This window comes from Neobacillus sp. DZ-9, from assembly GCF_059587065.1.
Genome location: NZ_JCAIOL010000007.1, coordinates 114,411 through 172,081, shown reverse-complemented (window position 1 = coordinate 172,081; position 57,671 = coordinate 114,411). Strand labels below are relative to the sequence as shown.

General features: G+C 44.9%; 56 protein-coding genes (2 of these 56 cut by a window edge). 55 read left to right on the top strand and 1 reads right to left on the bottom strand.

What is annotated here, in order from left to right; translation table 11 throughout:
* The 35 genes from murA (AC59HZ_RS20280) to AC59HZ_RS20110 form a co-directional block, all read left to right on the top strand.
* A protein-coding gene (gene murA / locus AC59HZ_RS20280) for a UDP-N-acetylglucosamine 1-carboxyvinyltransferase (protein ID WP_496547597.1) crosses the window boundary here: on the top strand, positions 1 to 904 show its 3' portion. Its footprint begins 386 nt before the window's first position; the window shows 904 of its 1,290 coding nt (coding positions 387-1,290); its start codon lies off the left edge, out of view; its stop codon occupies positions 902 to 904.
* 30 nt (positions 905 to 934) lie between these two features.
* Entirely contained in the window at positions 935 to 1,897 is a 963-nt protein-coding gene (gene glpX / locus AC59HZ_RS20275) for a class II fructose-bisphosphatase (RefSeq protein ID WP_496547596.1), read from the top strand.
* Positions 1,898 to 2,345: 448 nt separating this feature from the next.
* Complete coding sequence (gene rho, locus AC59HZ_RS20270) at positions 2,346 to 3,611, top strand: transcription termination factor Rho (RefSeq protein ID WP_223594920.1); 1,266 nt, start codon at positions 2,346 to 2,348, stop codon at positions 3,609 to 3,611.
* A 178-nt stretch (positions 3,612 to 3,789) separates the two neighbouring features.
* Positions 3,790 to 3,996, top strand: coding sequence for a 50S ribosomal protein L31 (gene rpmE, locus AC59HZ_RS20265; RefSeq protein WP_430063875.1), 207 nt, complete (start codon positions 3,790 to 3,792; stop codon positions 3,994 to 3,996).
* Between the two features lie 125 nt (positions 3,997 to 4,121).
* Positions 4,122 to 4,733: a thymidine kinase gene (locus AC59HZ_RS20260; protein WP_430063874.1), complete on the top strand. Its 612-nt coding sequence runs from the start codon at positions 4,122 to 4,124 to the stop codon at positions 4,731 to 4,733.
* A 115-nt stretch (positions 4,734 to 4,848) separates the two neighbouring features.
* Positions 4,849 to 5,322, top strand: a complete 474-nt coding sequence (locus AC59HZ_RS20255) for a hypothetical protein (RefSeq protein ID WP_496547595.1) — start codon at positions 4,849 to 4,851, stop codon at positions 5,320 to 5,322.
* Between the two features lie 109 nt (positions 5,323 to 5,431).
* Complete coding sequence (gene prfA / locus AC59HZ_RS20250; RefSeq protein ID WP_496547594.1) at positions 5,432 to 6,505, top strand: peptide chain release factor 1; 1,074 nt, start codon at positions 5,432 to 5,434, stop codon at positions 6,503 to 6,505.
* Positions 6,498 to 7,349, top strand: coding sequence for a peptide chain release factor N(5)-glutamine methyltransferase (prmC, locus tag AC59HZ_RS20245; RefSeq protein WP_496547593.1), 852 nt, complete (start codon positions 6,498 to 6,500; stop codon positions 7,347 to 7,349). Before prfA ends, prmC begins: the two co-directional genes overlap by 8 nt.
* Before the next feature lie 24 nt (positions 7,350 to 7,373).
* Entirely contained in the window at positions 7,374 to 8,375 is a 1,002-nt protein-coding gene (gene spoIIR / locus AC59HZ_RS20240; RefSeq protein ID WP_496547592.1) for a stage II sporulation protein R, read from the top strand.
* A 108-nt stretch (positions 8,376 to 8,483) separates the two neighbouring features.
* Positions 8,484 to 8,930, top strand: coding sequence for a GNAT family N-acetyltransferase (locus tag AC59HZ_RS20235; RefSeq protein WP_496547591.1), 447 nt, complete (start codon positions 8,484 to 8,486; stop codon positions 8,928 to 8,930).
* A gap of 184 nt (positions 8,931 to 9,114) precedes the next feature.
* Positions 9,115 to 10,158 (top strand): L-threonylcarbamoyladenylate synthase, encoded by a 1,044-nt coding sequence (locus AC59HZ_RS20230; RefSeq protein WP_496547590.1) that lies wholly within the window; start codon positions 9,115 to 9,117, stop codon positions 10,156 to 10,158.
* Positions 10,159 to 10,667: 509 nt separating this feature from the next.
* A complete protein-coding gene (locus AC59HZ_RS20225; protein ID WP_496547589.1) occupies positions 10,668 to 11,234 on the top strand; it encodes a manganese efflux pump MntP in 567 nt (188 codons plus the stop codon).
* Positions 11,235 to 11,266: 32 nt separating this feature from the next.
* Positions 11,267 to 12,775: a C39 family peptidase gene (locus tag AC59HZ_RS20220; protein WP_496547588.1), complete on the top strand. Its 1,509-nt coding sequence runs from the start codon at positions 11,267 to 11,269 to the stop codon at positions 12,773 to 12,775.
* A gap of 65 nt (positions 12,776 to 12,840) precedes the next feature.
* On the top strand, positions 12,841 to 13,281 hold the full coding sequence (locus AC59HZ_RS20215; RefSeq protein ID WP_496547587.1) for a low molecular weight protein arginine phosphatase: 441 nt from the start codon (positions 12,841 to 12,843) through the stop codon (positions 13,279 to 13,281).
* Positions 13,282 to 13,461: 180 nt separating this feature from the next.
* Positions 13,462 to 13,908: a ribose 5-phosphate isomerase B gene (gene rpiB / locus AC59HZ_RS20210; protein WP_430066997.1), complete on the top strand. Its 447-nt coding sequence runs from the start codon at positions 13,462 to 13,464 to the stop codon at positions 13,906 to 13,908.
* 29 nt (positions 13,909 to 13,937) lie between these two features.
* Positions 13,938 to 14,504 (top strand): TIGR01440 family protein, encoded by a 567-nt coding sequence (locus tag AC59HZ_RS20205; protein WP_496547586.1) that lies wholly within the window; start codon positions 13,938 to 13,940, stop codon positions 14,502 to 14,504.
* 170 nt (positions 14,505 to 14,674) lie between these two features.
* Complete coding sequence (glyA, locus tag AC59HZ_RS20200) at positions 14,675 to 15,916, top strand: serine hydroxymethyltransferase (protein WP_496547585.1); 1,242 nt, start codon at positions 14,675 to 14,677, stop codon at positions 15,914 to 15,916.
* A gap of 157 nt (positions 15,917 to 16,073) precedes the next feature.
* Complete coding sequence (upp, locus tag AC59HZ_RS20195) at positions 16,074 to 16,703, top strand: uracil phosphoribosyltransferase (protein ID WP_289987493.1); 630 nt, start codon at positions 16,074 to 16,076, stop codon at positions 16,701 to 16,703.
* 272 nt (positions 16,704 to 16,975) lie between these two features.
* The gene (locus AC59HZ_RS20190; RefSeq protein WP_496547584.1) at positions 16,976 to 21,106 is read left to right on the top strand and encodes a S8 family serine peptidase; all 4,131 of its coding nucleotides are present in this window, start codon (positions 16,976 to 16,978) and stop codon (positions 21,104 to 21,106) included.
* Positions 21,087 to 21,335: a hypothetical protein gene (locus AC59HZ_RS20185; RefSeq protein ID WP_496547583.1), complete on the top strand. Its 249-nt coding sequence runs from the start codon at positions 21,087 to 21,089 to the stop codon at positions 21,333 to 21,335. Before AC59HZ_RS20190 ends, AC59HZ_RS20185 begins: the two co-directional genes overlap by 20 nt.
* A gap of 113 nt (positions 21,336 to 21,448) precedes the next feature.
* On the top strand, positions 21,449 to 22,462 hold the full coding sequence (locus AC59HZ_RS20180) for a nuclease-related domain-containing protein (protein ID WP_496547582.1): 1,014 nt from the start codon (positions 21,449 to 21,451) through the stop codon (positions 22,460 to 22,462).
* Complete coding sequence (locus tag AC59HZ_RS20175; RefSeq protein ID WP_496547581.1) at positions 22,459 to 24,624, top strand: S8 family serine peptidase; 2,166 nt, start codon at positions 22,459 to 22,461, stop codon at positions 24,622 to 24,624. The genes AC59HZ_RS20180 and AC59HZ_RS20175 overlap by 4 nt, the downstream gene beginning before the upstream one ends.
* Before the next feature lie 291 nt (positions 24,625 to 24,915).
* Positions 24,916 to 25,140, top strand: coding sequence for an AtpZ/AtpI family protein (locus tag AC59HZ_RS20170; protein WP_289987487.1), 225 nt, complete (start codon positions 24,916 to 24,918; stop codon positions 25,138 to 25,140).
* A 2-nt stretch (positions 25,141 to 25,142) separates the two neighbouring features.
* Positions 25,143 to 25,517 carry an ATP synthase subunit I gene (locus tag AC59HZ_RS20165; RefSeq protein ID WP_289987485.1) on the top strand — a complete coding sequence of 125 codons (375 nt, stop codon included), beginning with the start codon at positions 25,143 to 25,145 and terminating at the stop codon, positions 25,515 to 25,517.
* A 21-nt stretch (positions 25,518 to 25,538) separates the two neighbouring features.
* Positions 25,539 to 26,252, top strand: coding sequence for a F0F1 ATP synthase subunit A (gene atpB, locus AC59HZ_RS20160; RefSeq protein ID WP_335445370.1), 714 nt, complete (start codon positions 25,539 to 25,541; stop codon positions 26,250 to 26,252).
* A 51-nt stretch (positions 26,253 to 26,303) separates the two neighbouring features.
* Positions 26,304 to 26,516: a F0F1 ATP synthase subunit C gene (gene atpE, locus AC59HZ_RS20155; protein ID WP_223594889.1), complete on the top strand. Its 213-nt coding sequence runs from the start codon at positions 26,304 to 26,306 to the stop codon at positions 26,514 to 26,516.
* A 118-nt stretch (positions 26,517 to 26,634) separates the two neighbouring features.
* Positions 26,635 to 27,165 (top strand): F0F1 ATP synthase subunit B, encoded by a 531-nt coding sequence (locus AC59HZ_RS20150; protein WP_496547580.1) that lies wholly within the window; start codon positions 26,635 to 26,637, stop codon positions 27,163 to 27,165.
* Positions 27,162 to 27,698, top strand: a complete 537-nt coding sequence (locus tag AC59HZ_RS20145; RefSeq protein ID WP_430066990.1) for a F0F1 ATP synthase subunit delta — start codon at positions 27,162 to 27,164, stop codon at positions 27,696 to 27,698. The genes AC59HZ_RS20150 and AC59HZ_RS20145 overlap by 4 nt, the downstream gene beginning before the upstream one ends.
* 205 nt (positions 27,699 to 27,903) lie before the next feature.
* A complete protein-coding gene (gene atpA, locus AC59HZ_RS20140; RefSeq protein ID WP_335445373.1) occupies positions 27,904 to 29,412 on the top strand; it encodes a F0F1 ATP synthase subunit alpha in 1,509 nt (502 codons plus the stop codon).
* 89 nt (positions 29,413 to 29,501) lie between these two features.
* Positions 29,502 to 30,359: an ATP synthase F1 subunit gamma gene (atpG, locus tag AC59HZ_RS20135; protein ID WP_496547579.1), complete on the top strand. Its 858-nt coding sequence runs from the start codon at positions 29,502 to 29,504 to the stop codon at positions 30,357 to 30,359.
* Between the two features lie 118 nt (positions 30,360 to 30,477).
* Positions 30,478 to 31,899: a F0F1 ATP synthase subunit beta gene (atpD, locus tag AC59HZ_RS20130; RefSeq protein ID WP_496547578.1), complete on the top strand. Its 1,422-nt coding sequence runs from the start codon at positions 30,478 to 30,480 to the stop codon at positions 31,897 to 31,899.
* A gap of 20 nt (positions 31,900 to 31,919) precedes the next feature.
* Positions 31,920 to 32,324, top strand: coding sequence for a F0F1 ATP synthase subunit epsilon (locus AC59HZ_RS20125; RefSeq protein WP_496547577.1), 405 nt, complete (start codon positions 31,920 to 31,922; stop codon positions 32,322 to 32,324).
* 193 nt (positions 32,325 to 32,517) lie between these two features.
* Positions 32,518 to 34,146 carry an NTP transferase domain-containing protein gene (locus tag AC59HZ_RS20120; RefSeq protein WP_496547576.1) on the top strand — a complete coding sequence of 543 codons (1,629 nt, stop codon included), beginning with the start codon at positions 32,518 to 32,520 and terminating at the stop codon, positions 34,144 to 34,146.
* Positions 34,130 to 35,098 carry a DMT family transporter gene (locus tag AC59HZ_RS20115; RefSeq protein ID WP_496547575.1) on the top strand — a complete coding sequence of 323 codons (969 nt, stop codon included), beginning with the start codon at positions 34,130 to 34,132 and terminating at the stop codon, positions 35,096 to 35,098. The genes AC59HZ_RS20120 and AC59HZ_RS20115 overlap by 17 nt, the downstream gene beginning before the upstream one ends.
* Before the next feature lie 39 nt (positions 35,099 to 35,137).
* Positions 35,138 to 35,914: an SDR family NAD(P)-dependent oxidoreductase gene (locus AC59HZ_RS20110; protein WP_496547574.1), complete on the top strand. Its 777-nt coding sequence runs from the start codon at positions 35,138 to 35,140 to the stop codon at positions 35,912 to 35,914.
* Positions 35,915 to 36,016: 102 nt separating this feature from the next.
* Here the strand turns inward: AC59HZ_RS20110 and AC59HZ_RS20105 are convergent, their stop codons facing one another.
* On the bottom strand, positions 36,017 to 37,411 hold the full coding sequence (locus tag AC59HZ_RS20105; RefSeq protein ID WP_496547573.1) for a sigma-54 interaction domain-containing protein: 1,395 nt from the start codon (positions 37,409 to 37,411) through the stop codon (positions 36,017 to 36,019).
* Positions 37,412 to 37,592: 181 nt separating this feature from the next.
* Between AC59HZ_RS20105 and AC59HZ_RS20100 the strand changes: the two genes are divergently transcribed.
* From AC59HZ_RS20100 to spoIIQ, 20 genes are all read left to right on the top strand, one after another.
* Positions 37,593 to 38,927 carry an aminotransferase family protein gene (locus AC59HZ_RS20100; protein WP_496547572.1) on the top strand — a complete coding sequence of 445 codons (1,335 nt, stop codon included), beginning with the start codon at positions 37,593 to 37,595 and terminating at the stop codon, positions 38,925 to 38,927.
* Positions 38,924 to 39,100 carry an aldehyde dehydrogenase family protein gene (locus AC59HZ_RS20095; protein ID WP_496547571.1) on the top strand — a complete coding sequence of 59 codons (177 nt, stop codon included), beginning with the start codon at positions 38,924 to 38,926 and terminating at the stop codon, positions 39,098 to 39,100. Before AC59HZ_RS20100 ends, AC59HZ_RS20095 begins: the two co-directional genes overlap by 4 nt.
* 729 nt (positions 39,101 to 39,829) lie before the next feature.
* On the top strand, positions 39,830 to 40,204 hold the full coding sequence (locus AC59HZ_RS20090; protein WP_223594863.1) for an NADH-quinone oxidoreductase subunit A: 375 nt from the start codon (positions 39,830 to 39,832) through the stop codon (positions 40,202 to 40,204).
* The gene (locus AC59HZ_RS20085; protein ID WP_223594862.1) at positions 40,195 to 40,704 is read left to right on the top strand and encodes a NuoB/complex I 20 kDa subunit family protein; all 510 of its coding nucleotides are present in this window, start codon (positions 40,195 to 40,197) and stop codon (positions 40,702 to 40,704) included. The genes AC59HZ_RS20090 and AC59HZ_RS20085 overlap by 10 nt, the downstream gene beginning before the upstream one ends.
* A gap of 3 nt (positions 40,705 to 40,707) precedes the next feature.
* Complete coding sequence (locus AC59HZ_RS20080; RefSeq protein ID WP_496547570.1) at positions 40,708 to 42,072, top strand: NADH-quinone oxidoreductase subunit C; 1,365 nt, start codon at positions 40,708 to 40,710, stop codon at positions 42,070 to 42,072.
* 3 nt (positions 42,073 to 42,075) lie between these two features.
* A complete protein-coding gene (locus AC59HZ_RS20075) occupies positions 42,076 to 43,176 on the top strand; it encodes an NADH-quinone oxidoreductase subunit D (RefSeq protein WP_496547569.1) in 1,101 nt (366 codons plus the stop codon).
* Positions 43,176 to 44,180: an NADH-quinone oxidoreductase subunit NuoH gene (gene nuoH, locus AC59HZ_RS20070; RefSeq protein WP_430069993.1), complete on the top strand. Its 1,005-nt coding sequence runs from the start codon at positions 43,176 to 43,178 to the stop codon at positions 44,178 to 44,180. The genes AC59HZ_RS20075 and nuoH overlap by 1 nt, the downstream gene beginning before the upstream one ends.
* Before the next feature lie 93 nt (positions 44,181 to 44,273).
* Complete coding sequence (nuoI, locus tag AC59HZ_RS20065; protein WP_223594858.1) at positions 44,274 to 44,693, top strand: NADH-quinone oxidoreductase subunit NuoI; 420 nt, start codon at positions 44,274 to 44,276, stop codon at positions 44,691 to 44,693.
* Complete coding sequence (locus tag AC59HZ_RS20060) at positions 44,690 to 45,208, top strand: NADH-quinone oxidoreductase subunit J (RefSeq protein ID WP_496547568.1); 519 nt, start codon at positions 44,690 to 44,692, stop codon at positions 45,206 to 45,208. The genes nuoI and AC59HZ_RS20060 overlap by 4 nt, the downstream gene beginning before the upstream one ends.
* The gene (gene nuoK / locus AC59HZ_RS20055; protein ID WP_223594854.1) at positions 45,205 to 45,519 is read left to right on the top strand and encodes an NADH-quinone oxidoreductase subunit NuoK; all 315 of its coding nucleotides are present in this window, start codon (positions 45,205 to 45,207) and stop codon (positions 45,517 to 45,519) included. The genes AC59HZ_RS20060 and nuoK overlap by 4 nt, the downstream gene beginning before the upstream one ends.
* Positions 45,520 to 45,593: 74 nt before the next feature.
* Positions 45,594 to 47,465 carry an NADH-quinone oxidoreductase subunit L gene (nuoL, locus tag AC59HZ_RS20050; RefSeq protein WP_496547567.1) on the top strand — a complete coding sequence of 624 codons (1,872 nt, stop codon included), beginning with the start codon at positions 45,594 to 45,596 and terminating at the stop codon, positions 47,463 to 47,465.
* Positions 47,462 to 48,967 carry an NADH-quinone oxidoreductase subunit M gene (locus tag AC59HZ_RS20045; RefSeq protein ID WP_496547566.1) on the top strand — a complete coding sequence of 502 codons (1,506 nt, stop codon included), beginning with the start codon at positions 47,462 to 47,464 and terminating at the stop codon, positions 48,965 to 48,967. The genes nuoL and AC59HZ_RS20045 overlap by 4 nt, the downstream gene beginning before the upstream one ends.
* A 6-nt stretch (positions 48,968 to 48,973) precedes the next feature.
* Positions 48,974 to 50,485, top strand: coding sequence for an NADH-quinone oxidoreductase subunit NuoN (nuoN, locus tag AC59HZ_RS20040; protein WP_496547565.1), 1,512 nt, complete (start codon positions 48,974 to 48,976; stop codon positions 50,483 to 50,485).
* A gap of 325 nt (positions 50,486 to 50,810) precedes the next feature.
* A complete protein-coding gene (locus tag AC59HZ_RS20035; protein ID WP_496547564.1) occupies positions 50,811 to 51,632 on the top strand; it encodes a PIG-L family deacetylase in 822 nt (273 codons plus the stop codon).
* A 14-nt stretch (positions 51,633 to 51,646) separates the two neighbouring features.
* Positions 51,647 to 52,939, top strand: coding sequence for a leucine-rich repeat domain-containing protein (locus AC59HZ_RS20030; protein WP_496547563.1), 1,293 nt, complete (start codon positions 51,647 to 51,649; stop codon positions 52,937 to 52,939).
* A 142-nt stretch (positions 52,940 to 53,081) separates the two neighbouring features.
* Positions 53,082 to 53,318 (top strand): DUF1146 family protein, encoded by a 237-nt coding sequence (locus tag AC59HZ_RS20025; protein WP_496547562.1) that lies wholly within the window; start codon positions 53,082 to 53,084, stop codon positions 53,316 to 53,318.
* Between the two features lie 235 nt (positions 53,319 to 53,553).
* Complete coding sequence (locus tag AC59HZ_RS20020) at positions 53,554 to 54,372, top strand: YwmB family TATA-box binding protein (RefSeq protein ID WP_496547561.1); 819 nt, start codon at positions 53,554 to 53,556, stop codon at positions 54,370 to 54,372.
* A gap of 32 nt (positions 54,373 to 54,404) precedes the next feature.
* Positions 54,405 to 55,715, top strand: coding sequence for a UDP-N-acetylglucosamine 1-carboxyvinyltransferase (gene murA / locus AC59HZ_RS20015; RefSeq protein ID WP_496547560.1), 1,311 nt, complete (start codon positions 54,405 to 54,407; stop codon positions 55,713 to 55,715).
* Between the two features lie 334 nt (positions 55,716 to 56,049).
* Positions 56,050 to 57,087, top strand: a complete 1,038-nt coding sequence (gene spoIID, locus AC59HZ_RS20010) for a stage II sporulation protein D (protein ID WP_496547559.1) — start codon at positions 56,050 to 56,052, stop codon at positions 57,085 to 57,087.
* 311 nt (positions 57,088 to 57,398) lie between these two features.
* Positions 57,399 to 57,671, top strand: partial view of a stage II sporulation protein SpoIIQ gene (gene spoIIQ / locus AC59HZ_RS20005; protein ID WP_496547734.1) — the 5' end (the start) only. 561 nt of this gene lie beyond the right edge of the window; the window shows 273 of its 834 coding nt (coding positions 1-273); its start codon is at positions 57,399 to 57,401; its stop codon lies off the right edge, out of view.

Here is a 57,671-nt window from a genome sequence, read left to right as displayed (position 1 = left end):
CTTCGAAGCACTTGGTGCGCAAATCACTAACGAACAAGGGGCGATCTATTTGCGTGCGGACGAGCTTCGCGGCGCACGGATTTATCTCGATGTCGTCAGTGTAGGTGCGACCATCAATATCATGCTTGCTGCCGTTCGGGCAAAAGGACGGACAATCATTGAAAATGCGGCAAAAGAACCGGAAATTATTGATGTCGCTACACTTTTAACGAATATGGGCGCGAAAATTAAAGGGGCCGGAACAGATGTGATCCGGATTGATGGCGTGGATACGCTTCATGGCTGCCGTCATACGATTATTCCTGACCGGATTGAAGCAGGTACCTATATGATTCTAGGAGCCGCCGTTGGAGAAGGCGTCCTCATCGACAATGTCATCCCGCAGCACTTAGAATCATTAATTGCCAAGCTACGCGAAATGGGCGTCTATATTGAATCAGGCGACGACCAGGTGTTTGTCGACGGCGGAGCTTCGAAGTTGAAGGCCGTTGATATCAAAACGCTTGTGTATCCTGGCTTTCCAACCGACCTGCAGCAGCCATTTACGACGCTGTTGACCAAAGCAACCGGTTCAAGCGTCGTCACCGATACAATTTATGGTGCCCGCTTTAAACATATTGATGAACTAAGAAGAATGAACGCCAATATTAAAGTAGAAGGCCGCTCGGCGATCATTAATGGGCCTATCCAGCTTCAAGGAGCAAAAGTGAAGGCGAGTGACCTCCGTGCTGGAGCAGCACTATTTATCGCCGGCCTCATGGCAGAAGGAATTACCGAAGTAACTGGCCTTGAACACATCGACCGCGGCTATAGCAATCTTGTTGAAAAATTGAATGGCCTCGGTGCGACGGTTTGGCGTGAAGCTTTAACAAAAGAAGAAGTTGAACAGTTAAAAAATACTTAATTTAAAGACAGAAAACGGGGGATGGAATTCATGGAAAGAAGTTTAACGATGGAACTTGTCCGCGTCACAGAAGGAGCAGCGCTGGCCTCTGCACGCTGGATGGGCCGCGGGAAAAAGGATGAAGCCGACGGTGCTGCTACATCCGCAATGCGCGATGTATTCGACACCGTTCCAATGAAAGGTACCGTTGTGATTGGTGAAGGGGAAATGGATGAAGCACCAATGCTCTACATCGGCGAAAAGCTCGGTACAGGCTATGGACCGCGTGTAGATGTCGCCGTTGACCCGCTTGAAGGCACCAATATTTTAGCGTCCGGCGGCTGGAATGCTTTGGCCGTTCTAGCGGTAGCGGATCATGGAAACCTTCTTCATGCTCCAGATATGTATATGGAAAAAATTGCTGTTGGCCCTGAAGCCGTTGGCTTAATTGATATCAATGCTTCTGTTTTGGACAACCTGAAAGCAGTGGCCAAAGCGAAAAACAAAGATATCCAGGATGTCGTGGCAACCGTATTGAATCGACCGCGCCATGAGCATATCATCGCTCAGCTTCGTGAAGCAGGCGCGCGGATTAAACTGATTAACGATGGCGACGTTGCAGGTGCCATCAATACCGCTTTCGACGATACCGGTGTTGATATTCTATTTGGTTCCGGCGGTGCACCAGAGGGAGTTATTTCGGCGGTAGCATTGAAATGTCTCGGTGGCGAAATCATGGGGAAACTTCTGCCGCAAAATGATGCCGAGCTTGAGCGCTGCATTAAAATGGGCTTAGATGTAAACCGTATTCTCCGCATGGAGGATCTCGTGAAAGGCGACGACGCTATTTTTACCGCTACAGGTGTAACTGACGGCGAATTATTGCGCGGCGTTCAATTCAAAGGCTCACATGCCTCGACACACTCGATTGTCATGCGTGCTAAATCCGGCACGGTCCGCTTTATCGAAGGCCGTCACAGCTTGAATAAGAAACCGAATTTAGTAATTAAATAATTAGAAAAGCGGAAGCGCCTTGACCAGGGAAAAAAGCAGTTCATTTTTTCCTAGGGGCGACAGGCATAAGACGAGCCGACGAGAAGGTTGTTTTTTAACCTTCTTGACGGATTGGCTTAGACCAAAGAGCCCCTAGGCGCTGCAGCTGGACATCAGTAATAGAAAAAGGGGAGACCAGCCAGCGGCTGATCTCCCAACTCCAATATCTCCAAGAGGGATTCCTTTCAGAAAAAATTTCCAACATTAGATCGAAGTAAATCTAGTTGATTATTTTTTTGCTCAGGGGGTAAAATAGATATTGTTTTTTATCTTGCATATTTTTCTGCAAATCTATTCATTTCAATTCTACTTCTATTTCATTTCCTCTAATTTCTTAATTACCTATTGACCATCTTTTACAAAAAGAAAGAGCGGATTCGAAGGGAAAATTTAAAAGTGTGGTGTACTAATGGATTTAACAATTTCAAGTTTAGAAAACATGAAGCTGAAGGAGCTTTATGAGCTTGCGCGCGAATATAAAGTGACCTATTACAGCAAATTAACAAAAAAAGAATTAATTTTTGCGATTTTAAAATCCCGTGCCGAGCAGCAGGGTTATTTCTTCATGGAAGGCGTCCTGGAAATCATTCAGTCAGAAGGCTTTGGTTTCTTACGCCCGATTAACTATTCGCCAAGCTCTGAGGATATTTATATTTCCGCCTCGCAAATCCGCCGTTTCGATCTGCGCAACGGGGACAAGGTTTCCGGTAAAGTTCGTCCGCCTAAGGAAAATGAACGTTATTACGGTTTACTGCATGTAGAGGCGGTTAATGGAGAAGATCCTGAATCCGCAAAAGAACGCGTCTACTTCCCTGCGTTAACGCCGTTATATCCAAATCGTCAAATGAAGCTGGAAACGACGCCAAAGCATCTTTCAACCAGAATCATGGATTTGGTCGCTCCGGTTGGTTTTGGGCAGCGCGGTCTGATTGTCGCTCCTCCTAAAGCAGGTAAAACGATGCTGTTAAAAGAAATTGCCAACAGCATTACAACGAACCATCCGGATGTTGAATTGATTGTGCTTCTTATCGACGAGCGTCCGGAAGAGGTAACGGATATTGAGCGTTCTGTTGCGGGTGATGTGGTCAGCTCGACGTTTGATGAAGTGCCGGAGAACCACATTAAAGTCGCTGAGCTTGTGCTGGACCGAGCGATGCGTTTAGTCGAGCATAAACGCGATGTTGTCATTTTGATGGATAGTATTACGCGTCTGGCCCGTGCTTACAACCTTGTTATTCCGCCGAGCGGACGTACGCTTTCTGGTGGTATTGACCCGGCAGCGTTCCATCGTCCGAAGCGTTTCTTCGGGGCAGCCCGTAATATTGAAGAGGGCGGCAGCTTGACAATTCTTGCTACGGCACTTGTTGATACTGGTTCACGTATGGATGATGTCATTTATGAAGAATTTAAAGGGACAGGCAATATGGAGCTTCATCTTGATCGCAGTCTTGCTGAGCGCCGTGTCTTCCCTGCGCTTGATATCCGCCGTTCCGGAACGCGTAAGGAAGAATTGCTTATTCCAAAGGATCATCTTGATAAATTATGGGCGATTCGCAAATCGATGTCCGATTCTCCGGATTTTGCAGAACGCTTCTTGAAAAAATTAAGACAGACGAAGTCAAACGAAGAGTTCTTTGCGCAGCTGAACGAGGAACTAAAGTCGCGTCGTTCCTAGACGGAATAGAGGGGCCGGCCTGAGCCTGGAGTCCTTTTCAAAAAAATCCCAACTTGCAAAAGTAGGTTACCCTTGTTATAATGGGTGCAGTGTGTTTTAAGTATTTGATGCTTGTTTTTAAGACAGGCATTTATATAACTCTGTTTCGAAAGATTCAGGGCGGAAGGAGATGAAAAGAATGAAAGCAGGAATTCATCCAAATTATAAAACAGTAACGGTGACATGTGCATGTGGTAATACATTTGAAACTGGTTCTGTTAAAAAAGAAATTCGCGTTGAAACTTGTTCAGAATGTCATCCATTCTATACTGGTCGCCAAAAATTCGCTGAAGCTGGCGGACGTGTTGACCGTTTCAACAAAAAATACGGCCTTAAGAATCAATAATTTTTGCAAAGACAACAGGCGAGTGGGAAAACTTACTTGCCTGTTTTTTTATTTGACTTTAATGACTTTTTTACTATAAATATGATCGAGTATCATGGTTCGTTTAGAGGAAGGAGACGCCGTTTATGTATTTAATGAAGCAAAGCGGATGGGTTGAGGTTATCTGTGGCAGTATGTTTTCTGGAAAGTCGGAGGAATTGATTCGTCGTGTAAGGCGGGCTCAATTTGCCAAACAAAAAATAGCTGTTTTTAAGCCGAAGATTGATAATCGCTACAGTGAACAGTCTGTCGTTTCCCATAATGGCTCTTCTTTTAATGCGAAGCCAATTTCCCATTCGATTGAGATTCTGCACCATGTCGAAGCAGATATGGACATAATCGCGATTGATGAGGTTCAGTTTTTTGATGAAGGCATCCTCCGGGTTGTGCAGCAGCTGGCTGACAGCGGTCATCGCGTTGTGTGCGCCGGTCTTGATATGGATTTCCGCGGCGAGCCGTTCGGACAGATGCCGGCGTTGATGGCGATTGCCGAGACGGTGACGAAGCTACAGGCGGTTTGTACGGTATGCGGTTCACCATCGAGCCGGACGCAGCGTCTGATTGATGGGCGACCTGCCTCGTATCATGACCCGGTCATCATGGTTGGCGCGTCTGAAGCGTACGAGCCTCGCTGCCGTCACCACCATGAAGTGCCAAAAACAGCATCGTACCGCGGGGCGGTTGAGCAGGAAGTTTGATGTTGATACATAACTGTCTAGGAAGTGATTCCTGGGCAGTTTTTTGTGGGCTTGGAAAGAATTCTCTCGTTCAGTTCTGCAAGCTGCCGGGCATGATAGTAATGGGAGGTGTTTTATGCGGAAAAAATGGATGTTTCTCTCGTTTATCATGTTGTTAATGGTAACTGGATGTCAGAGTAATCGCGCAGCTGACGAAAAAGATACAGCATCTGATTTGCGGAAAGACCGCTCAACGCCTAATTTTATGTCCAACCGTAATAATGGGGTCGAGAGGGACGTTGTGGAAAATGATATTGCCGATCAAAATCCTAACTTCCTTAATCTGAATAGGTCGGGAGATCGAGGAGAATATGACGGCGAAAACCAAGGCAGCGATGTCGACAAGGCGAAAAAGGTCGTTGCGGCAACTGACGAGTTTGCAATCGACTCCGTTTGGATGAATGGCGACCGGATGTGGGTGTCTGTTTATAAAAAGGGCATGCTCTCCGACAAGGAAAGAATTGATGCCGAAGCACGCCTCCACCGCAAGCTAGTACAGGCCCTGCCGCGTTACAATATCGAAGTTCGAGTCAAGGAAGACCGAAGATAACATGCTCTGTTACCAGGGCATGTTTTTTTATATCAAAATTTGGTTTTGACGGAGTTTAACGCCTATACTATAATTATAATGTTATGGACTAAAACTCGAGGTGAATAACTTGTTTGATCGTCTTCAATCCGTTGAAGATCGCTATGAAAGATTAAATGAACTTTTAAGCGATCCAGAAATCATTAATGATTCAAAAAAACTACGTGAATATTCAAAAGAACAATCTGACATACAAGAAACTGTGCAAACGTACCGCCAATATAAAGAGGCTCGCGAACAGCTGGCTGACGCCAAGGCAATGCTTGATGATAAGCTCGATGCCGAGATGCGTGAAATGGTGAAGGAAGAAGTAAGCGAGCTGGAAGCGCAAATTGTAGAACTAGAAGCCCGCATGAAGATTCTTCTGATTCCGAAGGACCCGAACGATGACAAAAACGTTATCTTTGAGATTCGCGGGGCGGCCGGCGGGGACGAGGCGGCATTGTTTGCTGGTTCGCTTTACCGGATGTACAGCCGCTATGCCGAAGCGCAGGGCTGGAAGATAGATTTGATTGATGCCAATCCGACAGGCCTTGGCGGCTACAAAGAAATCAGCTTTATGATCAATGGTGCCGGCGCTTACTCCAAATTGAAATTTGAAAATGGCGCCCATCGTGTACAGCGTGTGCCGGAAACCGAATCAGGCGGACGGATTCATACTTCGACGGCAACGGTTGTTTGTTTGCCGGAAGCGGAAGAAGTAGAGATCGAAATCCACGATAAGGATATCCGTTTTGATGCGTTTGCCTCCAGTGGAGCCGGCGGACAGTCCGTTAATACAACGATGTCAGCCGTTCGTTTAACCCATATTCCAACAGGAATTGTGGTATCATGTCAGGACGAAAAATCACAGCATAAAAACAAAGACAAAGCGATGAAAGTATTGCGTGCGCGCGTCTATGATAAGTTCCAGCAGGAAGCACAGGCGGAATACGACCAAGTGCGTAAATCGGCGGTTGGTACCGGTGACCGTTCCGAGCGGATTCGTACTTACAACTTCCCGCAGAATCGCGTGACGGACCATCGCATTGGTTTAACGATCCAAAAGCTGGACCAAATATTAGAAGGCAAGCTGGATGAAGTCATCGATGCCTTGATTATGGAAGATCAAGCGAAAAGACTGGATGAGGCTGCAAATGAGTAAAAAAGTATTCGAAGCTCTTAATTGGGCTTCTTCTTTTTTAAAAAAAGCAAACCGGGACGAGAATGCGGGCGAGTTATTGCTTCGGCATTTTACCGGGATGTCACGGTCGCAGCTGTTTGCCAATATGCGCGATGATTTAGATCCGGCTGTGTTGTCACGTTTCGAGGAAGCTGTTCACGAGCATGTCCGCGGTGTGCCGATTCAGTATATGATCGGCTCTGAGGAGTTTTACGGTCGGACGTTTCTAGTGAATGAAGAGGTGCTGATTCCAAGGCCGGAAACAGAGGAGCTTGTTTATGAAACGCTCAAGAGAATAAACAAGCTGGGTTTAAAAAAGGTAGTGGATATTGGGACTGGAAGCGGCGCAATTGCCATCAGCCTGAAGCTGGAACAGCCATCATTAAAGGTATTTGCTTCTGATATTGCAGAGGAATCCTTAAAAGTTGCGCGAGAAAACGCCAGCCGGCTTGATGCCGACGTTGAATTTATCCAGGGTGACTTGTTAAAGCCGTTTATGGGCGGCGGGTTTGATGTTGTTATTTCGAATCCCCCGTATATTCCGACAGGGGATATCGTGACGATGTCGGAAGTGGTCACTGAGCATGAACCGCATCGGGCTTTGTTTGCGGGCGAGGACGGGCTTGATTTTTACCGCCGCTTTATGGTGGAGCTTCCTCAGGTGATAGCTTCCCGCGCGTTGGTATGTTTCGAAATTGGGGCCGGTCAGGGCGAAGCGGTAGCGGAGCTTTTTCAAAAGGCCTTTGAGGAAGTTAAGGTTGAAATTGTGAATGATATAAACGGCAAGGACCGGATGGTGTTTGCGGAAATTGGCTTCGGGAAGTGATCTCCCGGGGCTTTTTTTATATGTGTGTGTTTCATAAAAGCCCATCGGCATGGAAAAAAGGCAGTAAAGGGATTAGATGTTCGGGTGAAAATATTAAAATTTACTAGTTTAAGATTCTTGGTTTCTGTCCACAATGAGGATATCGAAGGGACGGTGCTGAGAGTGAGAAGCAAAGTAGTGGTTTGGGCTTACTTAGTGGTATTATCATTGGGAACAATGTTGAGTTTATATATGCCAAAAACGGAAGCGGCGCAGAAGGAATCGATTGTGATTCCAGGGGAAGCGATCCGCCTCCGAATTCTAGCGAATAGTGATTTTGAAAAGGACCAGGCGATCAAGCGGAAGGTGCGCGACGCGGTTAATGCCCAGATTACTTTATGGGTGCAGGATTTAACGTCGATGGAAAAAGCAAGAGCGGTGATCAAGGCGAAGCTGCCGGAGATTCAAGCGATTGCGGAACAAGTGGTGCGCGAGCAAAATTCCGATCAGTCGGTGAAAGTAGAATTTGGCAAGGTTCAGTTTCCGACAAAGCTTTATGGCCAGTTTTTATATCCGGCCGGAGAATACCAGGCGATTTTGATTACATTGGGTAAAGGCGAAGGGGCCAATTGGTGGTGCGTGTTATACCCGCCGTTATGCTTTCTGGATTTTTCAAATGGGATTGCCGTAAGCAAAGGCTTTGATGAAAAGGAACGAGTGGAAGCACAGACAGTCAAGGAAGAGCCGGTTAAAGTAGAAGACGAGCCGCAAGTTAAGGCAAAACCAGTTGTAAGGCAGCCGAAAGAATCAACAAAAGCGGTGGTAAAGCAGCCGAAAGCACCAGTTAAAAAAGAGACGGTTGAAAAATCGCCAGCTGTAGTGGAAAACTATTCGTTAGCAAAACAAGAGCAGCTTTTAGCGGAAGAGCCTGTACAGGAAAATGAAACAGTTAAGCAAGAGAAAAAACCAGTTTATACTGCAGAGGACGAACAGCCGGTTAAAGTGAAGTTTTTCGTAGTTGAGATGTGGGAAAAGCTATTTGATTAAACCAGTTCCTTTCAGCGGAGCTGGTTTTTTTAATAGATTTGCCGGTTCTATTTTATCTATCTTTTTAATATTCATAGAGTAGAAATGAAAAAAGAAGAGGTGGATGATATGGGATCATTAATTCGCAAGGCAGGTAAAGAGGATCTCGGCAATTTAAGAGAGTTTTTGGAGCGGGCCAATCTTGGGACGGATGGCGTGAATGAGGAATCGATTGGCTGCTTTTTGCTGCTAGAAGATGAGGAAGGTAGGCTTAGGGGAACGCTTGGCATGGAGGCTTACATGGATTTTGGTCTGCTGCGCTCGCTTGTTGTTACGCCTGGACAAGCTGAAAAGGAAATTTTCGTCCTTTTCGATCAAATGGTGCGATTGGCGAAAGAAAAAGGAATGCAAAGTTTATTTTTGGCAACAAATAAAGGAACGGCCCTTCCGTTTTTTGAATTAATGGGCTTTCAGAAAATCGGGCGAGGCGATTTGCCGGAACAGTTTTATGGATCAAAACATATTCGACACGTTTTGAATGTGGATAACTCGTTATTTTTGAAATTTTCTTTATAACTGTGGATATATCCACAAAGTTATCCACTATTTCCGGAAACTTATACACAATTTGTGGATAAAACTTGTATTTATCCCCGCCTTCTTTTATACTTTCAAACGTACTAAGTGAAAAATATGAGTCTAATCGCGGTTTTTCGTCAAATTTCGATAAAAGACTCGTTTCTGATAAAGGTGGATAACTATGAACACAAAGGTCTGGATAGTGGATAAAAATGTGGATAATTTAGAAAGTAATCCACAAATTGTGGATGCAGCGAATTTTTTACGGGAAAATGAAGTGGTGGGCCTGCCGACAGAGACTGTTTATGGCCTGGGAGGCAATGCTGAAAGTGACGAGGCGGTGGAGAAAATTTTTGCTGCCAAGGGCAGGCCTGGGGATAACCCGTTAATTATTCACATTGCCGACAAAGAGCAGCTTAGTAGATTTGTGAGTGAGGTTCCGTGGACAGCGGAAGTGTTAATAGATGCGTTTTGGCCAGGGCCGTTGACGATTATTTTTAATAAGATGGAAGGCGTTCTGTCGGAAAAAGCAACAGCCGGACTTTCGACCGTGGCAGTAAGGATGCCGGATCATCCCGTGGCGTTGGCTCTATTGAGGTCATGCGGGCTGCCGATTGCGGCGCCGAGTGCGAACAGTTCGGGCAAACCGAGTCCGACGAGTGCGGAGCATGTGCTTGATGATTTAAACGGAAAGATTGCTGGAGTAGTCGATGGCGGAATGACCGGTGTTGGCGTTGAGTCAACGGTGGTGGACTGCACGGAGGGGATACCGGTTATTTTGCGTCCGGGCGGCGTGACGAAGGAGCAGCTTGAGGCTGTAATTGGCGAGGTACAGGTCGACCCTGCCTTGACGGATGAGGCCTCGAAGCCAAAGTCGCCGGGAATGAAATACAAGCATTATGCCCCGAATGCTCCGCTTTATTTGGTGTCAGGCACCAGAGATTTTCTTCAGCGTTTAGTGGATGAAAAGGAGAAGGAAGGGCTTGCGGTCGGAGTGCTGACGACAGAGGAGTACGTGGATCAGTTTAAGGCGGATGTGGTACTTGCCTGCGGGCATCGTACCGAGCTGGAGACGGTTGCGGCAGCTCTTTATGATACGCTTCGCCGTTTTAATCAATTGAAGGTGGATATTATTTTTAGTGAGATGTTTCCGAATGAGGGTGTGGGTCATGCGATCATGAACCGCCTTTTGAAAGCTGCCGGGAATAAAATTATTGGCGAGTAAGCACCAAGTCCTGCCGAATGCGGGGCTTGGTGTTTTTTGTATGCAGGCAAGCTTTTCGAAATACTTTTTTAAAAAGGAGCCCCGCTCTACGTGACTGAAATCTCAGTGCAATAGCGAATGGGGTAACGTGGAACCTGTCTACGAGCCCGAAATCTTAGTGCAAGAGCGAATGGGGTAACGTAGACCCTGTCTAAGTGCCTGAAATCTCAGTGCAAGAGCGAATGGGGTAACGTAGACCCTGTCTACGAGCCCGAAATCTCAGTCCAAGAGCGAACTGGGTAACGTAGACCCTGTCTACGAGCCCGAAATCTCAGTCCAAGAGCGAATGGGGTAACGTAGAACCTGTCTACGTTCCCAAAATCTTAGTATAAGAGCGATTGGGGTCACGTAGCCCACATTCAGAAGCGCTAAAATAGAAGTTAGCGCCCCAGCCATTTCGCCCGCTGGACTTCTAAAACAAATTGGACGTGCATATGCTGAAATAGTTAGTCCAAGGGGGCGAAGACAGGATGGCGGAGATGTTTGGAGAAGTCGCAACACTACTATTAATGGCATTTGCACTAGGAATGGATGCCTTTTCGGTCGCGCTCGGCATGGGGATGCACAAACTGCGGCTCAAAAATATCTTTAATATCGGCATTACGATTGGACTATTCCATGTTTGGATGCCGCTTTTGGGCCTCGCAGCAGGAAAATTTTTATCAGAAAAATTTGGAGCCTTCGCCACCTTTATCGGCGGTTTACTTTTAATCATATTAGGGGTGCAAATGATTTGGGCAAGCCTTAAAAAAGGGGAGGAAAAAGCTATCACACCTGCCGGGATTGGCTTAATCATATTTGCACTCAGCGTCAGCCTCGACAGCTTTTCCGTCGGACTTTCCTTAGGCATTTACGGTGCTAAAACGATTTTGGTCATTTTATGCTTTGGAATCGTGGCAACCGTGCAAACATGGGCGGGTTTACTGCTCGGCAGAAAGGTCAGCGGCTGGATGGGGAACTATAGCGAGGCACTTGGCGGTGCGATTTTATTGGCCTTTGGCTTAAAACTGCTGGCACCTTTTTGGCAATTTTTATAAAAATAAACAGGATTTTCTTCCTGAAAGATAGAATGGTAGAATATATCATTCTATTAATTGGGGAGGGGCAGCGTGTGCAGCCAAACATTTGGGTAAAACTTTGTATTACTCTGATTGTAATCTCTTATTCTCTTGTTCCAGGACTGGCAACAGCGGAAACAACCTCAGAAATCCAATTATTCGAAAAAGTGACCGATCAGACGACGGCGATTAAAGGGAAAACGATTGAAAACGCAAAAGTATCAGTGGAAAACAATAAGGGAATCCTAGGCTCTGCTGCAGCCGATTCAACAGGACAATTTGAAGTGGCCATTACGAAACAGCCAGCAGGCACGATGCTGTCGATTTCAGCAGACGATGGGGCCGGTCATACATACGGATTATCAGTTAGTGTTGCCGCAACAGGCTGGGTTCAAGAAGGCGGCCTTTGGTATTATCTTGGAGCAAATGGTCAAAAGCAAACGGGCTGGATCGAAGATAACGGCCAAGCTTATTATCTCGACCAATCAGGTGTGATGAAAACGGGCTGGTTATTAGACGGCGGCAAATGGTATTTTTTAAAAAATAACGGGCCCATGGCAACGGGCTGGATTCAAACTGGCGGTAAATGGTATTTTCTTGACGCTAAGGGTGTGATGAAAACGGGCTGGCTCCTAGATGGCGGCAAATGGTATTATCTAAGCGGTTCCGGGCAGATGCTTACCGGATGGGTGAGGGACGGAAACCGCTGGTACTATATGAACAGCAAAGGTGCGATGCAGACAGGCTGGGTTTTCACTGGCGGTAAATGGTACTATCTTGCCTCAAATGGGGCAATGAAAACGGGCTGGCTGCTGGATGGCGGCAAGTGGTACTATCTCAATAGTGACGGCTCGATGAGGACCGGCAGCTGGATTCAAAGCGGAAAGGACCGTTTTTATCTAGGCAGCAAGGGCTCCGTTTCATCGGTTCTGCTGGATGTTCCGCTGGTGGCGCAAATGCCGGAGCTGCCGCGCGGCTGTGAAGTGACGTCGCTCGACATGATGCTCCTGGATGCTGGAAAAAGCGTTTCAAAAATGACGCTTGCTTCCCAGGTGCGGAAAGACCCGACGCCATATTCGAAAACGAATGGCCAAGTGTACTTCGGAAATCCGTATTCGGGTTTTGTTGGCGATATGTATACGTTTAATAAGCCAGGCCTTGGGGTTTACCACGGGCCGATCGCGGATTTAGCGGAAAGCTATCTGCCAAATCGGGTTATCGATTTCACCGGCAGCAGCTTTGAGGAAATTTATATGCATCTGAACAGTGGCAAACCGGTGTGGGTCATTAACAATGTGCTGTTCGATACGGTTCCATCGCAATACTGGCAGACCTGGAATACGCCGACTGGAAAAATTTCCATTACCTATAAAGAGCACAGCGTCCTCATCACAGGCTATGACAGCCAGTATATTTATTTTAATGACCCGCTAAGTGTCACTAAAAATCGCAAGGTCACGATCAGTGCTTTCAAACGCGGCTGGGAGCAAATGGGGAAACAAGCCATCTCTTATCGCTAAGCTGTGCAGGCATTTTTGAATAGTGAAAATTTTGTTTTATAATAGGGGGAAAGGGGGCATTCATAGTGCAGCGGATATTATTTGTTTGTACGGGAAATACGTGTCGGAGTCCAATGGCTGAGGCAATTTTAAGACATAAGAAAATCGATGGGATGGAAGTCAGGTCCGCGGGAATTTATGCAGCACATGGCAGCGAAGCATCGGCCCATGCCAAACAGGTGCTCGATGACAACAAAGTAGCCCATAATCACCGTTCCACGATGTTAACGAATCAAGAGGTGGAATGGGCGGATTTGATATTAACGATGACTTCCTCCCACAAATTTGCCATCCAGCAGCAATACCCTCATTCGACCACGAAGGTATTTACGCTGAAGGAATATACGGGGGAACCGTTTGACCATGATGTCATCGATCCTTACGGCGGCAGTTTAGCGCAGTATAAAGAAACCTTTAATCAGCTGGAAAAATTAATTGAAAAAACAATTGGAAAAATTAACTCGTAAATAAGCTCTCGTCGATGAGGGCTTTTTTTTCTTGGCAGTGTAAAGGTCACTGCTGATTTTTTAACTCTGTTGATTGGAGCGGAAATCAACAGACTAGTTTAACATAGTTTTTTTCTTTATATTTTTCAGGCGGTATGTCAAAATTAAAAAAGATTGAGTTGAATAACAGGGGGTTTTAACGTGAAAGTAGCATTAGCATCTGATCATGGCGGGGTGAATATTCGCAAAGAAATAGCCCATCTGCTTGAAGAATTGAAGATAGAATATGTGGATTTTGGCTGCGATTGTGAAACATCCGTCGATTATCCGGACTATGCGCTGCCGGTGGCGGAAAAGGTCGCGAGCGGTGAATTTGACAGGGGAATCCTGATTTGCGGAACAGGGATTGGCATGAGCATTGCTGCGAACAAAGTGAAGGGAGTCCGCTGTGCCCTTGTGCACGATACCTTCAGTGCGAAGGCAACACGCGCTCATAATGATACCAATATGCTCGCTATGGGCGAACGCGTCATTGGCCCAGGGCTTGCCCGCGATATTGTGGAAATCTGGCTGACAGAGGGATTTGAAGGCGGCCGACATGCGGGACGTGTCGGCAAAATCACGGAATACGAGAAAAAGCATTTATAACTTTCTTTTCAGAAAGGTCGAGGTTCACGATGATCCAAGAGTGGGAAAATGAACTTGAAGCGATTCTATTAGAATTCAAAGAGCAGGCCGGGTTTAAACCGGGACAGCTGTTGGTGGTCGGCTGCAGCACTAGCGAAGTGATTGGCGAGCGAATCGGGACCGCCGGCACCTTTGACGTGGCTGAAATGATTTTTCGAAGCTTAAAAAAATTGCAGGAAGACACTGGCATCCAGCTGGCATTCCAATGCTGCGAGCATTTAAACCGGGCGCTTGTTGTCGAGCGGACAACAGCCATCGAGCGGCACTTGGATGAGGTTTCAGTTATCCCAGCCCGAACCGCTGGCGGGGCGATGGCGACGTATGCGTTTGAAAATATGGACGATGCCGTTGTCGTGGAATTCGTGAAGGCAGAGGCGGGAATTGATATCGGCCATACGTTCATCGGCATGCACTTGAAGCATGTTGCCGTGCCATTGCGTGTGAAGCAGAAAAATGTCGGCCATACTCATGTGACACTTGCCAAAACGCGGCCGAAGCTGATTGGCGGTGCCAGAGCGGTGTATGAACGAAAAGACGAAAATTCAAGCTGTTCTTAATGTTAATGTTCGTGATTTACCGTTAATTAAATGGATAATTCATGTAATTAATCGTGAAATTGTTAAAAAAACGAAAAATGTTTCTCTTTTATTTTCATGGTAGTTCGTGTTAAAATAAAAAAGGAATTTTCGAAATAGTCCACAGTCTTTTACATATAAGGGGGATAATCATGAAGCATTTGTCTCAACAGGACGAGCAGGTCTTTCAAGCGATTCAAAAAGAACTTGGCCGTCAGCGTACTAAAATCGAATTAATTGCCTCAGAAAACTTTGTCAGTGAAGCCGTAATGGAGGCACAGGGGTCAGTTTTAACGAACAAATACGCAGAGGGATATCCAGGACGCCGTTATTATGGCGGTTGTGAATATGTTGATATCGTTGAAGATCTTGCCCGCGACCGTGCGAAGCAGATTTTTGGAGCGGAATATGTCAACGTTCAGCCGCATTCAGGTGCACAAGCCAATATGGCCGTTTACTTCACGATCTTAGAGCAAGGCGACACAGTGCTTGGCATGAATTTATCCCACGGCGGCCACTTAACACACGGCAGCCCGGTCAACTTCAGTGGTATCCAATATAATTTCGTTGAATACGGTGTGGATGAAACTACTCACCGCATCAACTACGATGATGTTCGTGCGAAAGCTCTTGAGCACAAGCCTAAGCTAATCGTTGCCGGTGCAAGTGCTTATCCGCGCGCAATCGATTTTGCTAAGTTCCGTGAAATCGCTGATGAAGTCGGCGCTTACCTCATGGTGGATATGGCGCACATTGCTGGACTTGTGGCAGCAGGCCTGCACCAAAATCCAGTGCCATACGCAGATTTCGTAACGACAACTACACATAAAACCTTACGCGGTCCTCGCGGCGGGATGATCCTTTGCAAAGAGGAATTCGGCAAAAAGATCGATAAATCCATCTTCCCAGGCATCCAAGGCGGTCCGCTTATGCATGTAATCGCAGCAAAAGCAGTTGCTTTTGGCGAAGCACTGCAGGACAGCTTTAAAGAATATGCCGGCAATATTATCGCCAATGCCCAGCGTTTAGCTGAAAGCCTGGTAAAAGAAGGCTTAACATTAGTTTCCGGCGGGACGGACAACCACTTATTATTAGTGGATGTAACAAGCCTCGGCTTAACTGGAAAAATCGCTGAAAAGGTACTTGATGAAATCGGCATCACTGTGAATAAAAACACGATTCCATTCGATCAAAACAGCCCGTTTGTAACAAGCGGTGTCCGCATCGGTACAGCAGCGGTTACATCACGCGGCTTCAGTTTAGACGAAATGGACGAAATTGCTTCAATCATTGCCTTCACTTTGAAAAATCACGAAGACGAAGTGAAGCTTGAGGAAGCACGCGGACGCGTTGAAGCTTTAACAAGTAAATTTACACTATACCCAGAATATTAAGCAGCAGCGAATCGGCCTAATTACATTTGATAATTGGGCCGATTTTTTTTGAAAAATCTAACTTGTTTCCGGACCCTGTATCCGGGTTGCTCATTGTATTTTTTTTCTGTAAAATGAGACGAAGTTAATTATAATTTTACTAAAAGGGGCGATTTTTGTGGCAAAGGTATACGTCTTCGACCATCCGCTTATCCAGCATAAACTTACGTACATACGCGACATAAATACAGGAACAAAGGAGTTCCGCGAGCTCGTTGATGAAGTGGCAACATTGATGGCGTTTGAAATCACAAGGGATATGCCGCTTGAAGATATTGAGATTGAAACACCGGTTTGCAAAACAAATTCAAAGGTCCTCTCCGGGAAAAAATTAGGCCTTGTTCCGATTTTGCGCGCAGGAATCGGCATGGTTGATGGGATGTTAAAATGTATTCCAGCAGCAAAAGTGGGCCATGTCGGCTTATACCGCGATCCGGAAACCTTAAAGCCTGTTGAATACTATGTAAAGCTTCCAAGTGATGTAGAAGAGCGTGATTTCATCGTCGTTGACCCAATGCTGGCTACCGGCGGTTCAGCGATTGATGCCATCCATGCCTTGAAAAAGCGCGGCGCCAAAAACATCAAATTTATGTGTTTAATTGCTGCACCAGAAGGCGTTGAGGCAGTAAAAACCGAGCACCCAGACGTTGATATTTACATTGCTGCATTGGACGAGAAATTGAACGACCACGGCTACATCGTACCAGGCCTCGGTGATGCCGGCGACCGCTTGTTTGGAACAAAATAAGTTTTTGGAAAAAGTCGAGTAGAAATACTCGGCTTTTTTTTGTTAAGGGAAAAGTATTTCAGTTGGAAATGTATAATTTTTCACAATGTCGAACCTCGTCATACTCACCTTTAAAACTCAACCATAACCCACAATGCATAATGTCGAAAAATCTCTGTATGAATATGCAAAAATTATATTGACCAAATAAATATTTCCAATTATGATAGAGTTTACCTATTCTGATTTTTCTAAAAAATTGGAATTTGAAAGATACATAGGGGGGAAACATTTTGAAGAAAAAAAGACAGAAAAAGGTGGCTTCCGTTGCGCTTGCGTCGGCATTGGCACTTTCCAATCTAGGGTTCACCGTCCACGCATCATCTGTAACCGCCACACCGCAAAATGATTTTGCGGCAAAAGTAAAACAATTGCAGGATTTGGCAAGCAAGGATTTCAAAAACATCAATGCCAGCGATATTAAGGGCACTGCTGACCTTAAGGCGACGGACAAGGTCCGCGTTATCGTGGAATTAGATGGACAAACTCCGGTTGAATATGCAACCGAGCAAGGAAAGCTGTATAAAGAATTATCGCAAAGCAAGAAAGCCTCTTTTACTACTAATCTAGTAAAACAGCAAAAAAGCGTAAAAGATAGAATTTCTGCCAAAGGCGTGGCAGTAAAATATAAAAAGAGCTTCACGACCGCTTTTAACGGATTCAGCGGTGATGTTCAATTCGGTGAGATCTCCAAAATCGAATCCATCCAAGGTGTAAAGAATGTCTTTATTGCAAACGAATACAATCGTCCTGAAGAAACACCTGATATGAAAACAAGTAAGGGCTTCATCCAAACAAACCAAACTTGGGCGGATGCCAAGCTCAAAGGTGAAGGAATGGTTGTCGCTGTCATTGATACAGGGGTAGACCCATCGCACCGCGACTTCAAAGTAACGGATCCATCAAAGGATGCGTTAAGCAAAGATAAAGTAGGCCAAGTGGTAAGTGAAACCGGTTTAAAAGGTAAATTTTACACAGATAAAGTACCTTATGGATACAACTATTTCGATGAAAACAGCACTATCGTTGATTTAGGGCCGGCGGCTTCCATGCACGGCATGCACGTAGCGGGTACTGTTGCGGCCAACGGTGACGAAGCAAACGGCGGCATCAAAGGGGTGGCACCTGAAGCGCAAGTCCTTGGGATGAAGGTGTTCAGTAACGACCCGAACTATGCTTCCACCCAATCGGATATCTATCTGGCGGCGATTGATGATGCGATCAAGTTGGGTGCAGATGTATTAAACATGAGCCTTGGCTCTGTTGCTTCATTCTATGATGAGAGAAGTGCTGAAGATTTGGCGATCACTCGTGCCGTGAATAACGGTATTGTCTGCGCGGTTTCTGCGGGGAACTCCGGAAACATCGCTTATGGCTATAATTCCAACCCTTTGGCGAAAAACCCGGATATCGGGGTAGTCGGCGCACCAGGTTTGAACACTGATTCATTGCAGGTTGCGGCTTCTGGTAACCTTAACTACCTATATCAGCACACGATTTCGCTTGAAGGTGCAGACGGTTTTTCTGCTGTCGGCTATGGTCTTGATGACTGGATGCCGCTTGAAAATGGCGGCACCTTAGAGGTAGTCAGCCTAGGCGGCAAGCTTGGCAAACCGGAAGATTATGCCGGCAAGGATGTAAAAGGCAAAATTGTTGTGGTTCAGCGCGGAGAATTAACATTTGTGGACAAAGCCAAAAATGCCGCGGCAGCAGGGGCAGCTGGAATTATTGTTTATAACAGTACAGCACCTACCTTCCTTGAAAACCAAGGACAATTCCATGTTCCATTCATGATGGTGAAGCGGGATGAAGGTCTTGCACTTGAAGCTGCGATTGCCGCTGGCCATACAACTCTTCATGTCGCTCAGACAAAGAAGACCGATGACCCTGAAATCGGCCGCATGACGGACTTCACTTCATGGGGAGTAACACCGAGCCTTGAGCTTAAGCCTGAAATTACGGCACCTGGCGGACATATTTACTCTACAGTAAATAATGATAAGTATGAATACATGAGCGGTACTTCAATGGCATCTCCACACGTTGCCGGCGGATCTGCACTTGTACAGCAATACCTAAAAGGTGACGATCGTTTCAAGGGCTTATCAGCTGGCGAACGTACTCACTTAGCGAAGGTTCTTTTGATGAACACTTCGAATAAAATTGTCGATTTAAATGGACAGCCATTCTCACCTCGCCGTCAAGGTGCAGGGATGATGCAAACCTTTGGCGCTGTTTCCACACCAGTTTATGTGGTCAATAAAGCGAATAACGAAGGCAAAGTAGAATTGAAGGATTTCACGTCTAAAGAGTTTAGCATGACCTTTACCGCGAAAAATGTTTCCGACAAATCAGTTACGTATTCAGTTAATACAGACGTATTAACCGATACGATTCAAAAGGCTGCTGCAGGCAAAGAGGATACGAACGCATTAATCGCCGGCAATATGGCTGGTGCCGAGGTCGATGCACCTAAAACGGTTACCGTTCCAGCTGGTAAATCAGTTGATTTCACTGTTAAGGTAGATCTTTCAAATGCCAAAATTCCTGGCCTAGATACGGCAGGTCAAAAAATTGCCCTCGATCTAAAAGAAGATATTTTTGTTGAAGGCTTTGTTACGCTTACAGATGCAAACAACAAGCTTGAGCCTACATTAAACATTCCTTATGTTGGATTCTATGGGAAATGGGATCGTCCGGATATCGTCGATGGCTTTAAAGAACTTGGCGAAAACCGTTTCTTCGGCTTAGCTGCCGGCTGGAATGAAATGCTTTCTGGTGCTTCCGGCACATTCGTTGCTCCAGTTGCTGGAAAACAATATTATCCAGTATCACCGAATGCAGACGGAAAATTGGATACGATTTATCCACTTCCATCCTTCGTCCGTAACGCAACGGAAGCGCAGTTCAACGTTCTGGATAAAGACGGCAAGTTCCTTCGTACGGTTGCCTTGGAAAAAGATGTACGCAAAAACTACGTCAATGGCGGTACTGGGACAACTTATTCCTTCAAAGCAAGCCGTGCCTGGGATGGAACAGTTGGCGGCAAGAAAGTAGAAGACGGTCTGTACTACTATGAAATCAAATCAAAGATTGATTATGAGGGTGCTTCCTACCAATCTAAGAAAATCCCAGTCTATGTCGATACGACTGCACCAAAAGTGAAGGCCACTTTTGATAATGCCACATCGACTGTAAACTGGACTTCAGAAGAAAACGGTACAGGCGTGAAATCCTACGGCATTTATGTGGATGGAAAATTAACAGTCACGGTAGCTGGCACTGCTTCAAGCTATCAATTTACAGCGCCTTTAGCTGCGAAAACATCTGTTGAAGTTCTTGCAATAGATAATGCTTTAAACGTAGGCGCCTCGAAAACAGCGGCTGGCGACACAGCGCTTCCGTTAATCTATCTATCTAACCCTACACCATCAGGTATTTACAAGTCATTAGAAGTACCGGTTAGCGGTTACTTTACAGATGACCTTGGAGTGGATAAAGCACAAGTAAATGGTAAGGATGTAACACTTACTTACGATGCTGCGAAAAATCAGTATGCTTTCTCAACAACTGTGAAGTTTGATAAAGATGGCAAGTACAAGATTCCTGTTGTGGTAACAGACGTTGCCGGCAAGGAATTCTCCATCAGCCGTGAAGTATTTATCGATACGACTCCAGGTGAAATCGTCGTGAATTCTCCTGATAAGGTCGGCTATAATGTCGATGAAGCTAAGGTTCAGTTAACCTTAAAGGATAACTACAATTACCTCTCCTTATATGTGGGCGACAACCAAGTATTTGTGCAGCCATATAAGAGTCCGGTGGATATCATGACACCTGCAAGCACGGACTATGAGTTCACGGTTCCAGTTAAGCATGGCGAAAACAAAGTAAATCTTCGTCTTGTAGACTTCGCTGGAAACGTCACAACGAAGGAAATCAGCATTTACCGTGCGGAAGTGAAGGATCCAGATCCGGTTCCAGTTGATCCGAAGCCGGTTGTGAAGAACGGCTGGGTACAGGATAACGGCACATGGTTCTACTTTGTGGATGATGTGAAGAAAACTGGCTGGCTGTTAGACGGCGGCAAGTGGTACTACCTAGATGGCAGCGGCGCGATGAAAACGGGCTGGGTGCTTGATGGAGGTAAATGGTATTACCTTGATGGCCACGGCGCAATGCAAAAAGGCTGGCTGAAATTAGGCGGCGACTGGTTCCACCTAAATGGCAGCGGCGCAATGGAAACGGGCTGGAAGTATATCAACGGCAAGTGGTACTACTTCAATCTGAAATCCGGCAAAATGGCCTACAGCACAACAGTTGACGGCTATAAGCTTGGTAAGGATGGGGCTTGGATTAAGTAATAGTTTGTTTGGTGGTGCAGGCAGCCTCGGGGCTGCCTGTTTTTTTGGGTGTGGTGGGGCTTGGGCGTTTTTTGGGGTGTGTGTTTTTTTTTTTTACAAAAATTGGCTAAATAGACAAAGTGGCCTAAAAAATAGACAAAACCATTTGAAAAATGGACAAAGCACCCCAAAAAATAGACAAAACCCCTGGAAAAATAGACAAACCACCCCGAAAAATAGACAAACTTAAAAATAGAACCTCAGACCAGCGCGAAATTCACAATTTGTCCTCAAAATATAGGCAGGAAATCGAACTTTTTACGAGAATTTACCACTGAATTCTATTAATGAGGTGAAATTCGAATGAATTGTTTGGAATTAAGGATACCGACTCAAGCTTTGCAATGTATGGCCGTACTGAGAAGGATGCCAAGAAATCATCCGGTAAAACCAATTGTTGAAAAAGATTTAAGGTCCTGGATGAAGGGGTATTATGGTGAAAAACAAGTGGAGTATTATTTGTCATTACTGCCTGAGGAACCGTATTACATTTTCCATGGCTTACGAATAAAGGATAAAAAGTATTTTCAAATGGATTTACTCATCCTTACCCAGAACTTTGGATTAATCGTTGAAATCAAAAATATCTCAGGAAGAATTTGCTTTAAAAAAGGCTCGAATTCGGTAACGAGAGTATATGAAAATATGGAGGAAGGCATATCAAACCCCATCGAACAGGTGAAGCGGCATAAAATGCAATTTATTAATTGGCTAAGCAAGAATCAAATAAAAGGTTATCCAATCGAACATCTGGTAACGTTCAGCAAAACGTCCACCTTAATAGAAACAACCCCTGATAACACACAAATTTTTAAATATGTGATTTATGCAGAGTCGCTGATTAATAAAATTAAAGAATTAGAAATGAAGTATCCAAATCCGCAATTATGCAAAAAGAAGCTGAGTCATCTAACCGAATCCCTCTTACATGCACATCAGCCCCTCATGCTGGATATTCTCCAGACTTACAAACTTTCCTTTACCGAATTATATCCGGGAGTTCAATGCCTCAAGTGTAAAAAATTCCATATGGATTATTATTCTGGAAATTGGCATTGTTCACATTGCAACCACACTTCAAAAAATGCTCATCTTCCAGCAGTTGACGACTTCCTGCTAATCCATCGAACGATCACCCGTAAACAATTTGGAGAGTTTCTTCATATACCTTCAAGTAGAATAGCGGGAAACTTATTGCGATCCCTCAACCTCCCATCCACCGGCAGCAAACGAACCACTCAATATTATCTCCAGCCAGGCTGCATACTTTCCCCGCACAAGGAAAACGATATGAAAAAAGGGGAAATTTTCTCATGAAACTTCTGCTTGCAATGCTTCTAGCCTTTCAACCTTCAAAAATCCTTATTCATCCACCGATTCCAAAAACAACATCCATTGCCATAGTGGTTCTGGATAAGCCGCAATCCGACCAGGAAATCAGAGAGCTCATCCGCCCTTACCAAAATGTAAAGCTGCGCCGCACTTTTCGTGAGGCCCTTAACGGTTTTTCCATCGAAGGCAGCCCTGAAAGCATAGAACAGCTCGCCACACAAAAACGTATCCTAAACATCTCGCCAGTCGTCCAATACCAGGCCGAAACCGAGGAAAGTGTCAAAATCATTGGCGGCCAAGAAGTGCGAAAGTATTTTGATAATCAAAATGAACGATTAACCGGAAAGGGGATCAAGGTTGGCGTCATCGATACCGGCGTCGATTATACGCACCCCGACCTGCAGCGAAATTATGCTGGCGGTCACGACCTCGTCGACAATGACCGCGACCCAATGGAAACCAAAGCCATTGGCAGAGCGACTATCCATGGCACCCATGTTGCCGGAATCATTGCCGCAAATGGAAAAATTAAAGGCGTCGCGCCCGAGGCAAAGATTGTCGCTTACCGCGCGCTCGGTCCGGGCGGCGGCGGAACAACAGAGCAGGTGCTCGCGGCCATCGAACAGGCGATCAAAGACAAGGTCGATATCGTGAACCTTTCACTCGGGAACGATATCAACGGCCCCGACCTTCCGATAAGTCTGGCACTTAACCGAGCAGTTGATAAAGGTATCGTTGCCGTGGCGGCTTCCGGCAATTCCGGGCCGAATGTGTGGACAGTCGGTTCACCAGGTACCGCCTCAAAAGCCATCTCCGTCGGCGCCTCGACACCGACGATGAAAATCCCGAAACTATTAATAGAAGGAAACCGGGATAAATTCCGGATTCAGCCGCTCGAAGGCTCGGCTGAATGGAATCTGGACCGGTCAACAGAATTAGTCGATGGCGGCATTGGACGGCCGCAGGACCTTCAAAACGTCCAAGGCAAAATTGCACTGATCAAAAGAGGCACAATAACGTTCAGCGAAAAGGCGGAAAACGCCCGTAAAGCCGGGGCAAGGGCAGTGTTAATCTACAATAATATGAGCGGCAGCTTCATGGGCAACTTGGAACCTCCGCTGACCATCCCGGTCGGAGCACTCGCGAAGGGTGACGGAGTCTTTTTGAAAAAAGAATTAAGTAAACGAAGGATCCAAGCGAGGCTTGAGGTCAAGGAGGAAGTGGACCGGCTCGCGGACTTTAGCTCGCGGGGGCCGGTGACAGGGACGTGGGAGATTAAGCCAGACCTTCTTGCGCCGGGGGTGGCGATTAATTCGACGATTCCGGGCGGATACTTGAGCCTTCAGGGGACGAGTATGGCGGCGCCGCATGTGGCCGGTGCGTGTGCCTTGATTAAGCAGGCGCACCCGGACTGGACGCCAGAGCAAATTAAGGCGGCTTTGATGAATACGGCTAAGCCATTAACGAAAGCGGCCGCCTTTTATCGCACATACGAACAAGGGGCTGGACGGATTCAGGTGGATGAGGCGGTTAAGACGGAATCGCTCGTCACACCGAGCTCGCTTCATTTTGGCAAGTTCAATGCAGAGGATGTTCATAAGTCCATCCTTAGAATAGAGAACACAAGCAGCCGAACCATCCGGTACACGTTTGACATCCCGCACCATGTCGACGGGCTCGAATGGCGGCTGCCGCTGGCGTTTACCTTAGAGCCGAAGCAAACCAAGGATGTCACGGTGGAGTTAACAGTGGACCCGGCTCTCTTCAAAGGAAAGGTTCAGGATGGATATTTGAGTCTACAGGCAGGGGCGGCCAAGGTTCGGATTCCCTATCTCTATGTACTTGAAGAACCAAATTACCCCCGGGTGATGGGCTTTGATTTTGGTGAGGGAGATAAGCCGGGACAGTATAAATATGAAGTGTATTTGCCGGGCGGCGCGGAGGAATTCGGGATTGCGCTATTTAACCCGGAGGATTACCGGTTCATTGGCTTCCTCGATACTGGTACCAATCTAAAAAAAGGACAGCTTCAAAAAGAGCTCACGGAAGAGCAGCTGCCGCCAAAGGGAACATACTTGGCCAAAATCTTTGCCAAAAAGTCCGGCAAAGAGGATTTTATGGAGGCGATGATCACCATCCCAAACTAGGAGTTATTTCCCGAAATTTCTGAAAACATTGTTCACAAAATAGACACAAAAAGGTCAAAAATTCTTCAATATTTACAATACAATGATAGTGGAAACTTTAATCCAAAATTTCCAAAAATCATGGGAAATTGTTTGTGGTATATTTCACGTAAAGTCATTGACTTTGATAAGTCGCTATTGTATGCTAACAAAGGGTGTAAAATGATAGGGTTTTCACATAATTGATACATTTTAGATGTATTAATTTACCTCTTACCCTCTTGACATTCTCTTGGAGTGAGGATCGATAGTATGCGTCAAAATAACCGCAACCCATTTCAAGCTATGGCTTTGATGTCCGCAATTGTCTCCCAGTTAGTTGGTTCCATTCTCATAGGTATATTTGCAGGAAGATGGCTGGATCGACATTGGGGTACCGAGCCCATTTTCTTAATAGTCGGATTGCTTCTAGGACTGGCAGCAGGAACGTATTCCATGCTGATTTCAATCCGCCATTTTTATTCAGGAGAAAAATAACGATGCCAGATTTTCGAAAGATGTACAACAGGCAAAAGAAATGGATTTTCTACTTGTTGTCCATTTATGTTCTTGGCTGGGGTTTCACCGAATACAAAACAGTGTTTCTTGGACTGATTCTAGGGACTGTGTTCAGTTTCCTGAATCTTTGGTTATTGGTGCGGAAGACTGAAAAGTTTGATAAAGCTGTTTCAGAAGGGAAGAAGGTACGCTCCCTGGGGTCGCTGCAAAGGATGGCGACAGCCGGAATCGCGGGCGTAATTGCTCTTCGATACCCTGAGTATTTCCACATCGCTTTTGTAGTGGTAGGACTAATGACATCCTATATTGTCATTATGATAGATTATTTTTACCATGCGTTGCATGTACATAAATAAAGGGAAGCGAGGTGAGTTTACATGCATCATGGAGCTCCTGAGTTTGAATTTATGGGCCTTTGGTTTAATGGTGCCAATATCCTGATGATTACAATTGCAAGTTTGGTTGTTTTTCTAATTGCCGTGCTTTCTACCCGCAGGCTTGCAATGAAACCAACAGGAATGCAGAATTTTTTAGAATGGGTGCTTGACTTTGTCAAGGGCATCATCAACAGCACAATGGATTGGAAGGAAGGCGGCAGATTCCACGTCCTAGGGCTGACAATTATCATGTATATTTTTGTTTCCAACATGTTAGGTTTGCCATTTTCAATCGTCATTGATGAGAAATTATGGTGGAAATCACCAACTGCAGATCCAGTCATAACCTTGACTTTAGCCTGTTTGGTGGTGGGGTTATCCCATTTCTACGGCGTCAAGCTAAAAGGCGCAAAGGGATATGGAGAAGGCTTCTTCCAGCCGATGAAATTCTTATTCCCGTTGAAAATCATTGAGGAATTTGCAAATACCTTAACACTTGGTCTGCGTCTTTACGGGAACATTTACGCTGGTGAATTACTACTTTCACTTTTGGCAGCAGGATTAGCCCATCAAGGTATCGCCGGTATGATAGCAGCAATACCGCTAACACTTGTATGGCAAGGTTTCTCTGTTTTCGTCGGCAGTATCCAAGCTTACATCTTCACTATGTTAACAATGGTTTATCTGTCCCATAAAGTCAGCCATGACCATTAATATATTAAATAATAAAAACTTATTCATACAATTTTAAGGAGGAACAAAATAATGAATCTTATAGCAGCAGCAATCGCAATCGGTTTAGCAGCAGTAGGTGCAGGTATCGGTAACGGTCTAATCGTAGGACGTACAGTAGAAGGTATCGCTCGTCAGCCACACGCTCGTGGTCTATTACAAACAACTATGTTCATCGGGGTAGCGTTAGTTGAAGCCCTTCCGATCATCGGTGTTGTAATTGCGTTCATGGTATTGAACCGATAAAATGACAAAAACTCCAGATGGCGAAGCTAGTAAAAACTTCGCCATTCATTTATGTCTGTTATTTTAAAATGGTTGTTTTACTATCGCTTTAGCGACTCTTGAAAGGAGTGAACCCGGGGTGTTAACGAACAGTCTAGTATTGGGGGCAGCAGCGGAAGCTGGCCACCATGTAAATTACGGAGATATTATTTTCCAGCTTATTATGTTTATCGTTTTGTTAGCATTGCTTAAAAAGTTTGCTTGGGGTCCTTTAATGGGCATTATGAAGCAGCGTGAAGAGCATGTTGTTAGCGAAATCTCTGCGGCTGAATCAAGCCGTGCGGAAGCGAAAAAGCTTTTAGAAGAGCAAAGAAGTCTTTTAAAAGAAGCGCGTGTAGAAGCACAAACCTTAATGGAAAATGCGCGCAAGCAAGGCGACCTTCAACGTGAAGAAATCGTTGTTGCGGCCCGCTCTGAAGCAGAACGCATTAAAGAAGCTGCCAAGCTTGAAATCGACCAGCAAAAAGAGAAAGCTGTTGCCGCTATCCGCGAGCAGGTTGCTTCTCTATCTGTTTTAATTGCTTCTAAAGTAATTGAAAAAGAATTGACGGCACAGGATCAAGACCAGCTGATTAACGAATATCTTAAAGAGGCAGGAGAAGGGCGATGAGCAACTCTATGGTAGCAAAACGCTACGCGTCAGCTCTTTTTCAAATTGCAAAAGAACAGCAGATTCTAAGTAACGTAGAAGAAGAACTTCGCGTAGTACGGGAAGTCTTGGATTACAATGCTGATTTAAAGGCTGTTCTAAAATCTTCAAAGCTTACAAATGAAAACAAAAAGGAAATCATCCGCAATGCGTTTTCAACTGTAAATGCTTATGTTTTAAATACGTTAATGATTTTAATCGATCGCCACCGCGAAGATGAAATCGTTGAAGTAGTAAACCAATTTATCGAGCTTGCAAATGAGGAAATGGGCATTGCAGAAGCAAAAGTCTACAGCATTCGTCCGCTGACAGATGTTGAAAGAGAAGCTGTTTCCACAACCTTTGCGGCTAAAATTGGCAAGAAGTCATTAAGAATTGAAAATATCGTAGATTCCGATTTGCTAGGCGGCATCAAGCTCCGCATCGGAAATCGTATATATGACGGCAGCTTGCGCGGCAAGTTGAACCGTTTAGAACGTAAATTGTTAAGCTAAGACGAAAAGCAGAAGCGACCGTTTAGCGACGTATGGACTGGAGCGCTTCGACTGAGATAAAGGAAACACGAAGAGCGTAGCTCGATGTTGACTTATCGTAGGGAGAAGAGCGAAGTACACTAGTCGCTGGGAGCTGGAGCTGGACATCACTCAAAGTCGAATGTAGCAAATAGAATAAGCAAAGATTTAGATAGGGGTGAAACTCATGAGCATCAAAGCTGAAGAAATCAGTGCCCTGATAAAGAAGCAGATTGAAAACTATCAGGCAGAAATTCAAGTTACTGATGTCGGTACAGTTATCTCCGTAGGTGACGGTATCGCTCGTGTTCATGGCCTCGACAATGTCATGGCTGGAGAACTTGTTGAATTTGCAAACGGCGTTATGGGTATGGCACAAAACCTTGAAGAAAATAACGTCGGTATCATTATCCTTGGACCTTTCACTGAAATCCGTGAGGGTGACGAGGTTCGTCGTACAGGACGCATCATGGAGGTTCCAGTTGGTGAGGAACTAATCGGACGCGTGGTAAACTCTCTTGGACAACCAATCGATGGGATGGGTCCAATCAATACAACAAAAACACGCCCAATTGAGCAAGTTGCTTCAGGCGTTATGGCTCGTAAATCCGTTCATGAGCCGTTGCAAACTGGTATTAAAGCGATTGACGCGCTTGTACCTATCGGCCGCGGTCAGCGTGAGTTAATTATCGGAGACCGTCAAACAGGTAAAACATCTGTTGCGATCGATACAATCTTGAACCAAAAAAGCGAAAACATGATTTGTATCTATGTTGCTATCGGACAAAAAGAATCAACTGTACGTAACGCAGTTGAAACTCTTCGTAAGAATGGCGCATTAGATTACACAATCGTTGTTTCAGCTTCTGCATCACAACCAGCTCCAATGCTATTCTTAGCTCCATATACGGGTGTATCAATGGCAGAAGAGTTCATGTACAACGGCAAGCACGTTTTAATCGTATATGATGATTTATCTAAGCAAGCGGCTGCATACCGTGAGCTTTCCCTATTACTTCGCCGTCCTCCAGGTCGTGAAGCATATCCAGGGGATGTTTTCTACTTGCACTCTCGCTTACTAGAGCGTGCTGCGAAATTGAACGACACACTAGGTGCCGGTTCAATCACAGCATTACCGTTCATTGAAACACAAGCAGGTGACGTTTCTGCTTATATTCCAACAAACGTTATCTCTATCACAGATGGACAAATCTTCTTGCAGTCTGACTTATTCTTCTCTGGCGTACGTCCAGCGATCAATGCCGGTCTTTCTGTATCCCGTGTAGGTGGATCTGCACAAATCAAGGCGATGAAAAAGGTTGCAGGTACACTACGTCTTGACCTTGCATCATACCGTGAGCTTGAAGCGTTCGCTCAGTTCGGTTCTGACCTTGATAAAGCAACACAAGCAAAGCTTGCTCGTGGTGCCCGTACGGTTGAAGTATTGAAACAAGACCTTAACAAGCCGCTTTCTGTTGAAAAGCAAGTAGCGATTCTATATGCATTAACACGCGGATTCTTAGATGATATTCCTTTAGTAGATATTCGTCGCTTTGAATCTGAATTATTAAACTGGTTAGACCACAACCGCAAAGAGGTGTTAGACCATATTACAAAGACGAAGGATCTTCCTTCTGATGACGATATGGCTTCTGCGATCAACGACTTCAAAAAGACGTTTGCAGTTTCCGAATAAGTATAGGGTCTGACATAAGTTTCGGCACCAGCACCTTATTTATTAGGTGCTGATGCTAAACATTCTTTGAATGAGGGTGGTGAGAACCTATGGCATCATTACGCGATATAAAAAACAGTATTAATTCTACGAAAAAGATGAGTCAGATCACCAAAGCGATGGAGATGACGTCAGCTGCGAAATGGAACCGCGGCGTTATGAATGCAAAGTCATTCGTACCGTACATGGAAAAAATCCAGGAAGTAACGGCGGCAATCGCTTCGGGTGCACAAGGTGTGGCTCACCCAATGCTTGAAACCCGTGAAGTAAAGAAAACGGGTTATATTGTTATGACATCCGACCGTGGTCTTGCTGGTGCGTTTAACAGCAACGTCATCCGTCGTGTCTATCAAACCATTCAAGAACGTCATAAATCGAATGATGAGTTTGCGATTATTGCAGTCGGACGAGTGGCACGTGACTTTTTCTTGAAGCGCGGTATTAATGTGGCTCTCGAGATTACCGGGGTTTCCGATCAGCCGAACTTCAACGATATTAAAGAAATTGCTTCCAGTACGGTGGGCATGTTCGCGGACGGAACGTTTGATGAACTATATATGTACTACAGCCATTATATCAGTGCGATTTCTCAAGAAGTAACAGAGAAGAAGCTTCTTCCGCTTTCGGATATCACTTCTTCAAAAGAGCTTGCTTCTTATGAATTTGAACCGTCTGCAGAAGAAATTCTCGAAGTTCTCCTGCCGCAATATGCAGAAAGCTTAATTTATGGTGCTCTTTTAGACAGTAAAGCAAGTGAGCATGCTGCCCGGATGACGGCGATGAGAAACGCAACCGATAATGCGAAAGAAATGATTAAGAACTACTCACTAATCTACAACCGTGCCCGTCAGGCAGCGATCACGCAAGAAATCGCCGAAATCGTCGGCGGTGCGGCGGCATTAGAATAGTCTTCTTAATAGTGGGTTGGCATGAGGCCAACCTTGCAGTATAAATAAATTTTTCGTGAGGGATTAATAGTAGAATCCCTCACGGATTTGTTCAAAGAGTAAGATAGGAGGGAAAACGATGAACATTGGACGCGTTGTTCAAATTATGGGTCCGGTTGTTGACGTTAAGTTTGAAAACGGTCAGCTTCCAGAGATCTATAACGCTTTAAGAATTAGTTCCAAAGCGCGTAATGAATCAGAAGTTGATATCAACTTAACCCTTGAAGTAGCCCTTCATTTAGGTGATGATACAGTTCGTACGATTGCGATGGCTTCTACTGACGGTTTAACTCGCGGTTCGGAAGTACAGGATACTGGTTCAGCGATTTCTGTACCGGTTGGGGATCCAACTCTTGGCCGTGTATTTAACGTATTAGGTGAAGTTATTGACTTGAAGGAAGAGATTCCGGCAAGTGAGCGCCGTGATTCGATTCACCGCGAAGCGCCAACTTTCGAAAATCTTTCTACTGAAGTAGAAATCCTTGAAACTGGTATTAAAGTAGTAGACTTGCTTGCTCCATATATCAAGGGTGGTAAGATCGGTCTATTCGGTGGTGCCGGTGTAGGTAAAACCGTATTAATCCAGGAATTGATCAATAACATCGCTCAAGAGCACGGCGGTATTTCCGTATTCGCCGGCGTTGGTGAGCGTACACGTGAAGGTAATGACCTTTACCACGAAATGACGGATTCAGGCGTTATCAAGAAAACTGCGATGGTATTCGGACAAATGAACGAGCCGCCAGGAGCACGTATGCGTGTTGCCTTGACTGGTTTGACTATGGCTGAATATTTCCGTGATGAGCAAGGACAGGACGTTCTTTTCTTCATGGATAACATCTTCCGTTTCACGCAAGCAGGTTCTGAGGTATCCGCGCTACTTGGCCGTATGCCATCTGCGGTAGGTTACCAGCCGACTCTTGCTACTGAAATGGGTAAATTACAAGAGCGTATCACATCTACTAACGTAGGTTCTGTTACATCGATCCAAGCGATCTACGTACCAGCCGATGACTATACTGACCCGGCTCCGGCTACTACTTTCGCTCACTTAGATGCAACTACTAACCTTGAACGTAAGCTTTCTGAGATGGGTATTTACCCAGCGGTGGATCCTCTTGCATCGACTTCTCGTGCATTGTCACCTGAAATCGTTGGCGAAGAGCACTACACTGTAGCTCGTAAATTGCAGCAAACATTACAACGTTACCGTGAATTACAGGATATCATCGCGATCCTTGGTATGGACGAACTTTCTGATGATGATAAGTTAGTCGTACTTCGTGCGCGCCGCCTGCAGTTCTTCTTATCACAAAACTTCCACGTTGCTGAACAGTTCACTGGCCAGCCTGGATCTTATGTACCTGTTAAGGAAACTGTTAAAGGATTCAAAGATATCCTTGATGGTAAGTATGACCACCTTCCAGAAGATGCGTTCCGCTTAGTCGGCCGTATTGAAGAAGTGGTTGAAGCCGCAAAACGCATGGGTGTAGAAGTCTAAGCCTGGCAGGAGGGTAAAAAATGAAGACAATTCGTGTCAATGTTGTTACTCCCGATGGCCCGGTGTATGACTCAGAAGTGGAAATGGTGATCGCAAAGGGTATTGCTGGTGAATTAGGTATTTTACCTGACCACATTCCTTTGGTTGCTCCGCTCGAGATTAGCGCGGTTCGCCTGTTGAAGGATGGGAAAGAAGATTTGGTCGCGGTTAGCGGTGGTTTTTTAGAAGTCCGTCCTGATCAAGTGACAGTCTTAGCCCAATCTGCTGAAAAAGGTTCAGATATTGATGTTGCACGTGCTCTGAAAGCGAAGGAACGTGCCGAGCAGCGTCTTCACGATCAGCGTAAGGATCAAGTCGATTTCAAGCGTGCTGAGCTTGCCCTGCAACGCGCCATCAATCGCCTCGCCGTATCGGATAAAAAATAATTTGGTTTTAATGGAACCCCTCCAGTTTTTGGAGGGGTTTTTTGCGTGTATTGATTTTTTTTGTGGACAAGCCTCACCAAATGTCGACATTTTTTAAAAAAATTTAATTTACAAAAGCCCAGTTTTACTGCTAAGATATTAATGAGTTCAAAAATTGAATTAATTCATAATATGAACATTTGGGAGGCACCACATGGAGAATCAATATAAAGTACGTGAAGCGGTTATATTAGCGGCAGGAAAAAGTGTGGATTTTGAAGAGCCGGTAAGCCTGCTTGAACTTGATAATAGTAATTTGTTAACAAGAAATCTAAATCTATTAAAGCAAAAGGGAATTGAAAAAATCGTTATTGTGACAGGCTTTAAGAAGGAATCATTTGATTTCTTGAAGGATGTTGAAGGGGTATATGTAACGGAAAACGACAAGTACAAGTGGACGGGTTCGATGGCATCACTTGCCTGTGCAGCGGAGTACATAACAGGCGATTTCCTGTTGGTGGAGCATGATATTTACACGGAAGAAGATACTTTTGATCAATTACTAGAAAACAGCCAAAGGTCCTGCATTTTGCTTACAAATGAGACAGGGTCTGGGGCAGAGGCTTTTGTTGAAATAAAGAACGGCTATTTATACAAAATTTCAAAGGATATCGCACAATTTAACAAAATTGATGGCGAAATGGTTGGTATTAGTAAGCTTTCCTTTGAGGTTTACTCCAAAATGATAGAGGAATATCAAGATAATAAAAACCCGTATTTAAACTATGAATACTTACTGTTGGATGTCGCTAGAGAGTGCAATGTCGGCTTTGTAAAAATGAATGAATTAATCTGGACAGATATTGATACTAATGAGGATTATGTGAATGCAAGAAACGTCGTGCTTCCTAAACTGAAGCGTAAGGAAGCGCAATTTAAAAAAGAGCAAATTCATGAACTGGTAACAAAAGCGTTAAATGTAACCGAAGCTGAGATTGAGAGCATCGTACCTTTTGGCGGTATGACGAATAAAAACTACAAAATCACGTTAACAAATCAAAAGGACTATGTGCTGCGAATTCCTGGTGTGGGTACGGAAGCGATGATTAATAGATTCGCAGAAAAAATCAATTCTAATCTGGTCAGTGAAATTGGCATCGACTCGCCCTTAATTTATTTTAATGCCGAAACGGGTGTGAAGATCTCTGAGATTATTCCAAATGCCGAAACGTTGAACGGGAAGATGTGTAAGCGGGAAGACATCATGGCGATGACGACGGACCGATTAAGCACGCTGCATCAGTCCAATATCCCAATGGAAAATACGTGGGATGTATTTAAGGAAATGGACAAATATGAAAACTTAGTCATCGAGGCAGGCGGCCAATTTTATGAAGGCTATGAGGAAGTACGCAGTCAAGTAAAGGAAATCGAACGGATTTATAAAGCGATGAATATTCAGTTTGTTCCTTGCCATGTTGACCCTGTTGCCGAAAACATGGTGAAAAGCGGCGATAGACTATACCTAATTGATTGGGAATACAGCGGGTTAAGCGATCCAATGTGGGATATTGCAGCTCATTCGATGGAAAGTGTGTTTTCTCCTGAAGACGAGGAATTGTTCCTATCTATTTACTTTAAGGGAGAAGAGGTTACAGAAGAGATCAAAACAAGAATCTTGATGAATAAGATTTTCCAGGATTTCTTATGGAGTACATGGACAGTCATTAAGGAAGCGGCCGGTGATGATTTCGGTTCATACGGAATTCACCGTTTCAATCGTGCCATAGAAAATATTAAGAAGGTTTTAGGGGAGGGGAAAGTGCTTGAATACAAAAACTAAAGGAACTATAGCTGCCGTCATTTCTGCGATGACCTGGGCGTTAGATACGGTTTTTATTGGAGTAATCCTAGCTCATACTTTATTTGTGTCAACAGAACAAATCATCTTTTTAGCACCGCTGATCAGTACCTATTTCCATGATGCCTTTTCAGCAGTTTGGGTAATGATTTATATGACGTTTAAAGGGGAACTAAAGAACTCGTTCGCGAAAATGAAGACACGAAGCGGCCGATATGTCATGCTGGCAGCGTTAATGGGCGGTCCGGTTGGTATGACCTGTTACGTGTTAGCTGTAAAATATATCGGGGCTTCGTACACGGCTTCGATTTCAGCCGTCTATCCGGCTGTGGGCGCGTTCTTTGCCTTCTTATGGTTAAAGGATAAACTTTCCATTAAAAACTGGATCGGACTTTTTGTAAGTATCCTCTTTATCTTTATTTTAGGTTACTCAAGCGGGGGTCTTGGACCTAACGCTACATTAGGGTTCATCTTTGCTTTAGGTTCCGTTTTTGGCTGGGGCATGGAATGTGTCATCTGCGCCTATGGCATGAAGGATGAGGAAGTAACACCAGAACATGCCCTGCAGATTAGACAAGTCACTTCTGCGTTGGTATTCGGATTGATTATCATTCCAATCTTTGGCGGCTATTCGGTGATCGGTGACATTATCATGTCAAAAGAAATGATCTATATTGCATTAGTCGGTTTATGTGGCGCAGTTTCTTACTTAGGCTACTACAGAGCGATTAATGAAATTGGACCGACCAGAGCAATGGCAATCAATATCACCTATGTTTCTTGGACAATTTTCTTCGGGTTTATCTTCTTTGGAAGTCCGGTTACAGCAAAACTGCTCCTTTGTAGTGTCATGATTATTGTAGGTTCGATTATTACAGTGGCAAATCCAGATGAACTTAACTTCAAAAAATTCTTCAAAAAGGCAGCAGCTTAATTTGCTGCCTTTTTGGCTTAAGGAGAGAGGGGATACATAATGGTTAAATTAGATGGAAAGGTAGCCATCATTACAGGTGGAGCAGGCGGAATCGGAATTGAAACGGCCGGATTATTTTTAAGAGAAGGAGCGAAGGTTGTTTTAGTAGGTCAAACCGAAGAAAAACTGATCAAGGCTAAGACAGAATTGGATGCCCTTGGTGAGATAATGGTTGTTCAAGCGGATGTTGCTGAGGAAGCGGACACTGTGAATTACGTCAAAACGACAATGGACCATTTTGGCAAGATTGATATTTTCTTTAACAATGCGGGTATTGAAGGGCCGATTTGTAAGCTAGTGGATGTATCGGTTGAGGATTTTGACAAAGTGATGAATGTCAATGTACGGGGTGTGTTTTTAGGCTTAAAGCATGTATTGCCGATCATGATGGAACAAAGAAGTGGCAGCATTATTAATACTGCATCAGATGCCAGCTGGATGGGGTATACCGATTTGGGGCCATATGTAGCGGCCAAGCATGCTGTCGTGGGGTTGACTAAAACCGCGGCCAATGAAGCGGCGCATGCCAATGTCCGAGTCAATTCGGTTCATCCGACAAGTGTGAATACAAGAATGATGAGGTCAATTGAAGAGGCAATGAACCCTGGTGAATCAGAAAAGGCGAGAGAAATGTTTGCTGGGCTGATTCCATTTGGCCGTTACGCGGAACCGATTGATGTTGCGAACCTGGTATTATTCCTTGCTTCCGATGATAGTTCCTTTATTAGTGGCAGCCAGCATCGGATTGATGGCGGGATGTCGGCGAATTCGAATTAATAGGAAAACTAACTTATTTATCTTGAAGCAATAGATCTGATGATTAATGGCAGTTAGATTGTTGAAAGCGCTTTGATATTTTGAAATAATAAAAAGCCGAGATTACTCTCGGCTTTTTATATTATACTTTTTTAATTTATATATAATAGTGGGCTGGCTGAGGCCTAAGTATTCCGCCATTTCGTAGGTGGTTTTGCACTCTCTGTAGGCTTTTGATAAAAACTCGATTTCTACTTCCTCCAGCACTTCTTTTAAATTCCTTTTTTCAATACGATCCTTCGCAAGAACCCATGTGGAATCCTTCATATTTTTCTTAAAGTCAAAAGGAAGATGTTCAGGCAAAATCATATCATCCTCAATCGTCAGGATCTGCCGTTCCAGTAAATTCTCCATTTCTCGGACATTTCCCGGCCATTCATAATCAATTAGCAAGTCATACGTGGATGCGTGCAATTTTTTAGACTCGTTGTACTTGGCATTCAGTAATTCCAAGTAATGCTTTAACAAAATCGTTATGTCATCTTTTCTTTCCTTTAACGAAGGGATGTGAATGGGAATGACATTTAATCGGTAGTACAAGTCCAGTCTGAATTTGCCTTCGTCCACCATCCGTTTTAAGTTTTGATTCGTGGCCGTTATCAGACGGAAATTAACCTGGATCTCTTTTTTCCCGCCAATGCGCATGAACTTTCTCTCTTGAATGACTTTAAGTAATTTTACTTGCATGTTCAGCGGAAGCTCACCAATTTCATCTAAAAAAAGCGTTCCCTGGTCTGCTTGCTCAATCAAGCCTTGTTTTCCTGCTTTTTGTGCTCCCGTAAAGGAACCTGGCTCATAGCCGAACATTTCCGATTCAAACAACGCTTCAGGGATCGTACTGCAGTTTACTTCAATGAAAGGTTCTTTTTGGCGCTCGCTTTGATCGTGTATATATCGGGCCAATGTACTTTTTCCAACACCCGATTCCCCTAAAAATAAAATCGCCGCATCAGTTGGAGCCACTCGCTGCAGGGTCTTAAAGATTTGCTGCATGCTTGTGCTTCTGAATAAAAGCGGCCGATCGCTGGCATCTTTTTCGCGCAGCTCCTCTACTTCGGTTTGGAATCCGGCCACCTTGGACTGCAGCTGACTGTATAGTTCCTGCAATTTCACAATCTCTGTTTGGTCTTGGCTGTAGCTTATCACCCTGATTAATTGTCCTTCCTGATTAAAAACCGGATAACCGGTCGACATGACAACCTTTCCTGATTTTGTATGCTGCAGAATGCGGACAATTTTTTTCTCTTTTAACACAAAGGCATTAATCGAAGGGGAGAGAATTCCTTCTTGTTCTAAATCATAGACAGACCTTCCGATGTAGGATCCGGGTTCTAACCCATACATAACCCAATGTTCCGGATTAGAGCGCAAAATGATACCCTTCTCATCGGTGACCGTAATGTTGTTGTTTGAGGTTTCAATGATCTTATCGAGCTCGAGTTTTACTTCTTCGTTCATGAAAAAACCCCCTTGATTTAATTTTCAATCAAATCGGACAATTAATCAATAATTAAATTAATATCGATTAAAAATTAAATCAAATCTTTCCTGAAACAACGATATTTCGGCCCGAAAAGGTTGGCATGCTTTTTGCATTATAAAATAGCAAAACTACTTTTTAGGGAAGGAAGTTTAAAACATGGAAAAATACATCAAGGAACTAGAAGAATTAGATAAAAAGCATTTTTTGCATCCGACTTCACCGATCCAGCAGCAACAGGCAGATGGCCCTGGCTTTATTTTTACAAAGGGTGAAGGTGTATATTTGGAAGATATTAAAGGAACTAGGGTTATAGATGGCATGTCTTCTTTGTGGAATGTGAATATTGGGCATGGCCGGGAGGAAATCGGAAAAGCAGCGATGGAACAAATGTCCAAATTAGCATTTAACTCGTGTTTTTCAACCTACAGTAATGAACCAGCCATCCGCTTGGCAGCGAAATTGGCAGAAATCGCACCGGGGGATTTAACGGCAACGTTTTTTACTTCAGGAGGTTCGGAATCTAATGATACGGCTTATAAGCTGGCCCGGCATTATTGGATATTAAAGGGGCAGCCGGAAAAGAAGAAAATCATCACAAGATCGAGGTCCTACCACGGGGTGGCAATGGGGGCAACGAGCGCAACAGGTTTAAAGCCGTTCCGGGATTTTACGAATTCATTAGCTCCTGATTTTTATTATGTAGATCATTTTTCAACGTCCGCATTACGCGAGTTAATCGAACAGGAAGGCGCTGACACAATTGCTGCTTTTGTTGCCGAACCAGTTCAGGGTGCCGGCGGCGTCCATATCGCACCTAAAAACTATTTCAAAGAAGTCAGGGAGATTTGTGACCAATACGGGATATTATGGATTACGGATGAAGTCATAACAGGATTTGGGCGGACAGGCACCTATTTTGGAATTGAGCATTATGACGTTGCGCCTGATATGATGTGCTTTGCAAAAGGCGTAACAAGCGGCTATGCCCAGTTGGGCGGTGTGATGATTTCAGAAAAAATGCACCAAGACTTTAAAGAGCTCTCTACAGGCACATTATTGCATGGGTATACTTACAGCGGTCATGCGATGGCTTGCAGTGTGGGCTTGAAAAATCTTGAAATCATCGAACGCGAAAATTTGATTGAAAATGCGAAGCAAATGGGTGCGGAAATGCTGGCAGGATTTAAGCAGCTGCAAAGTAAACATAGCATGATTGGTGAAGTTAGGGCCTTGGGTCTTATGGGTGCGATTGAAATTGTGAAAGATCAGCATACAAACGAGCGTTTCACCGCTCCGCTCGCTCCAGTGATTGTTTCGGAAGCTGCTAAAAGGGGAGTGGTAGTCCGTGCCGTCGTTTTTGATGGCCAGGACACGATTGTATTTGCCCCGCCGTTAATCATTAACCAAGAAGAAATGGAACAAATGATGAAGGTTTTATCAGAGACTATATTGGCAGTGGAAAACACCATTAAGCAGGGGATGAGGGGATGAAAAAGGATTTATATATTAATGGGACTTGGAAAGAAGCCAAAAAGTATACGTCATTGGTATCGCCCTATAGCGGCGAAGAAATTGCCCTTGTTCCAGCGGCAGATGAAGAGGAGGCAAATCTAGCCATAGAGGCTGCGTATCAAGCAAGAGCGGAGTGGGCCGAGAAGGCGTGAAGTATGCGATTGAGGAAATGACGGAAAAGAAACTGGTTATTTTTAATCGGAATTGATTATTTTATTGGGTCAGGCTGGGCGTTTAGCCTGGCCTTTTTCTACTTTTCAAAGACAAGTTGACGTGAAAACTGCATGAAAAGCAGTTTTTGGAATAGGATTGTAGGGGAAGGGTTGGCCAGAGTGGAGATTATTCTTAAAAGGTTGAAAAAAGGTGGACAATTAATGACAAATCTCACTGATTAAATTCTTATTTTGGTGTTTAATAAGGGTTGTTGTCGAATTCGAAACGGGTTCTTGCGAACCCTTTGCTAGGCACGTCATCTTCCGCTGACGCTTCAGATCACGTGCGCTTAGTGCCTCCGCTTAACAAGCATGTGCCAATTCGCTCTTGCGTCATCTCTGGAGCGATTCAGGGAGCATTTCAGCGAGATCACGCAAACGCTCAAAGGGGGACCCCTGTCGACTGACTAGTTCAGTTGTAAATTGGAATTCTACCGCCATGTGCTCACGCACATTGCGCTTCCGCTGACGCTGCAGCTTGCAAAAATTCCCCAATTTAAGGCCTTTCTGTGAGCGAGCTCCCAAGGCCTTAAATTGGGAAATTTTCGCGGCGGTAGAATACCAATTTTTATCAATAAGGCTTGTCGACAGGGGTTTGTAACAATGCTATAATGAATTCGGTTACAATATTCATAAGTATGAAAATTTTCAACATTGGAGGGGATAGACATGGAACTTTTGAATGTATATCAGAATAATTATCTGATAGTTTTTGTGTTCCTATGTCTTGGGGTGTTGCTGCCGGTGGTGGCATTATATTTAGGTAAGCTTCTGCGTCCGCATAAACCTGATGATGCGAAGTATACCACATATGAGAGCGGTATTGAGCCATTTCACGATTCCCGTGTACAGTTCAATGTCCGCTATTATATTTTTGCCCTAATGTTTGTTATTTTTGATGTGGAGACGGTGTTTTTATATCCATGGGCGGTGGCCTATGATAAGTTAGGACTATTTGCATTAGTCGAAATGTTAATTTTCGTGGTTATGCTGGTAATTGGCTTAATCTACGCATGGAAAAAGAAGGTGCTAAAATGGATTTAAAATTGGACCTTTCACCAGAGGAAATGAAAGAGTTAGAACGAAATGTATTTTTCGCGACGCTGGAGCAAATTAAGGCATGGGCCCGAAGTAATTCTTTGTGGCCAATGACATTTGGTCTGGCTTGTTGTGCGATTGAGATGATGGGCGTGGGCGGCGCGAATTATGACTTGGACCGTTTTGGTTCCTTTTTCCGTACGTCGCCGAGACAGTCGGATTGCATGATTGTGTCTGGTACAGTGACGAAAAAAATGGCGCCGATTGTAAAGCGTTTATATGATCAAATGCCGGAGCCGAAGTGGGTTATTGCGATGGGGTCATGTGCAACTGCAGGCGGGCCGTATATCAAGTCGTATTCCGTTGTTAAGGGAGTCGACCAAATCGTCCCTGTTGATGTGTATATTCCAGGCTGCCCACCGAACCCAGCGGCATTAATTTATGGAATTAATAAGTTAAAGGAAAAGATTCGTTATGAGGCGAAGACTGGGAAGAAGGTGATCTAACCGATGAGCGGGGAAAAGGATCTCGAGCAATTAAAGAAAGAGGCAGCTGAGAAAGCGAAGGCCGCGGCACTGGCGAAGCGTCAGGCGAAGGCAGCAGGTGAAGCGGCGCCGAAACCAGCAGCCGAAGCACCAAAGCCAGCAGCAGAAGAGGCACCGAAAGCATCTGGCGGGGATGCCGATGATTTAGCGAAGAAAAAAGCAGCGGCAGCAGCGAAGGCGAAGGCGGCTGCACTAGCGAAGAAGAAGCGTGAAGGCATTGTGGATGAGCCAGCTGAACCGGTTCAAGAAGCACAAGCTCCGGCAGAAGAGATGGCCGCACCGCAAGCCTCATCGAACGACGCTGATGATCTTGCAAAGAGAAAAGCAGAAGCCGTAGCGAAAGCCAAAGCAGCAGCAGCGGCGAAACGGAAAGCGATGGAGCAGGCAAGCGGCGAAGCCCAAGCGGCACCGGAAGCACCAGCTGCAGAAACTGCGTCTGATGCAGGCGACGACGACTTAGCAAAGAAAAAAGCGGCTGCCGTAGCGAAAGCCAAAGCGGCAGCAGCGGCGAAACGAAAAGCGATGGAGCTAGCCGGCGGCGAGGCCCCAGCGGCCGTATCGGGTGGCGATACAGGAGCGGACGCAACTGATGATGCGAAAGCAAAGGCGGCAGCAGCAGCGAAAGCGAAAGCAGCGGCAGCAGCCAAAGCGAAGGCAGCAGCGGCGGCAAAGGCGAAAGTGGCCGTATCGGGTGGCGATACAGGAGCGGACGCAACTGATGATGAAAAAGCGAAAGCAAAGGCAGCGGCAGTAGCGAAGGCCAAAGCAGCGGCGGCAGCCAAAGCGAAAGCAGCAGCGGCAGGGAAAGTGGGCGATACAGCGCCAGCCGCATCAGAAACCGCAGCACCGTCAGTCAATCAGCCATATTTAGATAAATATATGAAGGTAATTGCTGAAAATCTGGGTGCCGATGTTTTAGAAGATTCTTATATTAATAAACTATCCAAAGATGTTCCGACCCTTGTGGCAAAGCGTGATACATATTTTAAGCTGGCTCAATTTTTAAAATATAATGAGCTACTCGGATTTGATTATCTCTCTGAGCTGCACGGAACGGATTTTGTGACGCATATGGAAGTATATGTTCACTTATTCTCATACAAAAATCGCCAATCGGTGGCGTTAAAAGTGAAGATAGACCGTGATGAACCAACAATTGAATCCTTGCAGCCGATTTGGGCAGGCGCCGACTGGCCTGAATGCGAGGCATATGACTTATTAGGAATTAAGTTTACCGGACACCCGGATTTGCATCGGATTTTGCTTGGAGAAGAATGGGTTGGCCATCCACTGCGTAAAGATTATGAACAGTATGATGTGGAGGTGTAGCGGGTGATCAGAACAGAAGAAATGCTATTAAACGTCGGTCCACAGCACCCGAGTACGCATGGAGTATTTCGGCTTGTAGTTAAAATCGATGGCGAGATCATTACGGAAGCAAAACCTGTCATCGGTTACTTACACCGCGGTACAGAAAAATTGGCCGAGAATTTACAATACACACAAATTATTCCTTATACCGACCGGATGGACTATTTGTCAGCGATGACCAATAACTATGTTATCTGTCATGCTGTTGAGACGATGATGGGGATCCAAGTTCCGGAGCGCGCCGACTTCCTTCGCGTCATGGCAATGGAATTGGGTCGAATCGCCAGCCATCTTGTGGCATGGGGCACCTACCTACTGGACCTTGGTGCGACGAGCCCGTTCATCTATGCATTCCGTGACCGCGAAATGATTATCAATATGCTCAATGAACTATCTGGGGCGCGCTTGACCTTCAACTATATGCGTGTTGGCGGCGTGAAGTGGGATGCTCCGGAAGGCTGGGTGGAAAAAGTACGGGATTTTGTTCCGTATATGCGCGAGCAAGTCGAGGGCTATCATGATCTTGTAACTGGAAATGAAATTTTCCTTGACCGGGTAACGGGTGTAGGAAGATACACGAAAGAGGACGCCATTAACTATTCCTTGAGCGGTCCAAACCTTCGCTGTACCGGCGTGAAGTGGGATCTCCGTAAAGATGAGCCATATTCCATATATGACCGTTTTGATTTTGACGTGGTGACCGAGGAAAGCGGCGACTGCCTGGCACGCTATAAGGTGCGAATGGGCGAGGTTTCACAATCATTAAATATCCTTGAGCAGGCTTGTGAACAATTTCCTGCGGAAGGTGAAATTTTAGCAAAAGTACCGAAAATCATTAAAGCGCCTAAAGGTGAAGCGTTTGTTAGAATTGAATCACCACGCGGCGAAATTGGCTGTTATATCTCAAGCGACGGCAAAAAAGAACCGTATCGCCTGAAGTTTAGAAGACCATCATTCTATAATCTGCAAATTCTCCCGAAATTATTAGTAGGTGAAAATATTGCAAACCTGATTGCTATATTAGGGGCAGTTGATATTGTCCTTGGGGAGGTGGACGGTTAATGGTACAAGATCTACTCCATTCGAGTCCAGGTTTAGCCAACTTTGCAATCTTCTTTTTACTAGGGGTTGTCTTGCTGTTAGTCGTATTAGGCTTCGTAACATATGGGATTTTAGCCGAGCGGAAGGTTATGGGTTACATGCAGCTCCGCCACGGTCCAAACCAGCTTGGCGGTAACTGGGGCTTATTGCAGACCGTCGCTGACGTTTTGAAGCTTTTACTAAAAGAAGACATTATTCCGAAACTGGCAGACCGTCCGTTATTTATCCTGGCGCCAGTCATTGCCTTTGCCCCGTCCTTCATGGTACTGGCAACGATTCCGTTTACTGATAAGTTTCAATTTGCGGATATCGGGGTGGGATTGCTTTATTACATTGCGGTTTCTGGTTTGACAACCTTTGGCGCCTTGCTTGGCGGCTGGGGCTCTAATAACAAGTACGCCCTTTTAGGCGGCGCGCGGGCAGCAGCACAGATGATTTCATATGAAATCCCGCTTGTTATGTCCGTTCTTGGTGTCATTCTTTTATCAGGAAGCTTAAATTTAAATGATATCGTCCATGCGCAAAAGGGCGGCTGGTTCATCCTGTTGCAGCCGATTGGCTTCATTGTGTTCTTTATTGCTTCGGTTGCCGAATTAAACCGGACGCCGTTTGATTTGCCGGAAGCGGAATCCGAGCTTGTCGCTGGATTTCACGTTGAATACTCCGGCTTCCGCTTTGCCTTCTTTATGCTAGCGGAGTATGTGTATCTATTTGCCATGTCGGCCCTGATTACAGTCATTTTCCTAGGAGGCTGGCTGCCGCCATTTGCGTTCCTTGGCTTTATTCCAGGTGCGGTATGGTTCTCACTTAAGTTCTGTGTGGTCATCTTTGTATACTTGTGGCTTCGCAGTACGCTGCCGCGTTTCCGAGTTGACCGTTTAATGGAGTTTGGCTGGAAAGTGCTGCTTCCAGTGGCGCTAGGAAACATCTTCCTGACAGCCTTGATCAAATCATTATTTTTCTAAAAAGAAATCATTAGATCTTGTTCGAAAGGTCGTATCGCCTAGCGATACGCTGGCCGCAATAACAATTTTTAAAAGGTAAAAGGGGTGAAAAACGTGCTTGGAATAGCAAAAGGCTTGAAATATACCCTAAAACAATTATCACGCGAAAAAGTCACTTATGACTATCCAAATAAGCCGCTTCCACTGCCGGACCGCTTCCGCGGGATTCAGAAGTTTTATCCGGAAAAGTGTATTGTGTGCAATCAATGTATGAACATTTGTCCGACAGAATGTATCAACCTGACAGGTAAAAAACATCCCGATCCGGCGAAAAAGGGGAAAATCATCGATACGTATGACATCAACTTCGAGATTTGCATCCTTTGTGACCTATGTACGGAGGTTTGCCCGACAGAAGCGATTATCATGACGAATAATTTCGAGCTCGCTGAATACAGTCGCGATATGTTATTTAAAAACCTCGAATGGTTGGATGAAAACGACGAAAACATACGGAAGGAGAATAAAGCATGACCTTCTCAGGCGAATTTCTCGCTTTTATGGGACTCGCACTTGTGGCGATCATCGGCGGCGTGCTTCTTTTGAACCTTACCAAAGTTGTTCATATGGTCGTTGCCCTCATCTTCACGTTCGTAGCTATTGCCGGAATTTATGTGCTGCTGTCCGCGGAATTTGTCGCAGCTGTGCAAATCTTAATTTATTCAGGTGCCATTACGATCATTATGCTGTTTGGCATCATGTTAACGAGGCATAACGATGAAAGTGAATCAAAAGCAGGCAAATGGAGAAAGTTTCTTTTATTTTTAGGTGTCCTAGGTTTTGCTTTTGCCGTTTACCTTGGCATCTACAATTTCAATATTGATCAAGTTCCAACTACATTGCATGAAAACAACACGATGCAAATCGGTCAGGCACTATACTCAAAACATATTATTCCATTTGAGTTAGTCTCTGTTTTACTTTTAGTCGCGTTGGTTGGTTCCATTGTCTTGGCAAAAAAAGAGGATAAGGAGGCGGATAAGGAATGAGTTCAGTTCCCGCTTCAGCCTTCCTGGCACTAGCACTAATTTTATTTTGCATCGGCTTATATGGTGCATTAACGAAGAGAAACACGGTTATCGTTCTCATTTCGATCGAATTAATGCTGAACGCCGTGAATATTAACCTGGTAACCTTCAGCAAATACGGCATGGCGCCATCGATTACAGGCCAAATCTTTGCCCTGTTTGCGATCAGCGTTGCCGCAGCGGAGGCAGCGGTTGGTCTTGCGATCCTTATCGCACTATACCGCACAAAGAAAACCGTCAACATCGACGAAATGGACACAATGAAAAATTAAAAAAACCTTGGTGCCAGTCGCTTTCTCTCGAAGATTAGAAAAATTCGGGTGGTGACAGGCACGGATAGGAGAAAATGATGGAAAATGCATGGCTTATACCGCTTTTCCCGCTAATATCGTTTTTGATCCTTCTTCTATTCGGTAAGCGATTGAAGGAAGCGAGTGCGTATGTAGGGATTCTGCTAACGCTGGCATCGCTTATTTATTCGATTTTAGTGTTATTTCAGCGCTTTTCAGAGCCAACCTACGTCACGAAGTTTGACTGGCTCACGATAGGAGATTTTCATATAACAGCGGGCTTTGAAGTGAATCAATTAAATGCATTAATGCTGTTTATCGTATCGCTCGTCAGTTTCTTGGTACATACCTATTCCAAAGGTTATATGCACGGGGACGAGCGCTTTCATGTTTTTTATGCTTACTTAGGATTATTTACTTTTGCCATGCTTGGTCTGGTGATTTCGCCAAACCTGCTGCAAACGTATATCTTCTGGGAACTAGTAGGTGTCGGTTCCTTCCTATTAATCGGTTTCTATTTCTACAAAGAAGAAGCAAAGGCAGCCGCGAAAAAGGCGTTTATCATGACCCGTATCGGAGATGTTGGCCTGTTTATCGGCATGGCGCTGCTCTTCTGGCAGACAAAAAGCTTTGAATACAGCGATATCTTTGCGGCAGTCGACGCTGGTCAGGTGTCAGGCACGATGATCACGTTGACGGCAATTCTGATTTTCATCGGGGCAATTGGTAAATCGGGTCAGTTCCCGCTCCACACATGGCTTCCGGATGCGATGGAAGGTCCAACACCAGTTTCGGCGTTAATCCACGCAGCGACAATGGTTGCCGCCGGGGTATACTTGGTTGCATCACTTTTCCCATTGTTCTCAGCAAGCCATACCGCACTTATGACCGTTGCCGTCATCGGCGGCTTTACCGCCATTTTTGCAGCAAGTATCGGTCTTGTGCAAACGGATATTAAACGAGTACTTGCTTATTCAACTGTCAGCCAGCTTGGTTATATGATGCTCGCACTTGGTTCTGCGGGTTATGTGGCTGGTGTGTTCCACCTGATGACGCACGCGTTCTTCAAGGCACTCTTGTTCTTGGCAGCCGGTTCTGTCATTCATGCAGCACACACACAAGATATTGAAGAAATGGGCGGGCTTTGGAAAAAGCTTAAGCTCACTGGACCATTATTTCTAATTGGAACACTGGCGATCAGTGGTGTGCCGTTATTATCCGGTTTCTTCAGTAAAGATGAAATTTTAGCAGCGGCCTGGGAAGGCGGACATCCGGTTCTTTTCGTCCTTGCTCTAGTCGCGGCATTCTTTACAGCATTCTATATGTTCCGTCTGTTCTTCATGGTATTCACTGGTGAAGCACGCGGCACTCAGAAACATGTTCACGAGTCACCATCTGTGATGACATTCCCAATGATCATCCTTGGTGTTCTAGCAGTGGTTGCTGGTTATGTGAACACACCTTGGTTTGGCACGTTCCTAGGGGATTGGCTCGTAGACGGAAACGAAGCCCTAGCGGCACACGGCCATCACGAAGGTCCAGTTTGGATTATGATTCTAGCAACCGTTGTTTCCTTACTTGGAATCTACCTTGCATGGTTAATTTACGGAAAACGCTCCGTTTCACGCAATTGGCTGAGCGGCAGTGGCGACATGCTTCACACCGTGCTATTAAACAAATATTACGTCGACGAATTCTACCAACTGACAATCGTCGCGATTACAAAAGGAATCAGCTACTTCCTGCGTTTCATCGATACCTTCCTTGTTGAAGGCATCGTCAAAGGCATCGCCGGATTCGTCCAAGGACTTGGAGCAACAGGTTCAAAAATGCAGACCGGCCAGGTGCAGACGTACGGAGCAGTGGCGTTTATCGGACTGGCGTTACTAGCCGTCATCTATGCATTAACAGGGGGGTACTTACGATGAACTTACATGCTATTCTTTCAATCCTAGTATTCTCCCCTTTACTAGGTATCGCCGTTATAGCGTTCATGCCAAAAGATCAGGAAAAATCGATCAAATTGGTTGGCTTTTTGGCTACCATGCCGGCACTGCTGTTATCACTAGCGGCTTATGCTCACTATCTAGCCGGTAAACATTTGAGTGATTTCAGCGTGTCAGTGGATTGGATTCATTTCCGCGGCATGAATGTCGAAGCGCCATACTTCGCCGTAAACTACGAGCTAGCGTTAAGTGGCTTCCAGCTGCTGTTAGTCGTGCTTACAGCGGTAGTGGCAACGCTCGCGTCGATTTCAGCCCGTTATGTGAAAAAAGAATGGAAAGGCTTCTTCATGCTGTTCCTTCTATTAGAAGTAGGCATGCTTGGCGTGTTCACAGCGGAAAACTTAATTCTATTCTTCATTTTCTTCGAGGTTACACTCATTCCGACGTTCTTCTTAATCGGAAAATGGGGTTATTTTGAAAGGGAAAAAGCGGCCTACAGCTTCTTGATTTATAACGGTTTGGGCTCTGCGGTCCTTCTGATCGTGATTATGATTCTGTTTGCCAAAACAGGCACGACCAATATCGATATTTTAAAAGACATCCTGGCAGATCCAAGTGCACCGGTTTCTGGAGACTTAAAGCTTGGCCTTTTGATCGCACTCTTGGTGGCATTTGGGGTCAAATTGCCAATTTTCCCATTGCACAGCTGGATGCTGCGCGTGCACGTACAAGCACCTGTTCCAACTGTTATGATTCACTCTGGTATTCTTTTAAAAATTGGTGCGTACGGATTAATCCGTTTTGGAATGGGACTGTTCCCCGAGCAGTTTGACACTCTTTCGACGTTGATTGCTGTCCTTGGAGTGATTAATCTTCTCTACGGGGCGTTCCTTGCGTTCATTCAAACAGACTTTAAAATGGTTTTGGCTTACTCGTCGATTTCTCACATGGGAATCGTGTTAATTGGACTTGCGGCAATGAATGAAGCCGGGGTTCAAGGGGCAATTTTCCAAGTGATTTCACACGGCTTAATTTCGGCCTTATTGTTCTTCTTAGTGGGTGTGTTATACGAACGCACCGATACATCTTTGATTGGAAATCTTGGCGGAATGGCAAAGGGAATGCCGGTTGCGGCGGGCTTCCTATTAGCAGGGGCAATGGCATCACTTGGACTTCCTGGTATGTCTGGATTCGTCAGCGAATTCATGGCGTTCTTAGGGCTTTTCAAAGAAATGCCTTGGCTTGCGGCTGTTGGTACGATCGGCATCATTATGACAGCAGCATATTTGCTTCGCGCCGTGCTTGGCATGACGTTTGGCAAGACACACCGCGAATTTACTGGCGTGCTTGATCTGAAAGGCGTTGAATTTGTGCCAGTGGTAGTACTTATGTTGTTAATCGTGTTAATCGGTGTTTACCCAAGTGTTCTAAGCTCACCGCTTCAATCCACACTTGAGACTATCATGCCAGGGCTGGGAGGGTGATGAAGGATGAGTTTTGAGACATTGAGTCAGTTTAACTGGAGTGTCATGACACCAGAGTTCATCATCCTTGGTGTTGCTGCACTTCTAACGCTTTTAGATTTATTTATGCCGAAGGGGCAGGATCGCCGTATCCTTGGCTGGATTGGCATTGCGGCGATCGCAGCGGCAATGGTTTCCGTTGCAAGCTTAGCGGGCGGTGCTGTTGTCTCGATTTTGGATGATACCTTCCGCCTTGACAGCTTTGCTATTGCCTTTAAATTGCTGCTCCTTGGCGGTGCGGGACTGGTCCTATTCCTTGCCGTCAGCTATGAAGCGAAGGAAGGCATGGAAGAATACCGCGGCGAGTTTTACTATTTGTTCTTAACAGCGCTCCTCGGTGCGATGTTCATGACCTCCAGCGGTGATTTAATCACGTTATTCATCGGGTTAGAATTGTTATCTATTTCTTCCTATATTTTAGCGGGCATCCGAAAGCATAACCTGAAGTCGAACGAATCAGCGATGAAATACGTCATTAACGGCGGAATTTCCACTGCGATTACCTTGTTCGGGATGAGCTATGTATACGGATTAACCGGATCTACAAATTTGCTGGCGATTGCCCAAAGCCTATCAGGTTTAACAGATGGCCAGCATGTGTACTTGCTTGGATTATCATTTTTGATGATTTTCGTTGGTCTAGCGTTTAAATTGGCAGCAGCGCCGTTCCATATGTGGGCACCAGACGTCTACCAAGGTGCGCCGACACCGGTTACTGCGTTCTTAAGCGTTGTTTCCAAAACGGCTGGTTTTGTGATTGTCATTAGGATTCTGTTAACGGTATTTGGTGCTGCGGTCACGAAGGGTCCAGGCTCGATGCCAATTTTGCTCGACATGCAGGACTATATCGCTTTTATCGCGGGAGCTACAATGATCATCGGTAACGTGGTGGCATTGAAGCAGTCGAACATTAAAAGAATGTTTGCGTACTCCAGTATCGCTCATGCCGGTTACATCCTGGTTGCGTTAACGTCCCTTTCGTCCAATATGTTCTATTCCATCTGGTTCTACTTGCTAGCGTATTTGTTCATGAACCTTGGAGCGTTTGCGGTAATCCAGGTAGTAACGGAAAAAACGGGCTCGGCTAAGATTGCGGATTTTGCGGGATTATACCGCCGTTCACCAGGATTAGCTGTTGTGATGGGAATCTTATTGATTTCCTTGGCAGGCTTCCCGGGAACAGCCGGCTTTATCGGGAAATTGAATATCTTTATCGGGGCGTTTTCCGGAGTACCGCATTATGTGCTAGCTTCGATTATGATTGCGACAACGGTCGTGTCTTATTTCTACTATTTCGGTGTGATGACACAAATCTTCTTCCGTCCGGCAGCAAGTGAAGGCAGGTTCAAGATTCCAGCAAGCATTCTCGTTGTCTTGATTGTCGCTGTCGTGGGAAGCGTGCTATTCGGCATCATGCCAAACATCGCATTAGACTACATGAACAACAACTTAGACATCTTGGCTGACTTTTTTAGCTGAGGTTTAAGTGGTTAAATATAAGGGGTAATTTTTATACACTGTTGATTGGAGCGGAAGGCACGAAGACTCCTGCGGGAGAACGGGGCAGGGGAGACCCCCTAGGCGCTTTAGCGCTTAGGGGGCCCTCCGGATCGCCCTAAGGTGCGCGAAGTGCCTGTAGCGTAAATCAACAACTAAGTTAAAAAAAGAAGAGGTTGGGGAGCCTCTTCTTTTTTTTTGTGGATTTTCGGGACTTTTCTACCGTAAAATAACGCAATATGTCTAAATATGGGGTATAATGGAAAATGGTAGATTAATATATATATAGGTTTTCAAGGGGGGCACTATGAAAAAGCTGCGCATTTTTTTTATGATTCTTTTACTAGTAACAGCGTCTCAATCCTTTCGTCTGGTCGGATCAGCGCAAGTACAGAAGCCGGTGGTGATTTTTTATAGCCCGCACCAGGATGATGAAGTTTTATCAATGGGGATGGGGATTGTTAACAGTATCCTTCAAGGCTACGAGGTTCACCTGGTTCTAATGACCGACGGCGGCGGGGCGGTCGGAGCAATGAATGACGTGAATAAAAGGCTATCAAATGAACAATTCCCGCTGATTACAAAGGATGATCTCATTAAAGCGCGAACAAGCGAATTTCTGCGTTCGGCCGCAGCACTTGGAGTCAAGTCGGAGAACATCCACCTGATGAATTTTCCGGATGGACAGTTATCCTACGATCAGGCGAAGCAGACGGTTGAATCGTTTGAAAAACAATATCCACATGCGATTCATAAATCCTTGTCCTATATGGACAACCACAATGACCACGCCATTATGGGAAAGGCGTTAAATGATTTGTACAACGAGCATAAGATCCGCGATGTCCGATTTTATGTAAAAAATGTCCTATTCAATACCCTTCCTGGCAGTACAGAGGCACCAGGTAAAAATACAGCCAATCTTCCTATCATCAAACAGGCTGTGTTTGTCTACAAACAATGGGCTCCGGCCGCACAAATGTATTCAGTCGGCTATATTTCCGTACCAAGTAACTTTGATGCGCTGGAAAAAGATGCAGAGAGCAGGACGCACATGGCTAATACGCCATCAACCATTTGTAAAAATGCGCCTTCGGCCTGGCAGCGTACATATATGTGTAAGCAATAAGGGGGGTTTAAAGTATGAAAATTCTAAAATGGCTATTCTTACTGGTTTTACTGGTGCTTGCTCATCCGCTGATGAAAGGACAGGCTGAGGGTCTTGTCACGGATAACAACCTGGCTGCCGCGATTAAACAGGAGCTGGGGATCGAGGGCAGGGAGCTGACCGAGGCTGATTTATTAACGTTAACGTCGTTAAATGCAACAAATCGCAATATTAGCAGTCTTGAGGGTCTGCAATTTGCTGCCAACCTGCAATTTCTGGCGCTCGATCATAATAACATCACGGATTTGACTCCGATAAAAGGCATGGCTCAGTTACAGGAACTTTATCTGAAGGAAAATCAGATTGCGGATGTTTCACCGCTTTCGGGGCTCACCAATTTAGGAGCGCTTAATTTTGATACGAACCGTCTCACAGATATAATTTCTCTTACGGGGTTAACTAATTTGCAGGTGCTATCGTTTAACAATAATAAGGTAACCAATCTCGCACCGCTTGCTCCGTTGACTAATTTGATTACTTTATCGATGGACAGCAATTCTTTTAAGGATATTACTCCTTTAAAAAACATGGCAAGCTTAAATGCCGTTTCCTTCATGAATGTGGACCTGGAGCTAGGTAAGGGCAGCAGTAATGGTGGAATCCTTGAACAGTTGGGCTCACGAGCTAGTGTTTATTTTTCAAAAATAAAAGTGACGAGGACTATTCATACAAATAGACTGGCTGGAATCTCATGGAAGTATCTTGATAGCGGGATCGATAAGGTGGAAATCAGTATTAATGATGGAAAACCGGTGGCCGTGAGTGGGACAACCACGAATTATTTGTTTGGTAGTTTGAATCCGGCTCAGGCTTATAAGGTTACGGTTTCCGCATACAAAAAGGGGAATCTCGAGTTTACAGGGGATTTAACGGTTACGACGGATGCGGCGGTGACTTTGAGTAAGTGGTTAAAGGTGGACGCCAATTGGTATTATATTAATCCGGCGACCGGGAATCTGACGATTGGCTGGCTGAAGGATCTTAATAAATGGTATTACCTTGATAATAGTGGAAAAATGACATCGGGCTGGCAGATGGTGAATGGCAAATGGTATTATTTGTCGGCGAGCGGTGCGATGATGACGGGTTGGCTGCAGGATAAAGGCAAGTGGTATTATCTTGACGGCTCGGGTGCGATGCGGACAGGCTGGCTGTATTACAAGGCAAACTGGTATTATCTTGATAGCTCCGGAGCGATGAAAACGGGCTGGGTCACGATTGGCGGCAAGAGGTATTATTTTTATGCCAGCGGGATTATGAGTCGTTGAATGGGGGAAGCCGATATGGCTTCCTTTTATTTGTCACAAAATTTTCACATTTGCAGGCTAAATAGAAAAATTTAGAAATTGTTACGATTTTCACACGTTGATGTGATAGAATAAACATTGTGTGAAAAAGGAGGCAAACAGATTGATGAATGATTTTGGGCAAATTGCGCTGGTTAGTATTATTTCTCATTTAGTGTTCATTGCGATTACTTGGTGGGCCCTGCAGGCGATCCGCCTTGAGAAGCTGCTGCGGCCAAACCATGTGTTTCAGGCGCGTTTATTGTACATATTATTAGCCATTTTCATTGGTTCATCTGTTAGTAACTTTTTCCTTGATTATCTCCAATGGTCCCAGCAACTGCCGTTGATTTTACAATAAAAATGACAAATTGGAAAAAATTTAGGTCTTCGTACATGTTCCAATTTGTCCATATTTTGAGTACAATTCTCTTTGTGTGGAAAAAATATAATCAGTGATTTAATGTGAAAAGGTGAACTTGAAACTTTTGTACATTGTTTCACGTATAAATATTGAAACTTGTCTAAAAGTGACGACATTTCCCAAGTATGCTCTGCTCTTCCTTGGAAACAATGGTAGTAAGGGGGAGACGAGAATGAAGAGAAACAGTAAGATTCTTTTAGGCGTGGTTGCAATTTTATGTTTTATCCTGGTTGTGATAGGGAACCGAACAACTGAAGCAAACGGCGGCCTGGATTTTTTTAATAAAGAAAAAATGGACGACGGGAGAGCGTCAATTTTTCAAAACAGCGGCGGACAGGATTTAGCGAAAATCGGCTCTATTTTACAAGCCGAAGATATTTTGCTCAATGAATGGTCGTATTATGCACGAGAACATCTTGCAGGCCTGAAAAGTGAAAAGGAAGTTCAGGAATACGTAGAAAAGCTTAAGAAAAAGTTTCCCGAGTGGGATTGGTCTGTGAAAAACACCAGTGAATATCGGGAAGTGACAGCAGTATCTCCAACATCTAAACACCACAACGAAATGCTTCAAATTATGGCAACCCACACAAAACAACCTATCGATGCGTATATAGTTTATAGAGTCAGCGGGAGAGATTGGAATAAGTTGTCAGAGGCTTTTTTCACCACCGGGCAATTCAAAAATAGGCTATCTGACATATTTCGAGGAAAACCTACAGTTTTCTCTTGTATGAAAGGCGTTTTCAGTGATAAGATTGATACGGCTTTACCTGAGGAAGCAAACAGGTTAATGTCAAGATTTAATGCAAAAGAGATCGAAGCGTTAAAAGAGGAGAATTTCATGTCTGTTTCGGCATCATCGCCAATGTTTACAGGCTCCATAGATAATAAAGAAAATAACATGAATTTACAAATTGGCATACGCTCCGAAGGATTGGGCGCGGGAACTACCATCGTAGTTGGCACACCAATCATTACGATTGAATATTAATATAGAGAAAATGGACGCGGAGGGGAATACTCTTGGAAAAGATCATCGTCCGCGGCGGACAAAGGCTTAATGGAACGGTAAAAGTAGAAGGTGCAAAAAATGCCGTCCTGCCTGTTATCGCTGCAACATTATTAGCAAGTGATGGAAAAAGTGTAATTCGTGATGTACCTACACTCTCCGATGTATACACAATTAATGAAGTTTTACGCAACTTAAATGCTGAAGTGGTATTTGACAATAATACAGTTGTTGTTGATGCATCCAGAGAGTTAAAAGATGAGGCGCCATTCGAATACGTTCGTAAAATGCGCGCGTCTGTCCTTGTCATGGGATCTCTATTGGCACGTAATGGCCGGGCTCGTGTAGCTCTTCCAGGTGGTTGTGCCATCGGATCTCGTCCTATCGACCAGCACTTAAAGGGCTTTGAAGCCATGGGTGCAACAGTGAAGGTAGGGAATGGCTTTATCGAAGCGGAGGTAGACGGCCGCTTGAAAGGTGCCAAGATCTACTTGGATTTCCCAAGTGTTGGTGCAACGGAAAACATTATGATGGCGGCAACCCTAGCGGTTGGAACGACTATCATCGAAAACGTCGCAAAAGAACCAGAAATCGTTGATCTTGCAAACTTCCTGAACAAAATGGGTGCGCGGGTACGCGGCGCAGGTACAGGCACATTGAGGATTGAGGGTGTCGATGTATTATTCGGTGCCGACCATAACATTATTCCTGACCGGATTGAAGCAGGTACCTTCATGGTTGCCTCAGCGATTACTGGCGGAAATGTGTTGGTAAAGGGCGCAGTTCCGGAACATTTATCTTCCTTAATTGCAAAGATGGAAGAAATGGGTGTAGAAATTCATGAGGAAGAGGATGGCGTCCGTGTTATCGGTCCTGATCGCTTGAAGGCCGTTGACATTAAAACGATGCCGCATCCAGGCTTCCCAACAGATATGCAATCGCAAATGATGGCTTTATTGCTTCGTGCTGAAGGAACTTCGATGATTACAGAAACGGTGTTTGAGAATCGTTTTATGCACGTTGAAGAATTCCGCCGTATGAATGCTGATATTAAAATTGAAGGCCGTTCTGTTATTTTAAATGGTCCTTCGAATTTACAGGGTGCAGAAGTGTCAGCAACGGATTTAAGAGCCGCAGCTGCGTTGATTTTAACTGGTTTGGTTTCTGAAGGCGTGACACGTGTAACTGAGCTGAAGCACTTAGACCGCGGCTACGTGGATTTCCACGGCAAATTAGCTGGGATAGGCGCAGACATCGAGCGCGTGAAAGAAATCGACGAGAACATCGTCGAAGTCGAGAAATACGTTTCAGATATGAATGCTTAAGTTTATTATATTAGGTTGAATTTGAGTTTGAGTTTAGTGGAAATCGAAGATTGGTGTACGGTGGTCTGATATCCGACCAGCGTAGCAGTCTTCGGTTTTTTTGTTTTTAATGGTGCTTGTAGTATTAATGGTGTCATAGGGTGTCAGGCACCGCTCATGGACAGTTGTCTTTTTTTGGTGTCAGGCACCATCCGTGGACATTTGTTTTTCCGCATTGTACACCGTGCGAGAACGCAAAAAAATCTGTAATAAATGCTTGTCCGCTTCCATATGTTTAAGTGAGATGCATTCCGGCAGTGTGTCCGGCTGCAAATTACAAACTGGAGGCACAATCATGATAAAAATCAAACCATTCATCGCACTAGCAGCATTCCTCATTGCCTTGACTCTAATTATCCCCGCTGTACTTGTATTACCATTTTCAGATGAACATAAGGCAAGTGGAAAATTAGGCGAGAATCTATCCAAGCCCTCGGCGAAGGTCACAGATGTGACGTCCACATCTAAAGATCCTGCAGTGGAGGTATCGGTCTTTCGGTTTTCAAAGTCAAAGATTGAAAAGGTCCAATTAGAGGATTATCTCGTCGGGGTTGTGGCGGCTGAAATGCCTGCTGATTTCGAGGAGGAGGCACTCAAGGCCCAGGCGCTGACGGCAAGGACCTATATCGTTCACAGATTAATAACAAAAGATACGCTCGGCGTCCCAAAAGGTGCTCAGGTCAATGACACTCAAAATCATCAAGTGTATATGAATGATGATGAGCAAAGAAAATCTTGGGGCAAGGACTTTGAATGGAAGAAGAAAAAGGTTTTAGAGGCCGTCCGGTCGACGAGCGGGCAAATTCTGACTTACGAAGGCAAGCCGATTGATGCGTTGTTTTTCTCTACCAGTAATGGCTATACGGAAAACTCTGAGGATTATTGGTCCGGCAGCATTCCTTATTTAAGAAGTGTTTCGAGTCCTTGGGATAAAAATTCACCTAAATTTAATAGCCAAAAGGTAATGGCGGTTCGGGAGTTTGAGGCGAAGCTGGGGGTAAAGATTGGTTCAAGCGGGACGATAGGTAAAATTGTGGAACGGACTACAGGAAAACGGGTGGGCAAGGTCAATTTTAACGGGAAGGTCTTCAGTGGGAAAGAAATTCGCGACAAATTGGATTTAAGATCCTCCGACTTCGCCTGGGAGCGAAAGGGAAGTAACATTGTCATCACCACGAAGGGCTTCGGCCATGGCGTCGGGATGAGCCAGTATGGCGCGAACGGAATGGCGGAGGAAGGTTCGGATTATAAGGAGATTGTGAAGCATTACTACAAAGGTGTCGAAATCACCTCAGCAGAAAACATGCTGGCGACGATTACGGCGCAAAAATAGCATTAGGGGCCAGGCGTAGATGCCTGGCTTTTTGGTTTTTTTATTGGGTGGATTCGAAAGATGTACTGCTCGAAATAGGGAAGTGACTGATAAAATATTGAAAGTGATCGTTAAATTTTAAAAAGTGACCAGCCATCTACGATTACTTCCTACTCTATTAAATAAAACTAGACAAATGACTGCGCAAAAAAAATTTCCTCCATTCATGCATAAAAACTCCCTCCGTGTCGAAAAATAAGTTTTAAAAATTTTTTCAGACTAGTGTATATAATTCTACTTATCTGTTCAGAATGATTGCTGAGGTGATGAAAATGAGAGAGGAAGAAAACAAACGATCTTCTCAAAGTTCCAGTGCAAAACGCTTTTTTAAGAAGCGTTGGGTCTTTCCAGCCATCTATATCGCAAGTGCAGCAATCATTTTAACCGGAGTTCTTTGGTATCAAGCGAGCGGCAGTAAAACAGATAAGTACGACTACAAGTCTACTGATATCGCTGGTAAAAAGAACCAGGCACCAGCTGTTGAAGTTAACAAAGCTTTAGAAAACTTCAAAATGCCGGTAACAATGGAAAAAGCTCCAGTTATC

Excerpts from the sequence above, each read along its gene's own strand:
- glpX (WP_496547596.1), top strand. The coding sequence starts at position 935 with ATGGAAAGAAGTTTAACGATGGAACTTGTCCGCGTCACAGAAGGAGCA.
- rho (WP_223594920.1), top strand. The coding sequence starts at position 2,346 with ATGGATTTAACAATTTCAAGTTTAGAAAACATGAAGCTGAAGGAGCTT.
- rpmE (WP_430063875.1), top strand. The coding sequence starts at position 3,790 with ATGAAAGCAGGAATTCATCCAAATTATAAAACAGTAACGGTGACATGT.
- AC59HZ_RS20260 (WP_430063874.1), top strand. The coding sequence starts at position 4,122 with ATGTATTTAATGAAGCAAAGCGGATGGGTTGAGGTTATCTGTGGCAGT.
- AC59HZ_RS20255 (WP_496547595.1), top strand. The coding sequence starts at position 4,849 with ATGCGGAAAAAATGGATGTTTCTCTCGTTTATCATGTTGTTAATGGTA.
- prmC (WP_496547593.1), top strand. The coding sequence starts at position 6,498 with ATGAGTAAAAAAGTATTCGAAGCTCTTAATTGGGCTTCTTCTTTTTTA.
- AC59HZ_RS20235 (WP_496547591.1), top strand. The coding sequence starts at position 8,484 with ATGGGATCATTAATTCGCAAGGCAGGTAAAGAGGATCTCGGCAATTTA.
- AC59HZ_RS20230 (WP_496547590.1), top strand. The coding sequence starts at position 9,115 with ATGAACACAAAGGTCTGGATAGTGGATAAAAATGTGGATAATTTAGAA.
- AC59HZ_RS20225 (WP_496547589.1), top strand. The coding sequence starts at position 10,668 with ATGGCGGAGATGTTTGGAGAAGTCGCAACACTACTATTAATGGCATTT.
- AC59HZ_RS20220 (WP_496547588.1), top strand. The coding sequence starts at position 11,267 with ATGGTAGAATATATCATTCTATTAATTGGGGAGGGGCAGCGTGTGCAG.
- AC59HZ_RS20205 (WP_496547586.1), top strand. The coding sequence starts at position 13,938 with ATGATCCAAGAGTGGGAAAATGAACTTGAAGCGATTCTATTAGAATTC.
- glyA (WP_496547585.1), top strand. The coding sequence starts at position 14,675 with ATGAAGCATTTGTCTCAACAGGACGAGCAGGTCTTTCAAGCGATTCAA.
- AC59HZ_RS20185 (WP_496547583.1), top strand. The coding sequence starts at position 21,087 with ATGGGGCTTGGATTAAGTAATAGTTTGTTTGGTGGTGCAGGCAGCCTC.
- AC59HZ_RS20180 (WP_496547582.1), top strand. The coding sequence starts at position 21,449 with ATGAATTGTTTGGAATTAAGGATACCGACTCAAGCTTTGCAATGTATG.
- AC59HZ_RS20175 (WP_496547581.1), top strand. The coding sequence starts at position 22,459 with ATGAAACTTCTGCTTGCAATGCTTCTAGCCTTTCAACCTTCAAAAATC.
- AC59HZ_RS20170 (WP_289987487.1), top strand. The coding sequence starts at position 24,916 with ATGCGTCAAAATAACCGCAACCCATTTCAAGCTATGGCTTTGATGTCC.
- AC59HZ_RS20165 (WP_289987485.1), top strand. The coding sequence starts at position 25,143 with ATGCCAGATTTTCGAAAGATGTACAACAGGCAAAAGAAATGGATTTTC.
- atpB (WP_335445370.1), top strand. The coding sequence starts at position 25,539 with ATGCATCATGGAGCTCCTGAGTTTGAATTTATGGGCCTTTGGTTTAAT.
- atpE (WP_223594889.1), top strand. The coding sequence starts at position 26,304 with ATGAATCTTATAGCAGCAGCAATCGCAATCGGTTTAGCAGCAGTAGGT.
- AC59HZ_RS20145 (WP_430066990.1), top strand. The coding sequence starts at position 27,162 with ATGAGCAACTCTATGGTAGCAAAACGCTACGCGTCAGCTCTTTTTCAA.
- atpA (WP_335445373.1), top strand. The coding sequence starts at position 27,904 with ATGAGCATCAAAGCTGAAGAAATCAGTGCCCTGATAAAGAAGCAGATT.
- atpG (WP_496547579.1), top strand. The coding sequence starts at position 29,502 with ATGGCATCATTACGCGATATAAAAAACAGTATTAATTCTACGAAAAAG.
- atpD (WP_496547578.1), top strand. The coding sequence starts at position 30,478 with ATGAACATTGGACGCGTTGTTCAAATTATGGGTCCGGTTGTTGACGTT.
- AC59HZ_RS20125 (WP_496547577.1), top strand. The coding sequence starts at position 31,920 with ATGAAGACAATTCGTGTCAATGTTGTTACTCCCGATGGCCCGGTGTAT.
- AC59HZ_RS20120 (WP_496547576.1), top strand. The coding sequence starts at position 32,518 with ATGGAGAATCAATATAAAGTACGTGAAGCGGTTATATTAGCGGCAGGA.
- AC59HZ_RS20110 (WP_496547574.1), top strand. The coding sequence starts at position 35,138 with ATGGTTAAATTAGATGGAAAGGTAGCCATCATTACAGGTGGAGCAGGC.
- AC59HZ_RS20105 (WP_496547573.1), bottom strand. The coding sequence starts at position 37,411 with ATGAACGAAGAAGTAAAACTCGAGCTCGATAAGATCATTGAAACCTCA.
- AC59HZ_RS20100 (WP_496547572.1), top strand. The coding sequence starts at position 37,593 with ATGGAAAAATACATCAAGGAACTAGAAGAATTAGATAAAAAGCATTTT.
- AC59HZ_RS20095 (WP_496547571.1), top strand. The coding sequence starts at position 38,924 with ATGAAAAAGGATTTATATATTAATGGGACTTGGAAAGAAGCCAAAAAG.
- AC59HZ_RS20090 (WP_223594863.1), top strand. The coding sequence starts at position 39,830 with ATGGAACTTTTGAATGTATATCAGAATAATTATCTGATAGTTTTTGTG.
- AC59HZ_RS20085 (WP_223594862.1), top strand. The coding sequence starts at position 40,195 with ATGGATTTAAAATTGGACCTTTCACCAGAGGAAATGAAAGAGTTAGAA.
- AC59HZ_RS20080 (WP_496547570.1), top strand. The coding sequence starts at position 40,708 with ATGAGCGGGGAAAAGGATCTCGAGCAATTAAAGAAAGAGGCAGCTGAG.
- nuoH (WP_430069993.1), top strand. The coding sequence starts at position 43,176 with ATGGTACAAGATCTACTCCATTCGAGTCCAGGTTTAGCCAACTTTGCA.
- AC59HZ_RS20060 (WP_496547568.1), top strand. The coding sequence starts at position 44,690 with ATGACCTTCTCAGGCGAATTTCTCGCTTTTATGGGACTCGCACTTGTG.
- nuoK (WP_223594854.1), top strand. The coding sequence starts at position 45,205 with ATGAGTTCAGTTCCCGCTTCAGCCTTCCTGGCACTAGCACTAATTTTA.
- nuoL (WP_496547567.1), top strand. The coding sequence starts at position 45,594 with ATGATGGAAAATGCATGGCTTATACCGCTTTTCCCGCTAATATCGTTT.
- AC59HZ_RS20045 (WP_496547566.1), top strand. The coding sequence starts at position 47,462 with ATGAACTTACATGCTATTCTTTCAATCCTAGTATTCTCCCCTTTACTA.
- nuoN (WP_496547565.1), top strand. The coding sequence starts at position 48,974 with ATGAGTTTTGAGACATTGAGTCAGTTTAACTGGAGTGTCATGACACCA.
- AC59HZ_RS20035 (WP_496547564.1), top strand. The coding sequence starts at position 50,811 with ATGAAAAAGCTGCGCATTTTTTTTATGATTCTTTTACTAGTAACAGCG.
- AC59HZ_RS20030 (WP_496547563.1), top strand. The coding sequence starts at position 51,647 with ATGAAAATTCTAAAATGGCTATTCTTACTGGTTTTACTGGTGCTTGCT.
- AC59HZ_RS20020 (WP_496547561.1), top strand. The coding sequence starts at position 53,554 with ATGAAGAGAAACAGTAAGATTCTTTTAGGCGTGGTTGCAATTTTATGT.
- spoIID (WP_496547559.1), top strand. The coding sequence starts at position 56,050 with ATGATAAAAATCAAACCATTCATCGCACTAGCAGCATTCCTCATTGCC.